We start from the raw sequence: 54,691 nt of genomic DNA, 5'->3' as shown, positions 1-54,691 counted from the left end.
CATGGGTTTCTCCTTGGCTCGGATCAGGAGCCGGTCAGTTTCTCAATAAATGCGGTATTCAGTGTTTCAACTGGTCAACGAAGGTCTTGAATTCCGAACAGACGGATGAGACCCATCCGCCGCCCTCTCCTTGATAGAGCCCCGTCCAGCCGACGCCGGCGGGAAAAACATGCTGCCGGACGCTGACGCCTGAGGCGATGAGGCGGTCTGCATAATTGACCGTTTCGTCGCGCAGAGGGTCGTCCTCGGCCGTAAAGATCAGCGCCGGCGCCACCCGGTTCAGCCGCGTGCACTGGCAGGGCGCGGCATAGGGGTGGAAGAACCCGCACGCCTTGGCAAGGTAATGGCTCCAGCCATCGGCCCAACGCTGGCGCATGCCGATCCTGTCCGCATCACGGAAGGATTCCGTCGTCATCATCGGGTCGATCATGGGCGACAGAAGAATCTGGCCTGCGAGCTTGCCCGGCATGCGGTCACGGGCCTTCAAGGCAAGCCCCGCCGCCACATTGCCGCCTGCTTCTTCGCCGGCCACAAACAGCAGCGATTTCGCGCCGCCATAGTGCTTGCGATCCCGGCTCAGATGATCGAGCGCCTCATAGGCGCAGTCAATCACCATCGGAAACTCGTTGCCGGACGGCTTGCTGTAATCGGCTTCCACGACCACTGCACCGCTTTCCGCAAGCGCGCGGGCCACCGGAAGCTCGGGGCAATTGCCGCCCGGCTCGAGACCGGGTTCCAGAAAGGATCCGCCGCGCAGATAAAGCACGACAGGCGGATGGCTGCAGAGGCAGGAACCTTCATAACGGCGCACGGAGAGCTTCGGCGCGGACGCCTCGCTGCTGCCGATGTTTTCCCAATGCGCGTTCATGACTCCAGATCCTTTGCGCCGCCACCAATAGGCGGATCGTATTGCAAAATCTGAAATCTATATTATTGTTCGGATCGAAACGATCAAGCATGCAAATTTGAAAACACTATTCCGAAATCACGGATAATCACATCTCCGAGGCAGTGAATGGATCAGCTCTCCGCCATGCGGGTTTTTACGCGGGTTGTGGAAACCGGCAATTTCAGCCGCGCTGCCACCGCGCTGAACATGCCGAAAACCACGGTCACCAACATGGTGCAGGCGCTTGAGGCGCATTTGCACACCACACTTCTCAACCGCACCACGCGCCGGGTGATGCTGACAACGGACGGCGCTCTCTATTATGAGCGGGCCTCACAGATTTTATCGGAAATCGAAGAACTTGACGGCAGCATGTCCAGCGCACAGGTGCAGCCATCCGGCCGGTTGCGGGTGGAAATGGCCGGTGTCTTCGCGGACCTGGTGGTTATCCCACATCTTTGCGAATTTTACCAGCGTTATCCGCATATCCGTCTCGATCTCGGTGTCGGCGACCGTCTGGTCGATTACATCGCGGAGAATGTCGACTGCGCACTCCGGGTCGGCGTGCTGCGCGATCAGTCGCTGATTGCCCGAAAAGTGGGCGAACTCCGGTTCGAAACATTCGCCTCGCCATCCTACATCGAAAACTTCGGCATGCCGCGAGAACCGGAGGATCTGGAGAAGGATCATTATTCGGTGGGCTACCTCAATGCCACCACCGGCCAGATCATGCCGGCATCCTTCGACAATGGTGTGCGCAGCGTTGAACTGACCCCGAACTATGTCGTCTCGGTCAATGACAGCCGTACCTATCTCAACGCGGCACTGGCCGGCATGGGCATCGTGCAGCTTCCCGTCTTCATGGTGAGGGATGCGCTTTCGCGGGGTGAACTGGTACCGGTGCTTTCCGAATGGCGGCGCGAGGCCATGCCGATCTATGTGGTCTATCCACAAACCCGGCATGTGACCAACAAGGTCCGCGTTTTCGTCGACTGGCTGGCAAAGCTCGTTCACGGCCTGGTGTGAGACGGCCAATCACCTTCCGGCCCAATCAGCGCCCGACCCTTGTGGCGAGGAAATCGATGAAGGCGCGCACGCGGGCGGCGAGATGCTCGTGGCCGGCATAAACCGCGTGGATCACCTCCATGTCCTCGGCATTATAGTCCTCAAGGACAGGGACGAGCAGACCGGCCTTGATATCGGGTTCGATATGAAATTCCCCGACCCTTCCTAGTCCGAGACCCGTGAGGCAGAGCCTGCGCATCGCCATGCCGCTATTGACCGATGCATTGCCGGTGATGGGGAAGCGATACACCTCCGTCGATCCGGGATCGCGGAAGGGCCATTCGTTGAGGCTGCGGCTGAAATTGAAGCTCAGGCAATTGTGTTGCGCCAGATCCTGCGGTTTTTCCGGCATGCCGTGTTTTTCGATATAGGCAGGGGAGGCGACGATGACGCGGCGGACTTCTTTCAGCTTTCTTGCCTTCAGGGATGAATCGCCCATGGCGCCGGAGCGGATCGCAATATCGGTGCGCTCCTCGATCAGGCTGATGACGCCATCGGTCAGCGAGATATCCAGTTCGATCTCCGGATAAAGCGACAGAAATTCCGGCGCAAGCGGCAGGAGATAACGTTCCCCGAAGCCCAGCGTCGCGTTGACGCGCAGCAGGCCGCGCGGCACCACCTTGCCGCCGCTCGCCACGATCTGCTCCGTTTCAGTGATCTCGGCGAGAATGCGCCTTGCCCTAGCTAGATAGACTTCGCCCTCCGGTGTGAGCGTGACAAGCCGGGTGGAGCGGGCCAGCAGTCGCGTGCCGAGGCGGTCTTCGATGCGTGTGACAAGCTTGCTCACCGCCGAGGGGGAAAGCTTCAGCCTGCGCCCGGCCGCGGAAAAGCTGCCGAGTTCCGCCGCTGCCACGAAGACTTCCATTTCTCCGGCCCTGTTGTCCATCGCCTCACCATCTGTGAAATCAATTCAAAGGCGTTTATCCAATCTTGTCGATTATCATGCAAGTCCCCTTCGCCCATATTGCCTCCATAGATTTGATCCAACCGGACAGCACCGCTGTCCAAATGATCCAAACCGACAGCCCTGCTGTCCAGAACGCCCGCGATACCGCTCCGGGCGGAGAGGTAGTCATCATGCCATTGGCCATATTTGCCCTGACGATCGCGGCCTATGCGATCGGAACAACGGAATTTGTCATCGTCGGCCTGCTGCCGACGGTCGCCAACGATCTTCACATCACCCTGCCGCTGGCCGGTCTCATCGTCAGCGTCTACGCGCTTGGCGTCACCTTCGGCGCGCCGATCCTGACAGCGCTGACCGGCCGGATCGAAAGAAAGCCGCTGCTGCTCGGCCTCATGGCCCTGTTCATCGTCGGCAACAGCGCTGCGGCCCTGTCGCCGAGCTATGAGATGCTGCTCGTCGCCCGGGTCATTGCCGCCTTCGCCCATGGCGTCTTCTTCTCGGTCGGCTCCACCATCGCCGCCGATCTCGTGCCGGAAAACCGCCGCGCCTCGGCCATCGCCATGATGTTCATGGGGCTGACGGTCGCCATCGTCACCGGGGTTCCGCTCGGCACCTATATCGGGCAGGTCTTCGGCTGGCGCGCAACCTTCTGGGCTGTTGCCGCCCTTGGCGTGATTGCCTTCCTGGGCATCGCCACGCTTCTGCCGAACACGCTCAAGAAAGCGCCGCCGGCAAGCCTCTTCGATCAGGTCCGCGTTCTCGGTTCCGGCCGCCTGCTCATCGTTTTCGCCATGACCGCGCTCGGTTACGGCGGCACCTTCGTCGCCTTCACCTTCCTTGCGCCGATCCTGCAGGATGTGACCGGCTTTTCGGAAAAGAGCGTCAGCCTGATCCTCGTGCTCTATGGCATCGCCATTGCGGCCGGCAATATTGGCGGCGGCAGGATCGCCAACCATAACCCGGCCAAGGCGCTGATCGGTCTCTTCCTCGCGCAAGCCATCGTGCTGCTCGTCTTCTCCTTTACGGCCGTTTCGCCGGTGTTGACGCTTATCACGCTTGCCGCGCTCGGTTTCCTGTCCTTCGCCAATGTTCCCGGCCTGCAGCTTTATGTCGTGCAGCTTGCCAAGGAACACCGTCCCGGCGCGGTCGATGTCGCCTCGGCGCTCAATATCGCCGCCTTCAATCTCGGCATCGCGATTGGCGCATGGCTCGGCGGTCTGGTGGTGGAATCGCCGATGGGCCTTGCTGCAACGCCCTGGGTCGGCGCCATCCTCGTCGCCATCGCCCTGCTTTTGACCCTCTGGAGCAGCGCGCTCGACCGCCGTGCCGCGCTGACGCTGAAAACCGCCTGAGCTTTTCGCAAAATTCCCGGCCATGTCCCAGGCTGGCCGGGCAACCTCAAAGGAGAAAATATATGTTTGATGTCACCGCAAATGGCGCTTCGATCCCGGCGCTCGGCTTCGGCACCTTCCGCATTCCCGGCCCCGATGTCCTGCGCATCGTTCCGCATGCGCTGAAGGCCGGTTTCCGTCATATCGATACCGCCCAGATCTATGGCAACGAAGCCGAGGTCGGCGAAGCCATTGCTGCTTCGGGCATTGCACGCGGCGAGGTGTTTCTCACCACCAAGGTCTGGGTCGGGAACTACAGGCACGAGGCCTTCCTCGCCTCCGTCGATGAAAGCCTGAAAAAGCTGAAGACCGATTATGTCGACCTGTTGCTGCTGCATTGGCCGAACGACGTGGTCTCGCTCGCCGAACAGATCGGAGCGCTGAACGAGGTGAGGCAAGCCGGCAAGGTGCGCCATATCGGCGTCTCCAACTTCAATACGGCGCTGATGGCCGAGGCGGTGAAGCTTTCCAAGGCTCCGATCGTGACCAACCAGATCGAATACCACCCCTATATGGATCAGGATGTGGTTATCGCTGCCGCCAAGGCTGCCGGCATGTCGGTGACGGGCTATTACGGCATGGCCGATGGCAAGGTCTTTGCCGACCCGGTGCTGAAGGAGATCGCCGCAAGCCGGGGCAAGTCTGTGGCGCAGGTGGTGCTGCGCTGGATCGTGCAGCAGCAGGGTGTCGTCGCCCTGTCGAAAACGGTCAGCGAAGCCCGTGTCGATGAAAATCTCGCCATCTTCGATTTCGAGCTTTCGGCCGATGAAATGGCGGCGATCCATGCGCTCGCCAAGCAGGATGGCCGCATTGTCTCGCCGGATGGGCTCGCGCCTGAGTGGGACGAGGCTGCCTGATTATCAGGGCCGGCATGGGAACTCCTAGTGCCGTCACCCCGGACTTGATCCGGGGTCCAGTGCGATCAAGTCATTAATCGTGGAAGATTCCTTTCATGGCACCGACGCGCCATGGCTGGATGCCGGGTCAAGCCCGGCATGACGGAGGAGGTTTTCAACCTTTGTCACCAACTTCACGACACCCGGATAGTGATCCGGGTGTCTTTTGAGCGGGTGGGATCAGAATTCCGCCCAGCTCTGCTCTTTTGACGCGGTGGATACGCCGAGTGCCGCGGCCACCTGGCCCATCATGCGCCGTGCCGGCGATGGTCTCGGCTGGGCATTGTCCGCAACGCGCAGCTGCGTCGATGGCTGATGGGCGTTTCGGGTTTTGCGGGCGGTTGCGGCGGTGCCGTCGAGCCTGAACTGGCCGATGATTTCGCGGAGCGTCTCGGCATCGCCGGCAAGCGATGTGCTGGAGGCCTTGGCCCTTTCGACCATCGCGGCATTCTGCTGTGTCACCTGATCCATCTGGTTGACCGCGCTGTTGACCTCGGCCAGGCCGATCGACTGCTCCCTTGCGGAGGTTGCGATGGCGTCGAGCTGCGTATTGATGGCGATGACGTGGCCTTCAATGACCTTCAGGGCATCGCCCGTGGCGGTCACGAGTTTGACGCCGTTTTGAACCTCGTCGGCGGAGTTGCGGATAAGCTCCTTGATTTCCTTGGCCGCCTGCGCCGAACGCTGTGCCAGCTCACGCACTTCCTGCGCGACAACCGCAAAACCTTTGCCCGCCTCACCCGCGCGGGCTGCCTCGACTCCTGCATTGAGCGCCAGAAGGTTGGTCTGGAACGCAATCTCGTCGATGACGCCGATGATGTTGGAAATCTGGCTTGAGGAGCTCTCGATGCGCTTCATGGCGTCAACCGCATTTGCGACGACCTGACCGGAGGTTTGCGCCGATCGGTTCGCCTCCACCGCCACGCTTCGCGCCTCTTCCGTGCGCTTCGTCGAATTGCTGACGTTGCTGGTTATCTGGTCGAGCGCGGCGGCTGTTTCCTCCAGCGAAGCGGCCTGTGTTTCGGTGCGGTGCGACAGGTCTCCCGCACTCGAATTCAGTTCCTGCGAGCCGCCATCGATCGTCGCCGTGCCCTCGGCAACCGAGAGCAATGTCTTGTTCAACTGACCGACGGCCATATTGAAGTCCGCCCGCAGGCTTTCGAAATCCGCCGCGAAAGGCGTCGTCAGCTGATAGGAGAGGTCGCCGTCGGCCATATGCTTCAGGCCGCCTGCCAGACCGCTTGTCGCCTCCGCCATTTCCGCCGCGCGCCTGCGGTCTATATCGGCGGCCCTTTGACGGTCCGCTTCGGACTGGTCGCGCACCTGGGCCGCATCCGCTTCCAGCCGGCGGGCCTTTAGCTCGTTGTCCTTGAAGATCTGCACGGCCTTGGCCATGGTGCCGACCTCATCGCGCCGGTCCGTTCCGTCGATGTTGGCGGAAAGGTCGCCATTGGCAAGCCTCTGCATGGTGCCGGCAAGCCCCTGCATCGGCGTGACAAGCCAGGTGCGGATCGCGAAATATCCGGCGACGACCACCGTAAGGAAACCGAGGATGACCGCTACGACGGTAATCAGCGCGGTCTGGTCGCTCGTCTCCGTCAGAGCGCCGCTCTCCGTGTCGTTGCGGGTTGTGATTTCCGTGGTGATCTGCGTCAGTTTCGCGCCGATCCTGGCGAAGACCGGCTGGCATTCCATGCCGAATGCCTTTTGCGATGCCAGTGCCTCCTCCACGTTCGATGCGGTGCGGCCCAGATTCCAGGCATTCTTGCACGTAACATTGTAGAGTCTCAGCGCTTCGTCCTTGAGTGCGGGCAGACGGCTGTCACCGGGGACCGAGGCGATGGCCTTATCCATCAACTGGGCAAATTCCCCACGCGTGGCCTTTGCCTCGACTTCGGCGGCGGCATTGCCCTCTTCCGTAAAGGCAATCATCATATCGGCCAAAGCGGCGCGTCCGTTCAACAAGGCATGGTTTGCCAGTGCCAGGTTGAGGGCTGCCGCGCTGTCATGCTCGATAAGGTCGCTATAGCTCTTGTCGATTGTCTTGATCTGCACTGCGGAATAAGCCGCGATCAAGATTGCGCAAATGCCGAACAGCGCAAATACCGTCAGGAATTTTCCAACGACAGGAATATTTCTCATGGCAACAACTCCGATAGGAAATTGATCCCTTCATGGGTTCTGTGTCGGCATCATGCACTTTGATGGGGAATTATATACTTGGCAAATTAAGAAATAATTATGTATTATTAGCGGATATGCATTTAATATTCATTTTTACTTTGAATAAATTATGTAAAAGTAATGAATAATACTTTGATGCGTGAGGTGATCGGTGGCATCTTCCGGCCTCTGTTCAACGCGCAATGCGGCTGAGCGCCATGCCTGTGGCACAGCCAATCATGGTGCAGAGCTGAAATTCTTTTTTGATAGTTCTGTATCTGCTGGGAAAACTGGAGCGGGCGAAGGGATTTGAACCCTCGACCCCAACCTTGGCAAGGTTGTGCTCTACCCCTGAGCTACACCCGCTCAAATCCACCGGTCCGGGGTAGTTCGCTGAACCGTGGGCCACCGAAGCGGCGACGGGTGCTATATCGCTCAATCGTTTTTGGAATGCAACAGTTTCTTTTGCGGTTTCGGTGGAAATCCACGCGGCTGCACGTTTTTCCGCAGTGCAAGGGCGGCCGGGAACCGAAACAAGAGCGCGCCAGGGAGAAGATGTTGTTTCGATTGGGTTTTATCTCCTTCCCGCAGAATATGGCGGTGGAGGAGGCCAGAAAATAACCTATTTACATTTGGTTAAAATCTGATTCGACAAGTGATTCGTTCGGGTGTACAAATTTGATGTCCACGAAAAAAAAGAAACGATACTTGGCATATCATCAGGAGGATGAGCCTTGTCGTACGCAGCTTTTGAACGGGTTGGCGCACAATTGTCGCCGGAGCAGATTACCGATCTGCAGAATATTTTCGATGGCGTATGTTTCGAGTGTTTTCAAGATCGCAGTAGCCACGTTGCCAATGAGTGCGCAGCGGTTCTTATCCGCAGCGCCCAGCGGGGCATTCTCGATCACGAGATGCTGCGGGACATCGGGCTTGCCGTTCTGCGGCGCCACTGACGCTTGAATACGAGAAAAAAGCGCCCGGATCATCCGGGCGCTTTGTTGTTGGGGTGGCCGATTTTTCCGCTCAGCTCTTTTCCTGCACATGCGCTTCCAGGAACCAAAGCGACTTGTCGAGATCGCGCGAGGCGGCGGTGAAGATGTCGGCCGTCGTCGGATCACCGGCCTCGTCTGAATCGTCGATGGCCTTGCGGATCATGTTCGCCACGTCGCCATAACGCTCGATCAGCGCATCCAGATGGTCGTGGATCTTGTAGATATCGGTCGGATAGGCCTTGAGCTTGGTCGTCGAGGAGACGGATTGCAGGCTGCCAAGCGCCGTGCCGCCAAGCTGGACGACGCGCTCGGCAATCGTGTCGCCGTGATTGTCGAGTTGTGTGCGGAACGTATCGAGAAGTTCATGGACGGCGATGAATTGCGGGCCCTTGAGGTTCCAGTGCGCCTGCTTGGTGATGAGCGCAAGGTCGATGACGGAAGCGAGCGATTCATTCAGAATGCCGATTACGGTCGACTTGGCGTTGGAAGGCAGGTCGTTCTTCGTCTTGTGCGTCTTCATCGATGTCTCCTGAAGTTGCGGACGGAATGCCGCTTTGGAAAAGTCCGACGTTTAACGTCCGGGCCTGTGGCCCTGTTCCATGCTAAGCACTGGGACAGTAAAAATCCTGCACAATCATCATGTCATTCGTAAAACAGGCAGATGCGCCGGCCCTCTATCTCATTGACGCGGATCGGCATGTCGTAGATTTCCTGGAGAATCTCGGGGCGGATGATCTCTTCTGCAGGTCCGTGATGGCAGATGCGGCCCTCGCGCATGGCGATGATGGTGTCGGAATACCAGGAGGCGAAGTTGATGTCGTGCAGCACCAGAACCACGGTCTTTTTCAGCTCGTCGGCGGCCTTGCGCATGATCTTCATCATGCTGGAGGCGTGTTTCATGTCGAGATTGTTGAGCGGTTCGTCGAGCAGCACATAATCCGTATCCTGACACAGCACCATGGCCACGAAGGCGCGCTGGCGCTGGCCGCCGGAAAGCTCATCCAGAAACCGGCCGGCAAGGGGTTCGAGATGCAGATATTCCAACGCCCGGTCGATATGGACCTTGTCCTCGATGGTGGGGCGGCCCTTTGAATAGGGGTAGCGGCCGAAACCGACGAGGTCGCGCACCGTCAGGCGCGAGGAGATGTGGTTGTCCTGCCGCAGGATAGAAAGCCGCTTCGCCAGCGTGTCGGAAGCGGTTTTCGTAACATCGAGCCCGTCGACCGTGACGGTCCCGGCATCCATCGACATCAGCCGCGCCACGATGGAAAGCAGCGTCGATTTTCCCGCCCCGTTCGGCCCGATGATGGAGGTGACGCCGCCTGCCGGAATGGAGACGGAGACGCCGTCTATCACAACCGTGTCGCCATAGGATTTGCTGATCTGATTGGCGATGATCATCGCGCACCTCGTTTCAGAATAAGACCGATAAAGACGATGCCGCCCAGAAATTCGATGATGATCGAGAGCGCCGTATCGAAGGCGAATATCCGCTCCAGCACCACCTGACCGCCCACGAGGCAGATCACGGCGATGAGGATCGCGGCCGGCAGCACATATGCGTGCTTGCCATTGCCGGTGAGATAATGGGCAAGGGCCGCAACCAGCAGCCCGAAGAACATGACCGGGCCGACAAGCGCGGTGGAGACGGCAACGAGCACGGAGACCAGAACGAGGATGATGGTGACCGTGCGCTTGTATTCGACGCCGAGGCTGATGGCCGTCGCACGGCCGAGCGAGAGGACATCGAGCGTGTGCATGAGCCTCAGCCCGATGATGGTCACCACGCCGATGATGACGGCGGAGACCATGAGAAGCGTCGGATCGATGGAATTGAAGCTGGCGAACAGCACATCCTGCAACACCGTATATTCATTGGGGTCGAGCACGCGCTGCATGAAGCCCGAGAGGCTGCGGAAAAACACGCCGAAGACGATGCCGACCAGTACGAGAAGATGCAGGCTGCGTTCCGCGCCGACGAACAGCCAGCGATAGAGCAGGGCGGAAAAGGCGACGAGCAGCCCGGTTTCGACGAGAAACTTCAGTTGCGGATCGATCATCACGACGGTTGCCGAGCCGAAGACGAAAATCAGCCCTGTCTGCATCAGCACGTAAAGCGAATCGAAGCCCATGACCGAAGGGGTGAGGATGCGATTATTGGTGACCGTCTGGAACAGTACGGTGGAGACCGCGATGGCATAGGCCACCAGCAACAGCGACAGAAGCTTGATGCCGCGAAACGGCAGCACGAAGCTCCAGCTTCCCTTTGCGCCGAGCGTCATGAAGGCGGCCATGGAGATGAGCGCGAATGCCGCAAGCACGAGCAGAACGGTTTTTGCGCGCCTTTCGGGGTTTCTCTCACGCATGGTGGCGTTTCCGCAGCAGGAGATAAAGGAACAGCACGCTGCCGATGACGCCGACCACGGTTCCGATCGGTATTTCATAAGGCGCGCGCACGGTTCGGCCGATGATGTCGCAGGAGAGAACGAAGACTGCGCCAAGCGTCGCTACCCATGGAACCGAGCGGCGCATATTGTCGCCGATCATCAGGCTGACGACGTTCGGCACGATCAGCCCGAGAAAGGGGATCATGCCGACGGTGACGACGACAACGGCGCTGACCAGCGAGACGATGGTGAGGCCGAGCGCCATCACCCGGCGATAGTTGAGGCCGAGATTGGTGGTGAAGTCGCGCCCCATGCCAGCCACCGTAAACCGGTCCGCGGCGAGATAGGCGGCAATGGCGAAGAGGAAACCGACCCAGAGCAATTCATAGCGGCCGCGCAGCACGCCGGAAAAATCCCCCGTCATCCATGCGCCGAGCGATTGCAAGAGATCGAAACGATAAGCGAAGAAGGTGGTGACGGCGGAGATGACGCCGCCCAGCATGATGCCGATCAGCGGCACCAGCAGCACGTCCCGCAATGGCACTTGTCTCAGGATACGCAGGAACAGCGCGGTGCCGGCGAGCGCGAAAACGGCGGCCACCAGCATCTTGCCGAAGATCGGCGTGTCGGGTGCAATCAGGGTGACGGTGAGCAGGCCGAGACCGGCGGATTCGGTGGTGCCCGCCGTCGAAGGCTCCACGAAACGGTTGCGCACCAGCATCTGCATGATGAGACCGGCAATCGCCATCGAGCTTCCGGCCAGTATCAGCGCCAGCGTGCGCGGAATGCGGCTGACGAGCAGCACGCGCAGTGCATCCGTGCTTGTGTCAGGTGCAAAAAGCGTGGCCAGAGAAACGTTGCTCACACCGACGAACAGGCTGACGATTGCGAGTGTCAGCGCCAGAAGAAGGGCAAGGATGAGAGACAGGGATTTCACGTTGGTGGTATTTCGAAAATAGCGAAAGCTCCCGGTGGCTTGGCAGGCTGACGAAACAGGCGTCCTACCTCTCCTTGGTCATACTCGGGTCAAGCCCGAGGATGACGTGGAGTGTGGAGCAGCCTTCAGGAGCGGATGCCCAGCAATTTTTACGACTTCTTCTCGGAAACGGCCTTGTAGACCTGATCGAGCAGGGTGGTGAGCGCCGTATAACCGCTGCTGACGATATAGGCCGCCTGCGGGTCGAGATAGACAATCTGCTTTTTCTTCCAGGCATTGGTCTGGTGCACCAGCTCGTTATCCAGCACCTGCGCGGCTGCCTTGCCCGGATCGGTGGCGCGGCCGATGCCGGCATCGCGGTCGATCACGAACAGCCATTCGGGGTTGACCTCGGCCAGATATTCGAAGGACACGACGTCGCCGCGGTCGAAGCGGTCGTCAATATCGGCGGCGACCGGCTTGAAGCCGATTTCGGTGTGCAGCCAGCCGGTGCGCGAGGTTGGACCGTAAACGCCGACCTTGCCGGCATTGGTGACGAGGATCATCGCCGTGCCGGAGTTGGGAGCGATCTCCTTCAGCTTCGCGACCTTCTCATTGATGACGGCATCCAGCTTCTTTGCTTCTTCCTGCTTGCCGAAGATATCGCCGAGCTTGGTGATGTTGCCTTTGACGCTGTTGATGAATTCCTTGGAATCGATCGACATGTCGATGGCGGGCGTGATCTTCGCAACGTCAGGATATTTCGCCCGCGAACGGCCGCCGACGATGACGAGATCGGCCTCCGCCGCATTGATAGCCTCGTAGTCGGGTTCGAACAGCGTGCCGACCTTCAGATATTTGCCGTCGGCATATTTCTGCAGGTAGGTCGGCAGGTTGGAGCCGACGACGCCTGTTGGCTCGACGCCGAGCGCATCGAGATTGTCGAGCGAGGGAATATCGAGAACCAGAACCTTCTTCGGTGCCGCCTTCAGCACGGTCTCGCCCTGCGCGTGCTTGATCGTCATTTCCTCAGCGCCCGCAGTCATCGCGCCAAGGCTGAAGGCCGCTGCCGCCAGCAGCCGAACGGGGAAGGTGAAGTTGATGGCCACTTATATGTCCCTTGCAATATGGTTCTGAACCGGCGGAAGTGCTCCCGCAGGGTTAACTTGATGTTCGCTATCAGCTTTATTGGCAAGGTATGCGGAAATCAAAAATATGTTTTAGAACGGTTCTGAATTGCGGTGAGCGGGAAATGTGGGGACAGTGAAACATTTGCTCAAACCTCTTCCCGGTCATCCTCGGGCTTGACCCGAGGATCCACTGTGCTGGGGTGATGGATCCTCGGGTCAAGCCCGAGGATGACGTTGAGGGTGAGGAGAGGCCGGGGCCAATGTCGTGGGTGCCCTTTTATCCGTCTGTTTTACCCGTCACGACAGCCGCGCTCACTCCGGCGGCCAGTCACCAACGATTTCGCGTCTCTCCAGCTTCAGGGAGCGGTCTGGCTGTATTCGGTAGGTCTCAATCGCCAGCCGTCCGTCGCCCATGACGAATTCATTACTGAGCGTGCTGCCGATGGGAGATTTGGTCAATTTGGTGCGGGGCTGTCCGCCATAGGTGATGCTGCCGGGAATGGGCTCCACGTCGGGTGCGGCGGTGGCGCAGCCGACGAGGGCCAGAACCATCAAGATCGCGATCTTGCGCATGTTTTTCTCCTGCGTTTGGAGCGGAATCATATCATGGCCGCGTCTGCGCCACACATCCCGTTGGCGTGAATAAAAAAGCCCCGCATCCGAAGATACGGGGCCAGTTGCCCTGGGAGGTTCCCGGTTTATCAGTCCTCGTTGGCGGCAAGCTGCGTCAGCACCTCGCCGCGGCCGCGGATACGCATGATCAGCGGAATGATGAAGGCGGCTGCCGCGACAAGGAACAGGCCAACGGCAATCGGTGAGGTGAACAGCACCGTCGGGTCGCCCTGGCCGATGGCGAGCGCGCGGCGGAGCTGCTGTTCCGCAAGCGGGCCGAGGATGAGACCGACCACCGCAGGCGCAATCGGATAACCGAAGATGCGCATGATGTAACCGAGGATACCGAAGGCGAGCAGCATGCCGAGTTCGAACACGGACGGGTTGGCGCCGATGGTGCCGAGCGTCGCGAACAACAGAATACCCGCATAGAGCCATGGCTTCGGAATGGTCAGCAGCTTCACCCACAGGCCGACGAGCGGCAGGTTGAGCACCAGCAGCATCAGATTGGCGATGAAGAGGCTGGCAATCAGGCCCCAGACCAGCTGCGGATTGGTGGCAAACAGCAGCGGGCCGGGCTGAAGGCCATATTGCTGGAAGCCGGCGAGCATGATGGCGGCCGTCGCCGTCGTCGGCAGGCCGAGCGTCAGCAGCGGCACCAGCGTACCGGCGGCGGACGCATTGTTGGCGGCTTCCGGACCGGCCACGCCTTCAATGGCGCCATGGCCGAATTCTTCCGGATATTTGGTCAGCTTCTTTTCGGTGGCATAGGACAGGAAGGTGCCGATTTCAGCACCGCCCGCCGGCATGGCGCCGATAGGAAAGCCGATCAGCGTGCCGCGCAGCCAGGCTTTCCAGGAACGCGCCCAGTCCTGCGCGCTCATCCAGACCGAACCCTTGACGGCCTCGACCTTGTCCGGGCCGGTGCTGCCCTGCGCGACGATGAACAGTGTTTCGCCGATGGCGAACATGGCAACCGCAAGCGTCGTCACTTCCACGCCGTCAAGCAGATCGGGAATGCCGAAGCTCATGCGGGTCTGGCCGGTCAGCTGGTCGATGCCGACGATGGCAAGGGCAAAGCCGATGAACAGCGAGGTGAGGCCGCGCAACGCCGAATCTCCGAAAGCGGAGGAAACGGTCACGAAGGCCAGCACCATCAGCGCGAAATATTCACGCGGGCCGAAGACCAACGCCAGCTTGACGATGTATGGCGCGATAAACGCGAGCGCGATGGTGGCGATGAGGCCGGCGACGAAGGAGCCGATGGCGGCGGTGGCCAAGGCCGGGCCGCCTCTGCCCTTGCGGGCCATCTTGTTGCCTTCGAGCGCGGTCACGATCGAGGCGCTTTCGCCCGGCGTGTTGAGCAGGATCGAGGTGGTCGATCCGCCATACATGCCGCCGTAATAGATGCCGGCGAACATGATGAGCGAGCCAGCGGGATCGAGCCTGTAGGTGACGGGCAGAAGCAGCGCCACGGTCAGCGCCGGCCCGATGCCGGGCAGAACGCCGACGGCGGTGCCGAGTGTGACGCCGATCAGCGCATAGAGCAGGTTCATGGGTTGGGCGGCAACCTCAAGACCGTGCAGCAGGAATTCAAAGGTACTCATGGACAGATGTCCCCCAAGTGGACCCGATGGGCGGGCGGAACGGCTGGCGTATGCGTCATCGCGCGCCTGCGGTTTCCTGTGATCTCGAATTTTGGTCGGAATGGCTGTTAGAAGAGCAGCCGTTCCAGAGGCCCGGCGGGCAGCGAAAGCTGCAGCAGCCGCGCGAAAATGAACCAGATGACGAAGCTCAGGGCGATGCCGATGGGGATCGAATACCAGAGCTTGCGTTTGCCGAAGGCGCGCGCCGTGAAGGCAAAAAGCAGGCCGGTGGCAATGGAGAAACCCGCCACCTTCAGCAGCAGCATCTGCGCGGCAAGACCGGCGACAACCCAGATAACAGGGGCGATTTCCTGCCTGTCGCGTTCGGGGAAATCGCCGCGCCATGCTTCGATGGCCGTCCAGAGCGCCAGGCCGATGAGACAGAAGCCGATGGCGTAAGGCACGGTTGCCGGGCCGACCGGCGAATAACCGGTGACGCTGGCGAGGCGGGCGCTGTCCCAGAAGATCACGCTTGCGATGAGGACGAGGAAGATGGCGATCGCCAGCGCCGCCCAGTCAGGGCGGCGCTTTTGATGCTCAGAAGGGTTGGAACCCTGGCTCATTTTACCAGTCCGATGTCTTTGAGGATGGCGGCGGTGGCGTCGGTATCCTTGGCGAGCTGTGCCTTGAATTCGTCACCGGCAAGATAGGTGTCCATCCAGCTCTTGGTCTTCAGGGTTTCCTGCCACTTGGCGGATTTCACCAGCTTCTCGATATCGGCATTGACGGCCTTTTCCTGTTCCGGCGTCAGGCCGGGAGGAGCGGCGACCATGCGCCAGTTCTGGACGACGACATCAAGGCCGCTTTCCTTCAGTGTCGGTGCGTCGACACCTTCCAGCTTCTCTTCGCTGGAAACCGCGAGCAGGCGCAGCGTGCCGGCCTTCACCTGGCTTTCGAATTCGCCGTAGCTCGAAATGCCGGCCGTTACCTGCGAACCGAGGATCGAGGCAAGCGCTTCGCCGCCGCCGGAGTAAGCGATGTAGTTGATCTTGGTCGGATCGACGCCGGCCGCCTTGGCGATCAGGCCAACGGCGATATGGTCGGTGCCGCCGGCGGAACCGCCGCCCCAGGAAACGCTGCCCGGGTCCTTCTTGAGCTGGTCGACGAGGTCGCCGATGGTCTTCAGCGGCGAGGATGCCGGAACGACGATGGCTTCATATTCACCGGTCAGGCGGGCGATCGGCGTCACTTCCTTGAGGGTGACGGGCGCATTGTTGGTGAGGATGGCGCCGACCATCACGTAACCGCCGACGATGAGGGCGTTCGGGTTGCCCTTCTGCTGGCTGGCGAACTGCGCAAGACCGATGGTGCCGCCGGCGCCCGGTACGTTCTGTACCTGAACGCTCTTGGAAATACCTTCTTCCTGCAGCACGCTCTGCAGGGAACGCGCGGTCTGGTCCCAGCCGCCGCCGGGATTGGCCGGGGCAATGATGGTGTAATCCGCTGCAGCGGCCGGAAGAGCGATCATGCCCGCCAGAAATGTGCCGATAAGAAAATGTTTCACGTAGAAAACCCTCCTCAGGATGCCCTTTTTGGGCGTCGTTTTTCGTTTATGCGGGGGGCTTTCAGGACGCGTCTGTGCCGGCGCTGAATAGTCAGCGTGGTGCTTGGCAATCGTCCTGGATTTCCTCCCGCATCTTCTTCCGCCTCCACGGAATGAAGAAGGATTGCAGAGCATCACAAAAAGCTGTCATCTAACTGACGCTACGCAAGTCCTTGCTCATTTACTCTCTATTAATTTCCGTCGGGCGTCTACTGTGGCGTGTGTGGGCGACTTTGTTTTGCGCTTTTGAAGCTTGCTCCACCCTCATTCCCGTGCCTGTCACGGGAATCCAGCCGATGCGCGTCGGCGCGGCGGAAGGACTCCAGTCAGCCCAAGGACTTGGGCTGACTGGATCCCTGTGACAAGCACAGGGATGAGGGAGAGTTACGGCACCCGGATTGGTTTGCGGGCGCAACCCTATTGCGACCTCAACGCCTCGTTCCAGCGCTCGATCAGGCGGCTGCGTTTCACCTGATCCAGATAGACCATCAGGCCGGGGCTGACGGGTACGGGGCGCAATTGTGCGCCGTGGATGGCCTGCATGGTGTTGGCGGTGTTTTCGCCCGCCACCTCAGGGCTGACGGCGGGAATCTGCAATTGCCGGGCCATGATCGTCTGGCCCTCCTTGGACATGAAGAACTCGAGATAACGACGCCCGAGCGCCGGGTTGGCGGCGGCTTCCGGCACCAGCCCGATACGCGACATGACCACGGTATAGTCTTTCGGCAGCACGATGCCGACATCGGGGTGGCGCGAGGCCCAGTCGGCCGCATAAGAGCCAAGAATGTTGTATCCCAGCACGAAGCGGCCGTCGGAGACCCGCTCCAGAATGGCGGAGGAGGTGGAGTAAACCTTCACGCCCGCCGCGCCCATGGCCTTGATGACGTTCCATATATCGCCGAACTGCTCCTGATCGCGTGACATAAACAGGAAGCCGACGCCGGAGCGTTCGATGTCGTAAGTTGCGATGCGGCCATGCACTTGCCTGGCGTGGCGTTCGAGATAATCGACAAATTCGGCGCGGGTGGCGGGCGGCTTTTCCGTGGTGAAGCTCGGCTTGTGATAGACGAAAACAGCCGGCTCGAAGGTCAGCGCATAGGCGGTGTTGCGCCAGTTCGCCCAGGCGGGCCAGCGGGCGCTCATGGCAAGATCGGAGCGCTGCGCATAACCGTCATTGCTCAGCTTCACCTGCAGATCCATGGCGGAGGAAAAGGCGAAATCGGCGGTCTTCTTGCCCGCATCGGTTTCTTTTACGATGCGGTCGTAGATTTCGCCGGTTAGCATATCCTCGTAGTGGACGGCGATATCGGGATTGGCCTTCTGGAAACCCTCGATCATCGGCGTCGCCAGCGGCTCATCCAGCGAGGAATAGACCACCAGCGTTTCCGCATCCGCCTTGCCTGATGGGGCGGGAAAAATGGCGACCTGCGCAAGCGCGGGCGAGGCCATGCAAAGACAGAGGCAGAGAAAAAGGCAGATACGCATGGAAAAGATCATGCCGCACGCGCTTGCCATTCACAAGCGGCAAGGGCTTGGTTAAATTCGGCGGATTGCGGGAGGGAAGATTTGCGTATTTTGCTGGTCGAGGACAATCAGGTGCTGTCGGAAGGGCTTTCCGCACTTCTGCGCGGCAGCGGTTATGCGGTGGACGTGGTTTCAGACGGCGCTTCCGCCGATGCGGCGATTGCAGCGGAAAGTTTCGACCTCGTCATTCTCGATCTCAACCTGCCGGAAATGGATGGCATCGAGGTGCTGCGCTCCATGCGCTCGCGTCAGGACAAGGCGGCGGTGCTGATACTGACGGCGCGCGGCACGCCGGAAGAAAAGGTCAAGGGGCTCGATCTCGGCGCCGACGACTACATGATCAAGCCGTTCGACATCACGGAATTCGAGGCCCGTGTGCGGGTGCTGCTGCGCCGCAATGCCGGCTTGCGTTCCTCCGCCCTCAGTTTCGGCAAGGTGCTTTTCGATCTCAATTCCCGCACCTTTTCCGCAGATGGGCGTCCGCTCGATATTCCGGCGCGCGAGGTGGCGCTGCTTGAGGTGCTGTTCATGCGGGCGGGCAAGGTTGTCGCCAAGGAGGCGATCGTGCAGTCGCTGACCGGCTTCGACGACGATATTTCCGCCAATGCCATCGAGCAATATGTCAGCCGCCTGCGCAAGCGGCTCGCGCCCCACGGGCTGACGGTCAAGACGGCGCGCGGCATCGGTTATTATCTCGAAAAGCTGCCGGAGATGGCTGAATGATACAGGCCGCCTATTCGCTCAGGCGGCGTCTTCTAGGCTGGCTTCTCATCTCCACCGCCATTATCGGCTGCGTTGCGCTTACCGATACATGGCGGGAGGCGGTCAATACCGCCAATGTCGTCTCCGACCGGGTGCTCTCAGGTTCGGCGCTGGCCATTGCCGAACGCGTGGTGGTGGCAGAAGACGGCTCGCTGGAAGTCGACATTCCCTATGTCGCGCTGGAAATGCTGACATCGGCGGCGCAGGACCGGGTGTTCTACCGAGTCGACGGGCCGAACGGGCAATTCCTCACCGGTTACCAGAACCTGCCGACCGTTGCGAACCCGGCGGGTGATACGCCCGCCTATCGCGATGCCGTGTTCCGCGATGAACCGATCCGCATCGCTGCTATCAGGCGTTTCGCCTCCACCGGCATCAATTCCGTGCCTTTTTCCGTCACCGTTGCCGAAACCACGATTGCCCGCAGCCAGCTGGCGCAGGCGATCATCCTGCGGTCTGCGCTCCGCCTGCTCCTCATGATCGTGGGGGCGGCCATCATCGTCTGGATCGCGGTGACGATTTCGCTCCGGCCGCTTTACCGGCTCAGCGAAGCCATTGCCGAGCGCAGCCCGAACGACCTGCACCCTATCCGCCAATCCGTGCCGGTGGAGGTGGAAAATCTGGTTGAGACGGTCAATTCCTTCATGGTGCGGCTGCAATCGGCGCTCGATGCGCTCCGGCATTTCACCGGCAATGCCAGCCATCAGCTGCGCACGCCGCTCGCCATCATCAGCACCCAGCTGGCCCTTTCCGCCCGCGCCGCAAGCCTTGAAGAGGCGCAGGCGGCGGCGCTGAAGGGCGGCGCTCCGGTGGCGCATGCCGAACATATCCTTGCCCAGCTGCTGCGCATGGCCAATATCGATGCCGCCGGTTCGAGCGAAAAACATGATTTTTCCGCGATAGACCTTGTGGCCGTCGCGCAGAACGTAACCGCCGATTTCGTGCCGCGCGCGGCCGACGCCGGCATCGATCTCGGTTTCGAAGGCGAGGGCGAAGCGACAATTCTCGCCGAGCCGCTCCTAATCGGCGAACTGATCGGCAATCTCGTTTCCAATGCCATCAATTATGCCGGGCGCGGGGCGGAAGTCACCGTGCGCGTTGGCAAGGAGACGGGCGCTGTCTGGCTGGAAGTGGAAGATAACGGCCCCGGCATACCCCCGGAAAAACGCGCCATAGTGCGCCAGCGCTTCGCCCGCGGCGAAGCCAACGCCGCCCCCGGCGCCGGCCTCGGCCTTGCGATCATCGAGGAGATCGCCGGGCTGTTCGGCGGGCGACTGACGCTGGAGGACGGTGCGGGCGGGCGCGGGTTGAGGGCGCGGGTGGTGTTTGGTGGCGTGGAAAAGGCGCCGTAGCCCGCCGGGTTTATCAGGCGGCCGTGTCTGCAGGCGGTTTCGCCACCAGCGAGAGCCTGTAGCCCAGCGCGTCGGCGACCTTGGCAATCGTCGCCAGTTCCGGATTTCCCTCGCCGCTCAGCGCCTTGTACAAGGTCTGGCGGGGAAGGCCGGTTTGTCTCGAAAGGTCAGTCATACCCTTGGCCCGCGCCACGACGCCCAGCGCATGGGCGAGCTCCTGTGCATCGCCGCTCTCTGTGGCGTCGGCGATGTAAGCGGCAAGCGCTTCGTCACTATCAAGGTAGCGGGCAGCATCGTAATCGCGTGTCACAAGTGGCATGGTCTCACTCCTTGAGCGCTCTGGCCAGTTTCTTGGCTCTGGCGATGTCGCGGGGTTGCGATGCCTTGTCGCCGCCACACAGCAATATGATGACGACATCGCCGTGCCGGACAAAATAGACCCGATATCCGGGTCCAAGGTCGATCCTGAGTTCGCTGACGCCTTCGCCAACCGGTTTCACGTCTCCGGGATTGCCGTCCGCCAGCCGGTAAATGCGGCGTGCGATGCGGGCGCGCGCCTGCACATCGCGCAGACCCGCCAGCCAGTCGGCAAACTCGCTTGTTTCCCGGATCGTGAGCATGGTGCAATGTAAACTGTGGTTGTCATTTCGTCAATGACGAAGGTTTCACCCCATCCGCTCCGAAGCATAGCTGCCGGGGCTCGGCGGGAAGACGACCGTGCGGTTGCCGTTGATGAAGGTGCGGTGATGGATATGGGCGTGGATGGCGCGGGCCAGCACCTGGCTTTCCACGTCGCGGCCAAGCGAGACGTAGTCGTCGGCCGATTGCGCGTGGGTGACGCGCACCGTGTCCTGCTCGATGATCGGGCCTTCGTCGAGATCGGCGGTGACGTAATGCGCCGTTGCGCCGATAAGCTTCACGCCGCGCTCATAGGCCTGCTTGTAGGGGTTTGCGCCCTTGAAGCTCGGCAGGAAGGAGTGGTGGATGTTGATGATCTTGCCCGACATCTTGCGGCAGAGGTCATCGGACAGAACCTGCATGTAACGGGCCAGCACCACGAGTTCCGTGCCGCTCGTTTCGACCAGGTCCATCAGCTGCGCTTCGGCCTTCGGCTTGTTCTCCTTCGTCACCTTGATGTGGTGGAAGGGAATGTCGTGGTTGACCACCACTTTCTGGTAATCGAAATGGTTGGAGACGACGCCGACGATATCGATCGGCAGCGCGCCGATCTTCCAGCGATAGAGGAGGTCATTGAGGCAATGGCCGAAACGCGACACCATCAGCATTGCCTTCATGCGCTGGCCGTCCGGATAGATATCCGCTTCCATGCCGAATTTTTTCGCCACCGGCTGAAAGCCTTCGGTGATGGCTTCAAGGGAAGCGCCTTCTTCCGAAATGAAGGAGACGCGCATGAAGAACTTGCCGGTCTCGAGGTCGTCGAACTGCGAACTGTCGACGATGTTGCAGCCCTTTTCCGCCAGATAACCGGAAATCGCGGCGACGATGCCACGGGTCGATTTGCAGGCTACGGTCAGAACATAGGATGTCATTCGTTTTCCCTCAAAGACTTCACGCCGGCATCGGCCGGCACAGTTCGGCGCGTTCCATAGCGCAGCTTGGCGGCGGAGCAAAGCGCCAAGGCGACGTAGCCAAAGTCATAGGGCGGGAAACGGGCGCGCGCCGTGCCGGAAGCGACATGGAATGTTCCATGGCCAGCACGGCGGCGTCGGCTGTTTCAGTGCTGCCGTTGCTGGCCTCAGGCGCGGCGCAGGCGCATGGCCGGGCGGCCGCGGCCGTCGATCAGTTCCAGCGTGCCGCGGCGCGGTTCCAGCCGGAAGGAGCGCGCGCCTTCCAGCGCTTCGATGAACTGCCGCTCCTGGCGCATGATGTCAGGCGCGCAGGCCATCTGGGTGGAGATCATCCGGCCGAAATCGACGCGGTTGCGGCTGATCTTCACCTCGCCGCCGATGCCGTTGCAGCCGGCATTGCCGGAAACGCGGCCCTCGCGGGTAATTTCCAGCGTCGCCTGGCGGCGGCCGCGAATCCGTTCGCCGCGGATCTCCTGCACCAACCAGCGTCCATCGATGCCGGCTTCCGGCTCCGGTCTGCCCGGACCCGCCCCCACGCGCTCCAACACGAGATCGGTATCGTCACGGCCGCCGGCGAGCACGGAGTAACGGCGGGTGGTGGTGAAGAGCAGCCGGTCGCGGTCGCGGATTTCGGCGCTCAGCGCATAGGAGCGGCGGCCACGGATGTCGCGGTCGTCATAACGCAGCACGAAGGGCACCGGCACCTGGCCACGCGGGCGGATGGTGGTTTCGGCAATCGTATGCGACGGGGCATCCGCCAGCGAAACATCGATCAGGCGCACGGTGACGGTCGCGCCCGGCGGCAGGGCGATGCGCTCGCGATAGGAGACGCTGCCACGCAGACTTGCCGGCGCGGCAGCCGCACCACTTGCCGCAAACAGCGGCGCAAGCGCGACAAGCCCGGCGAAACTGCGGCGCGAAAGAAGAGGTCGGTGGTCGGTCATGGTGCTTGCTCCGTGCTGGTTCCGTTCGAATTTCAACGGATGATAGAAAACGGCACTGAACGGGCGATGAACCGACGGGACTGCCCGTCGCTTTCAGGTTTCGCCCGTCACCTCCTCGGTGACGACAGAGGGGCCGTGCCTGTATTCGAGAAGGTCTCCGGGCTGGCAGTCCAGCGCCTCGCAGATCTTTTCGAGGGTTTCGAAGCGCACGCCTTTCGCCCTGCCGGATTTCAGGATTGAAAGATTCTGTTCGGTAATGCCGATACGGGCCGCGAGCTCCTTTGATCGCATCTTCCGTTTTGCAAGCATGACATCCAGATTGACGATGATCGGCACGGTCGTTTCCTAGATGAATTCGCGGTTTTCGTCGGCGATGCGCGTCGCTTCCCCCAGCACCCAGCCAACGACAATCATCAACCCGCCGGCAAAGCCCACAAGCATCTGCGTGCTCTCAAAAGAAAAGGAGATGCTCGGAACGGGATTGCCCACCGTCAGCAGAAAGGAAGCAGAGCCGGTCATGACGATCTGCGCCGGCAGCAATGCGGCAAGCGCGACACCGACCTGGATCAGCCTTTTGCCTGACGTCTGCGTAAAGACCTCGCCCCTTTCGAAAAGCCGGAAAAGAAGGACGGCAAACCAGAGCCCGCTAAGCACGGCCAGAAGCGGCAGAAGCCCGACGACAAAACCGGTGACACGCACGGTGTCGGTGAGCAGGTAAGGTGTGGCAGGCGGCAGGATCTGCCCTTCAATCACCGTCCGCAGGGTTTCCGTATCGGCCCATATGGCGACATAAGCGGCGATGAGGGTGCCTGCAAAAACGAAGGAAAGCCATATCAGGATACGGCTGACACGGGCGATGCGGCGGCTGATGGATGGGTCTGTCATCAGGTGATCCGGTGGTTTTTTGTCCTTTAATTCCTGTAAGACGATAAATTTATAACGTCAATCGAGACCGCAGGCCATCTTGCTGGGCTGATGATGCCGCTCATGCCTGCCGGCGGGCGCGCTTTGCATCCCACCGGCACACGAAAAAGGGGTCAGGGGGCTTCCATGTCGATATTGGCGATCTGGCCGCGCGTGTTGAGAATGAGCGACCAGCGCATCTGGCCCTTTTCGAAGGTGACCTTGAATCTGTGAAGATCACCCGCCTCGGTCGCCTGTCTTCCGAGATATTGCATGGCCGTCACCTTGCCACGGCGTCTGATTTCATCCGAAACCGCGCCCGCATTGGCCCGGACATCGGCGACGATGTCATCTTCGAAGCGCGAGAGGTTGAGGTTGCCGCTGCGTGCTTCCTCGAGAACGGTTCTGAGTGTGCGTTCCGCGGAGGCCGGGTCCTGACCGCCCGCTGCCTGCGCGGGGAGTGAGACAAGGCAGGCCTGCAGCACCACGCTCACCACGGCGGCGGTGAATAATTTCTTCATCATCGAGATTCCTTTTTCAAATGACGGCTGGATCGGCCGACGGCGGCCAATCTCAATCAGGAACATCGATTTTTCAACATTTTTTATTGTAAAACGATAATTATTTATTTTGAGGCAGTGTCCTTCCGTCGGTGGATAATCGATCTCGGAAGAGGCTGCCACTTTGCCGTGGCAGCCCTGCGCCTGCTCAGCCGCGGAAACCGTTCCGCAGCGCTTCGAACTTCGCGAGTTGCCCGGCCAGCAGTTCCTTGTTCTCGTCGCGGCGGACGAAAATCTTGAACATGGCGCCGCCGGCGGCGTTCATGAACCAGACGGAACAGGAGCGACGACCGTGGAAGCCGCGATCGACGAAGGTGATGCCGGCGCAATTGTCCTTCTTGATGTGACCACCGATGGGGCTGTCGCCGTGGATGTTGAACCAGCCATGGCTTTCGCTGCCTTCCGGCAGGTGGCCGGGCACTTCCAGCACGATGTCGCCGGTCTGCACGATCATCAGGACTTCGCCCCAGCCGCGCATCTCGTTCCAGATGGCGTCGAACTGGTCGGCGGCGGCGGAAACAGCCGCACCTTCGGGCAGGATCGCCAGGATTTCGGCAGGCGTCACCTCGGCCTTGGCGGCAATGGCCTCCACGATGCCATCGGGCTTTTCGGCAAGGGCGGCTGCGGCGCGGACCTGCCTGTCATCGTCGGTCTTCTGGGCTGCAATGCTCATCGGACGACCTCAGGCGGCAATCGAACGGCGGTCGCCATTCTTGTCTTCATGGATGATGACGTCGAAGCCTTCGAAATGCGGGCCGGAGAGATATTCCACCTTGCCGCGGTTTTCGCCGGCCTTGGCGTGGGCGGCGCGGAACTGTTCGGATTTCGTCCAGGCAAGGAAGTCATCCTTGGTGGCCCAGACGGTGTGCGAGGCGTAAAGCGTATGGTCGTCCGCCTTCGGGCCTTTCAGCATGTGAAATTCGATATAGCCCGGCAGTTCGCTCAGGTGCGATTTGCGCTCGCGCCAGATGGATTCGAAGGTGTCTTCATAACCCGGCACGACGCGAAAGCGGTTCATTGCGATAAACATGAAAGTCTCCCTTTAAGTTTCCTGTTTCAGTCAGGATATCCGGCCCGGATGGGGTTGGGAAGGGGTTCACGACAAAGCGAACAAATTTACTCCACTTATCGATTGCGCGGTGTATAAACATGTGTAAAGAACTCAAGATTAGTGGCGCGGGCAAACCGGCGCCGGGTCGTGTTTCAGGATAACGCCATGTTGAATTCCCGCCTTCGTTCCTTCGTTCTCGCCGCCCTCGTGCCCGCCGCAATCACCTTTGCCGCGCCGGCTGCCATGGCTTCGGACAAGGGTAATCCGGAGGCGAAACGCATCGTCGCAGTGGGCGGCACGGTGACGGAAATACTTTATGCGTTGGGCGCAGGAGACCGTATCGTGGCCCGCGACAGCACCAGCAGCTATCCGGCCGATGCGCTCGCCAAGCCTGACATCGGTTACATGCGGGCGCTGTCGTCGGAAGGCATCCTGTCGCAGAAGCCGGATCTCATTCTTTCGGAAGACGGTTCCGGCCCGGCCGATGTCATCGCCATCCTGAAGGCAAGCGCGGTGCCTTTCGTCACCGTCGACACGCCGCCGAGCGGCGACGCCATCCCCAAAAAGATCGAGGATGTCGGCGCGGCTGTGGGCCTCTCCGACAAGGCGAAGGCGCTGGCGGCAGAAACCAGAGCCGGGCTCGATGCACTCGCCAAGGATGTTTCCGCCATCCCGGAAAAGGGCAGAAGGCGCGTTCTCTTCGTGCTTTCCACCGCCGGCGGCCGCATCATGGCGGCGGGCAAGGATACCGAAGCGGCGGCGATCATCGAAATGGCGGGCGGCATCAATGCGGCGCAGGAGATCACGGGTTATAAGCCGCTGACGGACGAGGCGGTCATTGCTGCGGCACCCGACGTGGTGCTGACCATGGCGCGCGGCGACCACGCCGCCAAGGCGGATGAGACTTTCGCGCTTCCCGCTTTCCAGTCCACGCCTGCCGCCGCAAGCAAGGCTCTCATCAGCATGGATGGGCTTTATCTCATCGGTTTCGGCCCGCGCACGCCTGCAGCAGGTCGCGAGTTGGCAAACAAGCTCTACCCTGACGTGGTGAAGCCGTGAGCCTTGCGATCTTGAGTTCCACCGAGGGCGGCGTTGCCGGCGACAGATCCCGCCAGGGGGTTGTCGCCCTTGCCGTGCTCGTCGGCATCCTGCTGTTTGCCTGTGGCGTGTCGCTTGTCAGCGGACCCACGGGCGTCGGCATTTCAGAGCTCATTGCCTATCTTACCGGCGGTGCGGATCAGCTCGATGCGCGCGACAGGATCATTCTCGAGGCCGTGCGCCTGCCGCGCACCGCGCTCGGCATGTTGATCGGCGCCGGGCTTGCCGTTTCAGGGGCGATGATGCAGGGCCTGTTCCGCAATCCATTGGCCGATCCCGGCATTGTCGGCGTCACCTCGGGTGCGGCGCTGTTTGCGGTCGCGGCGATTTCCCTTGGGGAAGGCGCGCTTGCCACGGTGGCGGTGTTTTTCGGCCCGCATTTCCTGCCCATCATGGCATTCTTCGGCGGGCTGCTGAACACCTGGGTGCTTTACCTGATCGCCACCAAGGACGGCGCGACCTCCACCACCACGCTCATTCTGGCCGGCATTGCGGTGGCGGCGATCAGCGGCGCGCTGACCGGGCTGATGATTTTCGTGGCCGATGACCGGGCGCTGCGCGACATCACCTTCTGGTCGCTCGGTTCGCTCGGCGGTGCAACGCCCGCCAAGGTGCTCGCGACCCTGCCTTTCATCATCGTCGTTCTCGCCATCATTCCCTTCGTTGCCCGCGGGCTCGATGCGCTGATCCTCGGGGATGCGGCCGCCTTTCACATGGGCATTCCGGTACAGCGGCTAAAACGGATCGTCATTCTGGCCGTTGCCGCCGCCTGCGGGGCGAGTGTGGCGGCGGCCGGTTCCATCGGCTTCGTCGGCATCGTCGTGCCGCATCTGCTTCGCCTTGCCATTGGCCCGTCGCATCGTTTCCTGCTGCCGGCATCCGCACTTGGCGGGGCCGCGCTTTTGCTGCTGGCCGACAGTTTCGCCCGCACGGTGGCCGCACCTGCGGAACTGCCGATCGGCGTCGTCACGGCGCTCATCGGCGCGCCGGTTTTCCTGTTCCTGCTCTTGGGACGCGGCGGCTTTTCCATGCGGAACATGTCATGATCCGGGCCGAAAACCTCACCCTCATCCGCTCCGGCCGCCGGCTGCTCGACACGGTCAGCGTCGATCTGAAGCCCGGCAAGGTCAATGTCATCATCGGCCCCAACGGCGCCGGCAAATCCACGCTGATGAAGGTTCTCTCGGGCGAGATGCGCGCCGAGAGCGGTTCGGTGACCTATAATGACGTCGACCTGCCGGCCTTCACGCCGGTCCAGCTTGCGCGTCTCAGGGCCGTGCTGCCGCAGAGCACCCAGCTTGCGTTTCCTTTCACGGCGCTCGAAATCGTGCGCATGGGAGCGGTTGCACAGGGGTCTCGTATGCCGGAAGAACAGGCCCGCCGGGCGCTTGCCAAGGCCGGGCTGCGCGGTTTCGAGCAGCGGTCCTACAACATGCTCTCAGGCGGCGAGCAGCAGCGGGTGCAGTTTGCCCGGGCGCTGGCGCAGGTGCCTTTTCCGGTGGAAAATGGTGAGGCGCGGGCGCTTTTCCTCGACGAGCCGACAGCCAGCCTCGATATCGGCCACCAGATCGCAGTGCTGGAAACGGCGCGCGACTTTGCAAGCGGCGGTGGGTTGGTGCTCGCCATCCTCCACGATCTCAATCTTGCGGCGGAATTTGCCGATCAACTTATCGTCATGCATGGCGGCCGGGTGACGGCGAGCGGTCCTTCGCTGGAAACGATCAGCGACGAGACCATCGCCAGGGTCTACGGCATTGGCGGCGTCGTCGGCCGGTTGCCCGCGCGGCATATTCCCTACGTGCTGCCGCAGTCGCGGCATCGTTAGGAGCGCTCTTAGCTTTCCGGGCGCGTGGCGATGAAGAGCGCAGAGCCGAGCATGACGGCGGCGACGATGGCTGCCCGTAGCGGCGGCGGCTCGCTCAGGAACCAGAAAGCGGCGGAGCTGACGGACATGGCCGAAAGCGCCGCGATCTTGGCGTTGCGGGCGATTGCGCCGCGTTCGCGCCATCGCTGCAGGGAAGGGCCGAATCTAGGGTGGGCCAGCAGCCACGCCTCGAGTTTTGGTGAAGAGCGCGAAAAACACCAGAGCGCCAGAAGCAGGAACGGCGTGGTGGGCAAAACGGGAAGAAACGCGCCGACAATGCCGGTCGCGACCATTAGCCAGCCAAGACAGAGGTATAAAAGGCGCATGCCTAGCCGGTATCATGAGTTCAGCACTCAGGATAGAGCGGCGGGCCCAAAACCATGCGGTCCCGTTGCCGCAGGTTCCGGCCGCACCTGAAAAACCAAGGGGTTTTTGCCATCACATTTGCCGTGATCGGGCCGCTACGTCCTGTCGCAGAGTGCCTTTAGGGTTGAAAGCGCGACGCTCAGTCTTTATCCCTTTGGGCCGCGATGCCCGGAGCATAACCGGGCCGTCAACAGGAAGAAGAAGGAAAACACCATGGCCAAGCTGATCCACTCGATGGTCCGGGTGCTGGACGAAAAGCGTTCGGTGGAATTTTACAAACAGGCTTTCGGCCTTGAAATTGCGGAACGCGCCGAGTTCGAGAATTTCACGCTGATCTATCTCAGCAATGCCGAGGGCGATTTCGAGCTGGAACTGACCGTCAACCGTGGCCGCGAAGTGCCCTATGCGCTGGGCGACGGCTACGGCCACCTTGCCGTCAGCGTTGCCGATGTGGACGCCGAACACCAGCGCTTCATCGAGGTCGGCCTTTCTCCCGGCAAGATCATCGAGGCCGATTATAAGGGCCAGCCTTTCGCAAAATACTTTTTCATCTGCGATCCCGATGGTTACAAGATCGAAGTGCTGCAGCGCGGCAACCGGTTCAAATAAGCTCTGATGGAGGCAGGCATGGCAGAGGCAGGCGTCAAACTCGAAGACAGCTGGAAGCGCGTTCTCTCCGGCGAATTCGCAAGCCCCTACATGCTCAAGCTGAAAGAGTTCCTGCTTGCCGAAAAAACCGCCGGCAAGCGCATCTTCCCGAAGGGCGCGGAATATTTCCGCGCTCTCGATCTCACGCCTCTCGATGAGGTCAAGGTCGTCATTTTAGGCCAGGATCCCTATCACGGGCTTGGCCAGGCGCATGGGCTGTGCTTTTCCGTCCAGCCAGGCGTGCGCATTCCGCCTTCGCTCGTCAATATCTACAAGGAATTGCAGGCCGATCTCGGCATTCGCCCGGTGGGTCACGGCTTTCTGGAAAGCTGGGCGAAACAGGGCGTGCTTCTGCTCAACAGCGTGCTGACGGTGGAAGAGTCCCGCGCCGCCTCGCATCAGGGGCAGGGCTGGGAAAAATTCACCGACGCCGTCATCCGCGCTGTCAACGACGAATGCGACCATGTCGTCTTCCTGCTCTGGGGCTCCTATGCCCAGAAGAAGGCGGCCTTCGTGGACCAGCGCAAGCACCTCGTGCTGCGCTCGCCGCATCCGTCCCCGCTTTCGGCCCATAACGGCTTTTTCGGCAATGGCCATTTTTCCAAGGCAAACGCCTTTCTCGTCTCCCATGGCCGCCAGCCGATCGACTGGCAATTGCCTGAAACGGCGGGCAGTGACAAAAACCTTCTCTAGATACTCATAAAATGTCTTTACGCTTTGCGGTTGTCGGGATTAAAGATAACCGGACTACAAAGTGAAGGATTATGCCCGTGTCTCTCCTGTCTGCCGAAACCTCCGTCTCGCTGTCCGATCCGCTGTCGATCGTCGATGCTTTTGAGGATCATTTTTCCGAGCATATGGAGATGGAACGCGACGGTGCGACAGTGCGGTTCAAGACCGAATATGGCCATGGCAGCTTCAGCGCCGAAGGCGGCCATTTCGCTGCAAGGGTCAGCTGCATTTCCGAACATATATTGATGTCGGTAAAGGCCATGGTGGCCGAGCATATCGTCGAATTCTCCGGCGAGACGGGGCTGGATTTCCGCTGGAGCGGCCATGGCGCGCAGCAGCGTGAACTGCCCAATCTTTTCGTCGGCAAGGTCGCCCGCGCCTATAATCTGACACCGCATATGCGCCGGCTGGTGGTATCGGTCGAAAGCGGCATCGAAAGGCTGCTGACCGGCGGCATGCATGTGCGCCTGCTTCTGGTGCCGGATCAGGCCCGCGCACCGGTCTGGCCTTATCTTGCGCCCACCGGGGCGATCGTCTGGCCGGCGGGCGATGATCTTCTCACACGGCGCGTCTACACCATCCGTTCTGGCGATATCGCGCGTGGTGAAGTCGATATCGACTTCGTCATGCATGAGGGCGACCACATGCCGGGCGCGACCTTCGGTGCGACGGCGAAGCCCGGCGATGTTCTCGGCATCATCGGCCCGAGCGGTGTTTGCCCGGAAGCCGAGCGTTATGTCTTCGCCGGTGACGAGACGGCGCTGCCGGTGATGCTGCGCATGGCAGCCGAAATGCCGGCTGGGAAAAAGCTCAACGTCTATGCTGAAGTCGATGACGAAGCCGAGCGGCAGGAGATCGTCTGCGCGGCGAATGTCGAGTGGACATGGCTTTATCGCCGCGGCAAGCCCGCCGGCACCGCCGGCCTCATTGAAAAGGCGTTGCGCGACCATGCCTGGAGCGCGGATCATGAAGGCCTGCACGTCTTTGTCGCCTGCGAAAAATCCGAGGCGAGGGCGGCAAAATCCTTCCTCACCGACGAGATTTCTTTCCCGAAAGCGTCGCTGCGCGCCGTCGGCTACTGGACCCTGGGCGTTGCCGACGATCATTGAACTGCCCCATCGGGCTCGTTGAACAGCCGGTTTTATCGTTCACCATTCGGGAACAATCCGTTCCCGTTGTCCACTCTATGCCTGAGAGCGCTGTTACCCCATCTTTACGCCATGAACAGGGCAGGCCCAACCATGAGGCTCGCCAGGCAAAAAGGGGTTTATCATGCTCAACCAGATCAAGGGCCTGCACCACGTCACGTCGATGGCGGCGAGCGCGCGTCAGAACAACAGTTTTTTCACCGATACGCTCGGCCTGCGCCGGGTGAAGAAGACGGTCAATTTCGACGCGCCTGACGTCTATCACCTGTATTATGGTGATGAAGTCGGCACGCCCGGCTCCGTCATGACCTATTTCCCGTTCCCGCATATCGCTCGTGGCCGTCCCGGCACCGGTGAAGTGGGCACGACGCTGTTTTCCGTTCCCGAGGGATCGCTCGGCTACTGGCAGGACCGTCTTTCCAAGGCCTGCGTGGATGGCCTGAAGGCCGATGAAGCCTTCGGCAACAAGCGCCTGCATTTTGCAGGGCCCGACGGAGACGGTTTTGCGCTGGTCGAAGTCAGGGACGACAATCGTGCGCAGTGGATCGGCAACGGCGTCGGCGCGGATCAGGCGATCCATGGTTTTCAGGGTGCCTCGTTGCGACTTCGCGATGAAGGTGCGACGGCCGAGCTCTTGAAATTCATGGGCTATCAGGAAGTGGATCGCCAGGACGGCGTTCTGCGCCTCGGTATGCCCGGCGGTAACGGTGCTGACTTTATCGACATCGAAACCATGCCGAATATCTCTGGCGCGCGGTTGGGTGCAGGGTCCGTGCACCACATCGCCTTTGCGGTCGAAAACCGCGAAAAGCAGCTGGAGGTGCGCAAGGCGCTGATGGATACCGGCTATCAGGTGACGCCTGTCATCGACCGCGATTATTTCTGGGCGATCTATTTCCGCACCCCGGGCGGCGTGCTGTTCGAGGTGGCCACCAACGAGCCCGGTTTCGACCGCGACGAGGACACCGCCCATCTCGGCGAGGCGCTGAAGCTGCCGACCCAGCATGCGCATCTGCGCTCCGTGCTGGAAGAGCATCTGGAGCCGCTGGGCGACGAGAAGGCGGTTTAACCGCTCGATAGCGTTTGGCAGGACATTGCCACGTATTTCTTCTCCCCGTTTGGGGAGAAGGTGGCCCGAAGGGTCGGATGAGGGGGCAACGTCAGCTATAGATCGCACCCTTGCCCCCTTCATCCCGCTGCCGCGACCTTCTCCCCGGCGGGGAGAAGAAACAAGCCGCATCCGTTTGCTCCATCTGATCGCTCCGCCTGGCCGAAGAGGCCGCGCGGAAGCCGTTGAATCTCCTCCTTTCAGAAAGGATTCTCCCATGACCAAGGACAGCTATTTCCACAAATCCCGCGCCGGCGTTGCGGGTGCTCCGCTTTTCGTCTTGCTGCACGGCACCGGCGGTGATGAAAACCAGTTCTTTGATTTCGGCTCGCGTCTGTTGCCTGAGGCCACCATTCTCTCACCGGTCGGCGATGTTTCCGAACACGGCGCGGCGCGGTTTTTCCGGCGTACGGGCGAGGGCGTCTACGACATGGCCGACCTTCAGCGCGCAACCGAAAAGCTCGCCGATTTCGTCAAGGCGAACCGGGAGCATTATCAGGCCGGTCCGGTCATCGGCCTCGGTTTTTCCAATGGCGCGAATATTCTTGCTAATGTGCTGATCGAACAGCCCGAGCTTTTCGACGCTGCGGTGCTGATGCATCCGCTCATCCCGTTCGAGCCGAAGATCTCCCCCGCCAAAGCCACGCGCCGGGTGTTGATCACGGCCGGTGAACGCGATCCGATTTGCCCGGTGCCGCTGACCAAGGCGCTGGAACAGAGCCTCAAGGCGCAGGGCGGCACGGTGGAAACCGTGTGGCACCCGGGCGGGCATGAAATCCGCTCCGTCGAGATCGATGCGGTCAGGGGTTTTCTGGCGGCTTATGGGGCGTAAAGTGCGCCGCTACTATCGGCTTTCTCCCTCAGGTGGGGAACTCAGGCGCATGTCAGTTCCTGAAAAAGCGTCGCACAAACTCGACGTCATCCTCGGGCTTGATCCGAGGATGACGGAGGAGAGGTTTGGGCACTAGCAACCGCAGGCTGGGCTATTCCCGCCCCAGCCTCAGCGATATCCACATTGCTGCAGCTGCGCCTCGTAACGCATCGCCATGTTGGCGGAGCGGCGGGCGGCCTTCTGGACCGCGGAATTGTTGCGCCAGCTGCCCTTCGCATAACCGCCATGGCCGGAATAATAAGCGAGGTAGAGATTGTAGGGGTCGTTCAGCGAAATGCCGTTTTCGCGACGGCTCTTGGCGTGATACCAGCCGACGAAGTGGATGGCGTCGGTGAAATCGGTGCGGCTTGCCGACCAGCGGCCTGTTTCACGCTGGTAAACACTCCATGTGCCATCAAGCGCCTGCGCATAACCATAGGCCGTCGACTGGCGTTTCCACGGAATGAAGCCGAGAAGCTTGGTGCGGGGCGGCCGTGCATAGGGGCGGAAGGCGGATTCGGTGTAGATCGTCGCCATCATGACAGGCACCGGCACGCCGAACTCCCGCTCGGCCGCCTTTGCGTCGCGCCGCCAATTGTTGAAGATGCCGTTCCGCTGCTCGAAAATCGCACAGGCATTGGTCACCTGCGACGGTGCGGTGGCGCAGCCGGCGAGAACGAGCATCAGGAAAACAACGGCAGATACGCCACGCATAACGGAACCCTTTCGTTCCGCTATTCTTAAATTGCTAACCATTAACGTCGGGTTTTAAGACAAGGTTAATTCAAATGCCGCCGATCAAGGGCCTGTTAACCCGCTGAAAATTCCTGTGTCCGGGATGGGGCGAAACCGCCCCCCGAGCGCCTTTTTCAAGATGCGTTTATCCCCGCGCATCCCCGGTCCCGCCGGCCCGGCTATACTCGGCCCATCCCGGTTATCAGGCGTGCGCGCGGCGCAGGATGGGCGGGGCAGGCGGCCGAAACCGGGGAGTTTCCCGATGTCACGGTTGAGGCGGCCGGCATATGCCCATCCTCCAAACAGGAACCGGTTTGGCGGGCGGGTCATATGTTTGAAGCCGGGGCCGCATCGTCTGCAAAACCCTGCACTACCCTTTGATACCCCCGCAGCGATGCGGCCCCTTTATCGCTTCCCGACGTTGCCCCGGAATTCGCGGCGACGATACCGGCGCATATTCGAAAAAAAGCGTTCTCTGTACAAAAATGAAAACCGATAAAATTGTAGCAATCGGCTTAAAGCGGCTGAAAACAGTGCTGTGCCATTGTGGGATCACAGACGGGGAGCGGCCTTTGAAAGAGACGCTTCCACGAAACAGAAATCGAGACCGGCACAAGCCGGCGGATCGCAAAACGGGGTATGAAATGCTGAAGAAGATTATTGCTGCCGCCATCTGCGGAATTGCCGTTGCTTCCATGTCCACCCATGCCGATGCGGCCGGTGCTGCCGGTTTTGCCCGTGGTTTTGCCGCCGTCGAGAAAAGCGCTGTCACCCAGATCGGCATTTCCGCGCCGGGTGGTTTTGATGGCTGCGTTCTTTCCGCCGGCCAATGCGTTTCCACCATCGCCGCGCCGCTGACCGGCGAGCGCCGCGAGGAACTGCTGCGCGTCAACCGCGATGTGAACGCCACAATGGGCGCGCTCGATGATTATTTTTCCGGTTTTGCAGCCGATGTTCCGGCAACGCCGTCGTTAAGCCTTGGCGATTGCGGTGATTGCGCCGCGATCAAGCGTGCTGCGCTCGCCGGCGCCGGCTGGTCTTCGAGCGCCCTGCGCCTTGCCTTTTCGCTGAACAATGACGGATCGCTCGAAAAAGTGCTGATCGTTACCACCGACAAGGGCGATATCGTCCTCGGCAACGCCGTCCTTTCTCCGGCTGAGCGCGAAACCGCGCTCTGACCTCTCGTTTGAGCATCGGAAACAGTTTTCGATCCGATGCTCCATTCTTTCATGCCTGCCAGACTACGCCGGTTTTCCTGACCCGTATGGGTTCAGGAAACCGGCGATTTTTTTCGTTCCGCCACGGCAATGCCGGCCAGCGCCATGATGAGCGCCATGATCTGATAGGTGTGCAGGGTTTCGCTGAGCACGAAGACGGACAGCAACGTGCCGAAGACGGGCACGAGGTTGATGAAGAGGCCGGCGCGGTTGGCGCCGATCTGTTCCACACCCTTGATGTAGAGGATCTGCGCGATGAGGGACGCAAAAATGGCGGCATAGACCACCAGCACCCATCCCTTTTGATCCGGCCAGATGACGCTGTCGCGCGACATTTCCCAGAAAACCAGCGGGACGGAGGTGAGAAGGGCAAAAAAGGCGGGGATGGCCATCAGCGTGCGCCAGTCAACCGTGGGTTTCCAGCGCAGAATGACGGTGTAGATGGCATAGACCAGAACCGCGAGCAGCATGACGGCGTCGCCGACATTCATTTCCAGCTGCAGCAGCGAGACCGGATCGCCATGCGACGCGAGCAGCGCCACGCCTGAAATGGTGAGGCAGAAACCGGCGATCTGGCCGAACAGCACGCGGGTGCGGAACAGGATGAAGTTCAGCACGAAGATAACCATGGGAATGCCGGCCTGGATGACGGCGGCGTTGATGGCCGAGGTGTGCTGCAGGGCCGTGTAGAGAAACACGTTGAAGGCTGTGTAACCGACGCTGCCGAGCACGAGGAAATAGGGCAGGCGCTTTTTCACCACCGGCCAGTCCTTGATGAGCTGCGGCACGGAAATGGCGAAGATGATGGCGACGGCAAAGACCCAGCGCAGGAAGGTGAAGGCCATGGGGCTGATGTGGCCGACGGCGAGCTTGCCGGCAACGGTGTTGCCGCCCCAGCAGAGCGTGGCGATGATGAGGGCGATATAGGCTTTGGAGGGCACGCTGATGTTTCGCTTCTTCACGGGGCGGGAAAACGGCTAAGGGGTGAATGGCGGTCTTGCGCCCGCGCTTGGCCCCCACGGGGCGAGATAATGCGGGAAATCCGCGCCTTGTCACGGAAAAAGCAAAATTCTCCATAAGAAACAGGGTCGCTTTCCGTAAAACAACACAGTATACATTCGCGGGTTTGGGTTTCCCATCGGGTTATCGGGCGCGCAAGCGCCATGAGCAGGAAAGCAAGAAATGACGAATGTTGTGGTGGTTGGCTCGCAATGGGGCGACGAAGGCAAAGGCAAGATTGTCGACTGGCTGTCCGAGCGGGCAGATGTCGTCGTGCGGTATCAGGGCGGTCATAATGCCGGCCATACACTTGTCATCGACGGTGTCAGCTACAAGCTTTCGCTTCTGCCGTCCGGCGTCGTGCGTCCCGGCAAGCTTGCCGTCATCGGCAATGGCGTCGTGGTCGATCCGCATGCGCTGATCGCCGAAATCGGCCGTCTGGAAGCGCAGGGCGTGAAGGTCACGCCGGAAAACCTGCGCATCGCCGACAACGCCACGCTCATTCTTTCGCTGCACCGCGAACTGGACGGCATGCGCGAAGACGCCGCCTCCAACAGCGGCACCAAAATCGGCACCACCCGCCGCGGCATCGGCCCGGCTTACGAAGACAAGGTCGGCCGCCGCGCCATCCGCGTCATGGATCTGGCCGACATGGAAGCGCTCTCCGCCAAGGTTGACCGTATCCTGACGCATCACAATGCGCTTCGTCGTGGCTTCGGTGCCGCTGAAGTGTCGCATGAAACCATCATGGAAGAGCTGAGCTCGATTGCGGATCGCATCCTGCCGTTCAGCGAAACCGTATGGCTGCTGCTCGACAAGAAGCGCCGCGCCGGCGCACGCATCCTGTTTGAAGGCGCTCAAGGTTCGCTGCTCGATATCGACCACGGCACCTATCCTTACGTGACCTCGTCCAACACCGTTGCCGGTCAGGCCGCTGCCGGTTCGGGCATGGGTCCGGGTTCCCTGGGTTATATTCTCGGCATCACCAAGGCCTACACGACCCGTGTTGGCGAAGGCCCGTTCCCGACCGAACTGAATGACGAGATCGGCCAGTTCCTGGGCGAGAAGGGTCATGAATTCGGCACCGTCACCGGCCGCAAGCGCCGCTGCGGCTGGTTTGATGCCGCGCTGGTGCGCCAGTCGGTCGCCACCAATGGTATTACAGGCATCGCGCTTACCAAGCTTGACGTTCTCGACGGTCTCGACGAGCTGAAAATCTGCGTCGGCTACAAGCTCGACGGCCAGGAAATCGATCATCTTCCGGCAAGCCAGGGCGCGCAGGCGCGCGTCGAGCCGATTTACGTCACGCTGGAAGGCTGGAAAGAATCTACCGTCGGTGCCCGAAAATGGGCGGATTTGCCTGCTCAGGCAATCAAATATGTCCGTCAGGTCGAGGAATTGATCGGGGCGCCTGTCGCGCTTCTGTCGACAAGTCCGGAGCGTGACGACACCATACTTGTGACTGATCCGTTTGAGGATTAATGTCCTCGGCGATCTAGATTCATAAACCATATCGGGCCGGTACGTCGCCGGTCACGACGAGAAAGTGCTTATGGCGGATTTTGTAGCAGTCATTCGCAAGGCCGTGGATGGCTTGGCGAACAATACTCCCGAAAACCGGGCGAAGGTTTACGACAAGGCGCGCAGTGCGGTTGTGCGCCAACTCGAGAATATGAAGCCACGTCCGCCGGAAGAATTGTTGCGCCGGCAGATCGCCAAGCTGGACGCCGCCATTGCCGAGGTCGACAGCGAATATGCCGAGGCGCTTCCCGCGCTTGAGGATGATGACGCTATCTCCCCGGCAGCCGAAGAGACGGCGGCATCCTACTACCAGCAGGATGCTGCCGACGCAGACGAGGCCCGCGCCGCCGAACCTGTGGAACAGGCTGAGCAGGAAGAGGAACGGCACGAGCCGGTCTATGAAGAGCCCGCGCCCGCCGCGCCTGCACAGCCGGAGCCGGTTTACGAAGAACCGGCTGAAGAGGAAGAGCCCCGGCACACTGACACCGTTGTCGCTGAGGAGCAGCGTCACGACGAACACGAGCCGGAAGAGCTTTATGATGCGCCGGAAACGGTTCATGCCGCTCCGGCCCCGGCACACGTTTCCGACGAGGCCGTTGGCACCTATTTCACGCGGGCGGATGAAGAGCCGGCTCAACAGCCGGAGCCTGAAACGGCGCCCGGCCCCGCCGATGATTCCGTTCCTTCCCATTGGGCACAGCCGGTGGATGAGGATGACTGGCGCAAGCTCGATGAAGCGCGGGATGACGATCTGCGTCCGGCCGCCGAGGAATATGAAGAGGTTCGCAACGAGACCGACGAACGTCCGCTCGTTGCCGGTTACGCTGCGCAGCATTATCAGGAACCGGAAGTAAGCTTCGAGCCGGCCCCTTACGAAGAGGATGGGCGTCGCGAGGCGGACGACCATTTGGGCCCTGCCGCCGTGGAGCACGCGCCCGCCTTTGGTGGCCGGCACGATTTTGACGAACATCGCCAGACGGAAGAGCAGGCTCCGAAAAAGGCAGCCGTGGTCGGGGATTTCTCGTCCTATTTCCAGGATGCGGATATTGCCATTCCCGCCAAGGACGCGCCGGCGCTGCCGCGCGCGGATAACGATCCCTTCGGTGATCAGGCCGCGGCAAAGGACAATAAGGAACGCACACCCTGGGACGATCTGGACGAGCTGATCGGTTATGACGGCGCGTCGCCGTCCACCCGTCAGGCTTCGGACGAAACGAATGGCGTGGGCGCTGCCGCCGCGCCGCCCGCCTATATGGTCAAGAAGAAGCCGCGCCGCAACTATGCGTCGCTGGTGCTTGCCCTTGTCGGCGTGGCGCTGCTTGCCGGTGGCGGTTATGCCGGGTGGATGAACCGCGATGCGCTGAACGATATGGTCGGCGGGCTGGTCAGTTCCGCACAGAACGGCGGCAACACCCAGACCTCTTCGAACGGCACGGGTGAGGCGCAGACGCCGACACCGCCGGCGACCCAGCAGCCGCCCGCCACCGGGCAGCAGCCGACTACCCCGACCAACCATCAGACCCCGACCCATGGCGATGACGGCTCCGTCACCGGCACCAAGTTTACCCAGCGGCTTCTGGCCGATGGCACCGAGCGTGACGAGGGACCTGCCGCCGGTGCGAACGGCCAGCCGGTGACGGCCGAAGGCCAGTCGGTCTGTGAGCAGAATGTCGCGCCGCCGCCCGCGGGCGAGGCTCCGGCCAATAATGCCGGCGTACCCGCCGGAACCCCGGCTGGTACGCCGCCGGCACAGCAGCCTGCCGCTGCCGCCACCGGTGACCGCATGTTCCTTTATGAGGAAGTGCTGGGCCAGACGGTGCCGACCGCCATTCAGGGCAGCGTTTCCTGGTCGCTGCAGCAGGAAAGTGACGGCGAAGGCAAACCTTCGCCCACCGTGCAGGGCCAGATCACGGTTCCTGGCCGTGGCCTCAGCGCGCTCATCACCTTCAAGCGCAATACCGATCCGTCGCTGCCGGCGAGCCATCTGATCGAGATCGTCTTCTCGGTTTCGCCCGGCTTCGAAGGTGGCGCCATCGACAGTGTCCAGCGCATCGCGATGAAGAGCACCGAGCAGGATCGCGGCAACGCGCTGATCGCGGTTCCGGCCAAGATCACCGACGATTTCCACATGATCGCGCTCAACGACTTCCCGGATGCGATGAAGACCAATCTGGAGCTGCTGAAGAGCCGCAACTGGATCGACATTCCGGTGTCGTATCGTAATGGCCGGCGTGCGCTGCTGACCCTGCAAAAGGGCAATGACGGCATCGCCGCCTTCGACAAGGCGCTCAGCGAATGGGCGGCGGCAGCGCCGGCGACCGGACAGTGATGATTTAGGGGCGGCTCAGGCCGCCCTTAACATTTCAACATATCCAAGCACTGGCTTATTGCCCGGCGAGATTCCCTCTTCCGTCATACCGGCCTTGAGCCGGTATCCAGCCAGCCCTAGCCCTTGGGCTGAAAGGACTCTTCTCGCCGCGCAGACGCGCGTCGGCTGGATTCCGGCTCAAGGCCGGTATGGCGGTCGATGGGTTGTCATGGTGAGGACTCGACGGTTGGCGAGGGGCGTTGCCGGAGATTTATCCCCATTTGGCTTTCACACATAAAAAATCCTCGGCCGAGGGCCGAGGATGATGTCGTTCGTGGATGGCGTGCTCTCCTTAAGAGAGTGTCGCCTTAAGCATCCACCACGCGCAAAGCACGCGCGGCTTCCAGCGCTTCCTTCTGCACCGCTTCCTGCACCTTCTCGAAGGCGCGAACCTCGATCTGGCGCACGCGTTCGCGGCTGATGTCGAACTCGGAGGAAAGTTCTTCCAGCGTCACCGGGTCTTCGGCAAGCCGGCGGGCCTCGAAGATGCGGCGTTCGCGGTCGTTCAGCACGCCCATGGCCTTGGCCAGCATGCGGCGGCGGGTTTCCAGTTCGTCCTGCTCGATCAGCACGGCTTCCTGGCTTTCATGGTCATCCACCAGCCAATCCTGCCATTGGCCGGATTCGCCCTCGGACGCCTTGATCGGCGCATTCAGCGACGCGTCGCCATGCAGGCGGCGGTTCATCGAGATGACTTCTTCCTCGGAAACCTGCAGCTTGGTGGCGATTTCCTTGACGTGTTCCGGCTTCAGATCGCCGTCGTCGATCGCCTGGATGCGGCCTTTCAGCCGGCGCAGGTTAAAGAACAGGCGTTTCTGGTTGGCCGTCGTGCCCATCTTCACCAGCGACCACGAGCGCAGGATATATTCCTGGATCGAAGCCTTGATCCACCACATGGCATAGGTGGCAAGACGGAAACCACGTTCCGGATCGAACTTCTTGACCGCCTGCATCAGACCGACATTGCCTTCGGACACGACTTCGCCGATCGGCAGGCCGTAACCGCGGTAACCCATGGCGATCTTGGCGACGAGACGCAGATGGCTGGTGACAAGCTTGTGGGCGGCATCGCGGTCACCATGCTCGGCGTAACGCTTGCCAAGCATGTATTCTTCCTGCGGCTCCAGCATCGGAAATTTGCGGATTTCGTCGAGATATCTATTCAGACCGGCTTCGCCGGCTGTAATCGTAGGCAAACTATTGCGGGCCATAAAGCACCCCCTTATCTATGGTCTGGAACGGCACCCTCTTTGGTCGGCGATTAACCCACCGGAGGCGCACCGTAAGCTGCGGGTCGTTACCGACCCCGCACGAACCCATGTGACAGATATGTACGCGCCCGCCGCGTTTCAAGCGAACGCTGCGTTCACACATGCGTTATGTTGAGGCGACACCCTCTTTGACCTGTTTAACTTTCGAACGGTAGATTCGTTCCGAAAAACCGCCAAGGCCGGAGCGCACCATCAGCTCATACATGACCCGCCGGCGCATGGGATTGTGCAGGCGAATCACCTTCGAGCCGAGGAACTGCGTCTCGACATGGCCCAACCCCTGCAGATCGGGATCGGCGGCAATCGCGCCGGCATAGGTCGCGTGAAATTCCCGCCGGCAGACATAGGTCTTGTATTTGGTCATGCCGAAGCAGACGAGGTTATGGCCATGGGTGCGAAGGAAATCGGCGACGCCCACCGTCACCTCCGGCCAGGCGGGGTTGAAGGTGTCGTCGAAGACGATGACGCCGTGCGGCGCGATCACCTCCATCGCCAGTTTTGCATCGGCCAGCACATGGTGCAGGTGGTGGCCGCCATCGATGCTGAAGAAACGGGCCGGGCCGATCTTCGAGGTGATGTCGGCGGGTGCCAGCCGCGTGCTGTCGCCCCTGATGATCAGTTCCTCATCCATCGCAAAACCCAGCCGGCGGCCGTTTTCCATCAGGCGCTCATATTGGTCGAGGCTACCATCTTCGGGCGGGTCGAGATCGAACAGGTCGACGCCCAGCACCTTTTCCTGTGCCTGGGCGAATTTGCGCAGCAGGAAATAGGAGCGGCCGTAATAAACGCCGATTTCCGCCATGCCGCCATCGAGTCCCCGGCTCGTCTGCGCCTGCAGCAGCGCCTTGAAGACAAGCGCATCGGGCGGATCGATATAGCCTTCGACGCTGCGCAACTCCTGAAATATAAACTGGCGGTCTTCGATATTCATTCGCGAGAGATCCCGTCATCATGCCGGTTCCGTTCGAGGGAGGCGAATTGAACGTTCGGCGTTTCCTGCGGCGTCAGTGGTCGCCAAGCTCTTGTGCGGCCACGGTTTTCACGGCGGCGGTTTCAAGCTTTGCGGGGGCCGAGGAGGTGCGACGATTGAAGCGAAATTGGGGCGGTCTATAAAAAGGACCGACTGCGGAATATCGCTATCCGCTAATCTTTTTTTATTATCCGGGGCTTCCGGCGAAATACATGGCGCAGTTTTTTTGACCGCGCCATGCGGGTTTTTCAGCCGCGCAATGCGGTGAGCAGCGCTTCCATGTCATCCGGCAGGTCGGTTTCGAACTCCATCACCTCGCCTGTACGGGGATGTTCGAAGGCGAGCAGATAGGCATGCAGCGCCTGGCGCGGAAAGCGGCCAACAGTGCTTTTTGCCGGTTCTTCGAGCAGGTTCGCCTTGGTGCGGAAGGCCGCACCATATTCGGGATCACCGATCAGCGGATTGCCGATATGGGCCATGTGCACGCGGATCTGGTGGGTGCGGCCGGTTTCCAGGCGGCATTCCACCATCGAGGCGAGGCAGGTGGCGTCCGGTCGTTCATGGTAACGCTCCATCACCTCATAATGGGTGATCGCCTCGCGGGCGTCATCCGAATCCTCGTGTTTGACGGCGCGTTTGGTGCGGTCGGCACTGCGGCCGAGTGCTGCGTCGATGGTGCCGCGCAGGGTGCGCGGGCGGCCCCAGACGATGGCCTTGTAGGCCCGCTCCAAAGGTCCGGTGCGGCCGTGATCGGCAAATTGCGCGGCGAGATGCCGGTGGGCATTGTCGTTCTTCGCCACGACCATGACGCCTGACGTTTCCTTGTCCAGCCGGTGCACGATGCCCGGCCGCTTGACGCCGCCAATGCCGGAGAGGCTGTCGCCGCAATGGTGGATGAGGGCGTTGACCAGCGTTCCCGTCCAGTTGCCGGCGCCCGGATGCACGACGAGCCCGGCGGGCTTGATGAGCACGATCAGGTCTTCATCCTCATATTCCACGTCGAGCGGAATGTCCTCGCCCTTGGGTTCCGGGTCTTCCGGTTCCGGCATCACGATCTCGATGCGATCGCCGGGATGCACCTTCTTTTTCGGCTCCGTCACCGGCTGGCCGTTGAGAGAAACCGCGCCCTGCTCGATCAGGGCCTTCAGGCGGCTGCGGGAGAAGTCGCCGCTCACCTCGCCCGCCAGCCAGGAATCGAGGCGGCCTTCGGCGTCTTCCCCGGCAATCAGGACTTTCCTTGCGTCTCCGCCTTGTTTAAAGGGGTCGTTCATTCTTATTTTTCCGATCCATCAGCATTTCAGGGAACCCGATGACGCAGATCGAGCAAGACGAACAGGAAGACAAGCCGCTTGATCCGGCCATGGAAAAAGTTCGCCGCAAGATGATCCGTTTGCAGATCGTGTCGGGCTCCGTGATGTTTATCAGCCTTATGGCCGTCTTCGGTGCGGTTGTCTACAAGGCGATGGGGCCGTCGAAAGCGGTTCAGACCCAGGCGGAAGCGCCAAACCTCGCCGTCCCGACCGGTAATGGCCCGCTTGCCGTCACCGCCAGCCTGCCGCAGGGCTTCACGATCGACAATGTCAGCTATTCCGGCGGCGACATGCTGTTTTACGGCCGGCTCGCCAACGGCACGCGCAAGGCGCTGGTCTTCAACGTCGCAGCCGGCCGGTTCCTTGCCGATGTGACTGTTGATGGCCAGTGAGGGCAGTGACCTGCTGGACGGGCGGGCGCTGATCCCGGTCGAGGACTCCGCCGATCCGCGCATCGCCGCCTTTCGCGATATTCGCGAGCGGGACCTCACCGGCCGGCAGGGGCGTTTCATTGCCGAAGGCACGGTGGTGCTGCGCATGCTGGCAGCCTCCCACAAGGCGGGTGGTGATTTTGCGGCGGAAAGCATCCTGATCCTGCGCAACCGGCTTTCCGGCGTTGCGGATATTCTTGCCGATTTTCCTGATGATGTGCCGGTTTACGTGGCCGAAGCGCCGGTGCTTGACGGCATTGTCGGTTTTCACCTGCATCGCGGCATTCTGGCGCTCGGCCGCCGGGTTCAGGATCGCGGGCTCACCGAAATGACGGCGGCGCTTCCTCCGTCTTCACTGGTGCTCGTGGGCTGCGGCATTTCCAATCACGATAATCTTGGGGCGATGTTCCGCAATGCGGCCGCCTTTTATGCCGATGCGGTGTTTCTCGACGAGACCTGCTGCGATCCGCTCTATCGCAAGGCGCTGCGTGTTTCCGTCGGATCAGTTCTTTCGGTTCCCTATCATCGCGGCGGCGGTGCGGTGGAGATGCTGGAGCGGCTTTCTGAGGCCGGGTTTGCGATCTGGAGCCTTTCGCCTGGTGGCGAGACCGAGATCCGCAATATTCCCCGCTCCGAGCGCATGGCGCTTGTCATCGGCACGGAAGGCGAGGGGTTGCCGCAATCGGTGCTCTCGCGGTTTCATACGGCGCGGATTGCGCAATCGCCGCAGCTGGATAGCTTGAATGCGGGGACGGCTTCGGGGCTGGCGCTTTATCAGATGGCGGGAGTGATCGGGCGGGTTTAGGTCAGTGCCACTTTATCGCTTCGGCGTACGTGGCTTACCCCCCTCTGTCCTGCCGGACATCTCCCCCTCAAGGGGGGAGATCGACAAGCGGCCAGGTTTCGGCCATCTCGACGTTTGAGAATGAAGTGATGTTAGTGCTTCTTGCCGATCTCCCCCCTGAGGGGGAGATGCCCGGCAGGGCAGAGGGGGGTAAGCCGCACACTCAACGCGGGGTAAACCACACCCACCGAAGGCCTAATGTTTCCGCTTCTCCATCACCACCTTCGCCCGCTTCGCAAGGCTGTCCCGCCCCGATGAGCCGGAGGCCTTGGCAAGCAGCCCTGGAATGGGCGATGTCTCGCCCTCCTGCGCCGCCGTGAGCGCGATCATCTCAGCGGCGATGCGGGCGATTTCGCGGCGGATCGGTTCGTCATTGCCGGTGCCGCGCACATTCAGCAGGCGCTCCGTGAGCGCGGTGCCCTGATTGCGGATATCCTCGATTTCCTGTTCCAGACCTTCTGATGCCGGCGCCGCTGGCTCCTCAACCGGCGAGATCGCTGCCTCCTCGGCGGCCACCGCCGATGTCGCCTCTTCTTCGGTGACGGGTACGACTTCAAGCGCGGCGGCTGGGGCCGGCTGTGGCGGCGGGTTTACCGCCGTTTCCACCGGCACGGCCGGGTTCGGCAGGCGGATGATCATATCGTTGGCGCGGCCGCCGGTTGCGGCAAGCTGTTCCTTGAGACGGGCGGCTTCCTGGTTGCGCAGCGTCAGCATCGTGTCGAGATCGGCGTTTTTCGCCATCAGCGTAGCGACCTGTTCTTCCAGCCGGGTGACCTTGCGGCTTTCGCGCGCAACCGCCGTCATGGCTTCCTTGTTACGGGCCGCCACGTCCTGCAATTCACGGGTCGCCGTTTCGCCTTCCTTGCGGAAGCGCGTGGCGCTCTGCTTGGCCTGTTCTGCCTCCAGATCGCGGGTGGCGGCGAGGATTTTCGAATCATCCAGCTCGCGCGTCAGATTGGTCAGGCGGGCGGTGAGATCGGACATCTGGCTGGCGCGCTCGTTGGCGGCCTGCTCCTGTTGTGCGAGGTTCGCCTGTATGATGCCGGCGCGTTCTTCGCTGGCATCAAGCGCTGCGCGCAATTCGCCGATTTCCAGCGTCAGCTCCTCGATTTTCAGGGAGAAGCTGCGGTTCTGCTCGCCGAGGCGATAGGCATCGCTGGAAGCGGCTTCGTTGGCGAGGCGCAGCGAGGTGTTCTTTTCCCGTTCCGTATCCAGTTCCTGGCGGACCTTGGCGTTTTCGGCGGCGTAGAGCGCGCGCGCCATGTCCTTCTGGGCGCGGACTTCCTGCGGGCTGATGGGCATTGTCGCGCGTATGCGGTTTTCCGTATAGGCGACGATGCGGCGATGGATCGCGGGTGCGATCAGCAGGGCCAGCAGGGTTGCGGTGAGAAAACCCAATCCGAAGAGAATGGCATATTCGATCACGCGGGACAGTCTCCGAAACTCAGATACGCGCGCATTCGGAAAGAGGGGCGCGAAAGCACGTTACGCTATTATTGCAACCGTGGGGAGGGGTGTCGCACCGTCAAAACCGGCCCGTTATTTCCTCCCGCTCCGGCTTTAGCGAATCAGAAGGGGTTCCAGGTCGGCTGCTGGGTGAGCTTCAGGTAGCCGACATTGATGCCGAGGCGCGCGCCGATGCCGGTGCGGATGGGCGCGAGGGTCACGTCGCTGCTCTTCAGATAGGTCAGGCCGCCGCCGGCGACGATGAAGGGGGGGCCGCCCACCCCGCCGTAACGGCGGTAAAGCGCATCGCCGGAGGGCGGGTTATAGCCCAGCACCATGGCGCGGGTGCCCTGGCCGCCGTAATCGAGGCCGAGCGACGGGCCCTGCCAGAAGACCGGGTGCTGGCCGGCATTCTTGGTGTAAAGCGTGCCTTCGCCATAGGTGAGGCCCGCGACGAAAGCGCCGGAGCCTTCCTGCCCGAGAATGTAACCGTTCGGAAGACCGTATTGCTGGAAGGCGCGCTCCACCACCTTGGCAAGGCCGCCGGTGGTTTCACCGAAGAATCCGTGGCCTGCATCCACGACTTCCTGGAACGAATATTGATCGCTGTTCTGGGCCGAGGCCGGTGCGACCCACATCAAGAGGCTCGCAAGGAGCGCGACAATCTTTCCCCGTCCGAGGCGTGCAATGGTGCGGGTTTTCGTAAGGCGCATCGTCATGTCCGTCCGTCTGTTTCGTTAGCGCATAAGCCCGAAAATCCGAATCGGTTTTCGAAAGGGCCGGTCGCGCAGAGTCAAAGTTCTACAGCATGTTTCGCGCATCCTTGCGGATACACGGGGCTCCAGTGTGGCCTGTTAAGGCATTTGGCATTTTGAAACCATCCTATTAACAATCGGTTTACCAAATATGGTGTCATTATGGCTTAACAATTTCCACACCGTCCGCGCCTCCCTTGCGCAGGAGAGAATTTTATGACCAGCAAACTCAATATCACGCTGTCCGGTCCCGATCTGGCGGCTCTTCTGTGCAGCCGTGTGTGCCATGACGTTATTTCTCCTGTCGGCGCCATCAATAACGGCCTCGAACTTCTGGACGAGGGCGGCACGGATGACGATGCGCTCGATCTCATCCGCACGTCAGCCCTTAACGCATCCGTGCGGTTGAAGTTCGCCCGCCTTGCTTTCGGTGCTTCCGGCTCCGCCGGCGCGTCCATCGACACCGGTGAGGCCGAAAAGGCTGCCCAGGATTTCGCTGCCGCCGAAAAGAAGGCGGAAGTGAGCTGGAACGGCCCGCGCGCCATCGTTGCGAAGAATCGTGTCAAACTTCTGCTCAACCTTTTCCTCGTGGCTTACGGCGCCATTCCGCGTGGCGGCAATGTGGATGTGCTGCTGGAAAGCCCCGACGGCGACGCCAGGTTCGAAATCACCGTCAAGGGCCGGATGATGCGCGTGCCGGCCAAGTTCGCGGAAATTTATGAAGGCAGGCTGGAAGAGGCGGTCGACGCCCATTCCGTCCAGCCCTATTACACGCTGCTTCTGGCCGAAGAGGCCAATATGGCGGTGGAATACAAGGTGCATGACGATCGCATCGTGTTTACGGCGAAGACGATTACGGAGTGATCGTTTCGATGCGACAGTGACGCCATCAGGGGTCGGGCCGGCTTTTGCCAGTGCCCGGCCTTTTTCTTTTCAGAGGAGGAGGTCTCATGATCCGTGTCGAAACCGCGCGTCTCCTGCTGCGGCCGCATGCCATCGAGGACGAAGCACGTTATTGCTCCTTCTGGAGCGCGGATGTTCATCCGATCCCGGGCGTGAGCTCGATCGCGCCGCTCGATCCCGAACTCGCGTTCGCGCGGCTTCTGCGTTTCATCGGCCACTGGTCCGTCTTCGGTTTCGGCCCCTTCGTGGTGGAGGAAACCGGCACGGGACGAATCGTCGGCGAGGTGGGGCTGGCCCATATGCGCCGTGGACATGGCGCGGATTTCGACACCGCGCCGGAGGCCATGTGGAAGATCGACAGGAATCTGACCGGCAAGGGTGTGGCCAGCGAAGCGGTGCAGGCCGCCCTTGGCTGGTTTGATGCCAAGGGCATATCGAACCGGATCGTCTGCATGATCGATCCGCTGAATGCGCCGTCGCTCGCGATCGCCGCCCGTTTCGGCTTCTGTCCTTTCCGGGAAACGACCTTCCGCGACAGTCCCGTGCGGCTTTTCGAGCGGATCGCGGATATCTAGCGCTCGGTATAACAGGAAGCGTTTGCGAGCGAGTCGCTGTCTCGATTGCGTTTCAGGACGACCTGAAACCTGTTTGAGGTCTCGGCAGGCGGCGGTTTGAACCAAGGGTTGGTCCATATCAACTCTTGGAGCATCCCATGCGCTATTTCATTCTGGCGATACTCGTCATCTTTTCCACTGCTCAGGCCGCAAGGGCGGAAAGCGGTATAGGCTTTAAACAGATCGAATTGCCGGATGAGGGGGGCGCGAGAACGCTTGCCGTTTCATTAGGGTACCCCGCCGCGCCCTCGGGCAAAAGCGAGATCGTCGGCGAAAATGCCGCCTTTTACGGTCTTGAGGTTCAACCGGATGCCTCATTTCTTAAGGATTCTCGTCCGCTCGTGCTGCTGTCGCACGGTTTTGGCGGCAGCTGGCGCAATCTGAACTGGATTGCCGGCGAGCTTGTTCGGGAAGGTTACGTCGTAGCCGCTCCGGATCACGGCGGCGAATCATTTACCGAAGAAAATGCGACCGAGATCGTTCCATTGTGGGAACGGCCGCGCGACATCAGCAGAACGCTGACGGCCTTGCTTGGCGATGATCGATTCGCCGGCAGGATCGACGCGACGCGCATCGCGGTTATCGGCCATTCCCTCGGCGGCTGGACCGCGATGGAACTGGTTGGCGCGCGATACAGCGCCGATCTTGCCCTGAGGGATTGCGGCGCAGAGAAGCGCCCGCCGCAATGCAAGGCTCCCCGGCTGCTAGCCAAAGTCGGGGTTGTCGGTGACGGCAAGGCCGATCCGCGGCTTTCGATGGATTTGAAGGATGCCCGCATCCGCGCTGCCATCGCGCTGGATCTCGGGCCGGCCGCGGGTTTCCTGCCGGAAACGCTGCAGGCCGTCAGCGTACCGGTTCTGGTTCTGGCGGCAGGTGTGGAGACACCAGAGATCGCCGCTATCAAGGCCGATTCCGAATATATCGCCCGGCATCTGCCAAAGGCGACGACGGTTTATCGGGACATACCGGATGCCAGCCATTTCAGCTTCATGCAGATTTGCAAGCCGAACGGCGAAAAGATCGTGGAGGAACTTTCACCGGGTGAGGGTTTCGTCTGCCGGGATGGCGGCGGCAGGGACCGCGTGGCCATCCATGCGCAGATCGCGGAGGCAATCCTCGGCTTTCTGAAAGTGGAAATGCGCTAAGTTGGATTTTCGGGACGCCTCGCGACCGTAATGGCCGCAAGGCGTCCCTCTTTCAAACAGCGTTTACCTGATAGTGCCGATAAACGAGGTCTTCGGGATCGGAACGAGGTGCTGCCGGATCGAGCCTTCCGCCGATTCGTTCGGCGACGGCCGCTGATTTGCGGTTTTGCGGCGAGACGTAGCTGACAAGCGTGGGCAAGTTCAGGGTCCTGAAGGCCCAGTCGCGCAGCGCCGAGGCGGCTTCAGCGGCATAACCGCGCCCCTCATGGCCTTCGTAAAGCAGCCAGCCAAGTTCCTTTTCCGGAAACAGCGGACCGTGATTGATGCCGACCTGGCCGATACATTCCCCCGTTTCGCCAAGCTCGATCATTAGCGCGCCATGGCCGAAAAAGTACCAGTTGGCCAGATCGTGGCAGAACACGCCCCATGTTGAGGGCAGGTCGTATGGTCCGCCGACACCGATGGAGCGCGGCGACGTCATGAAGTTCCGATAGGCGGGGAAATGCGCCATGGTCAGCGGGCGCAGCGTCAGGCGATCCGTCTTGAGGGTTGGGATGGCGTGGTTCATATGCCGGCGTCCTTTGGCGATGCGTGGCCATGTCTTTCTCTCCTCATTGCTGTGCCTGTCACAGGAATTCGGTCGACGCGCGTCTGCGCGGCGGAGAGTCCTTTCAACCCAAGGACTTGGGATGGCTGGATTCCTGTGACAGGCACAGCAATGAGGAGAGAAAATCGCAACAAAAAACCCGCCGTTTCCAGCGGGTCTTTTAAAAACTGTCCTGTTCCGGATTGGATCAGGCGGTTTCGAGGAATTCCGTGGCGCCGTCAGGCTCGCGCAGAACATAGCCACGGCCCCAGACGGTTTCAATGTAGTTTGCGCCGCCTGCAGCATTTGCGAGCTTCTTGCGCAGCTTGCAGATGAAGACGTCGATGATCTTCAGTTCCGGTTCGTCCATGCCGCCGTAGAGGTGGTTCAGGAACATTTCCTTGGTCAGCGTCGTGCCCTTGCGCAGCGAAAGCAGCTCGAGCATCTGATATTCCTTTCCGGTCAGGTGAACGCGCTGGCCGCCCACTTCAACCGTCTTGGCATCGAGATTGACGATCAGCTCGCCGGTGGCGATGACCGACTGCGCATGGCCCTTGGAACGGCGGACGATGGCATGAATGCGGGCAACAAGTTCGTCCTTGTGGAACGGCTTCGTCATGTAATCGTCTGCGCCGAAGCCGAGGCCGCGAACCTTATCCTCGATGCCGGCCATGCCGGACAGGATGAGGATCGGCGTCTTGACCTTGGAGAGGCGAAGCGTTCTCAGAACCTCGTAACCCGACATGTCAGGCAGGTTGAGGTCGAGAAGAATAATGTCGTAATCGTAGAGCTTGCCGAGGTCCACGCCTTCCTCGCCGAGGTCGGTCGTGTAGACGTTAAAGCTTTCCGACTTGAGCATCAGTTCAATGCTCTGCGCTGTCGCGCTGTCGTCTTCAATAAGTAGAACCCGCATAATTATCCCCTTTGCCGCCCGCGAACCGGTAAATCATTGCCTCGCGCGATGCGGATCCAGACGTTGCCTGATTTGCAGGCTGCCACCAAATGGTTAACAAATTCTAATTGCCTTTGGCAAGGTGTATCGAATTTATTAAGCAAAGAAGGCATTTCGCTGTTTTTGCACGTGAATCCACCATCGCCAAAATTGAAGCTCAACGTGAGGATTTCCCGCTAAGTGATTCAATCGACTCTTACATCGTCTGGCCCGTTTTTTTGGACCTGGCATTTACCGACCCTTAAATGATCGTGTTTATCATTAACGATGCCCGTAAACGAAAGGTTAACGACGGCGGTTTTTTATTAACGTCGGGGAACTTTTGGGAATCATTCCGGGACAGGGGTCAACCCTTACGGGAAAACGGGCGGGGTAAACGGGCCGGCCAGGGGGGCATAGTGCCTTTTTGATCCGGGTCTCGCTATCCATGGAGTATTGCGTATGAAGTCGCGTGACAGCCTGGTTCGCCTGAAGGAATTTCAGGTCAATGAAAAACGCCGGCAGCTTAACCAGCTGCAGCAGATGATGTCCGAGTTTGAGCGGATGGCAAAGGAACTGGTGCATCAGATCTCTCTGGAAGAGAGCAAGTCGGGCATTACCGATCCGACACATTTCGCCTATCCGACCTTCGCCAAGGCCGCGCGCCAGCGGGCGGATAATCTTCAGGTCTCGATCCGGGAGCTGAAGGCCCAGCAGGAGGCCGCCGAGGCTTCGCTGGAAGAGGTGCAGGCCGAATATGAAAAGGCCGCCGCACTGGAAAACCGCGACGGAGCCATCCGCGCCCGCGCCTGACCACAGGCGCAAAAGCTGACGAATGATCGTCCTCATTGACGGCTGCCGGTGGATCAGGAGGCGGCTTTCAATGACGGGACGCCGTGCATTTTTTTAAAAGGCCGCTCCTTAAGGGCGGCCTTTTGTTTTGCGGCGTCGCCGGTGTTTCCGGGACGGTCATGCCCGATTTCGATTGTCCGGAAGTTGGGAAAGGCGTATTTTACGGGGGTTCCGACCGTGAGCCGGAGGCTTTTACGCGCACGCGCCCCGTGCAGGCGCGGGCGGCTATTGCAGGGAGGAAAAAATGGCCCGCCAATATATCGATTGCCGTGAATTCCCCAGTGACAGCAGATGCACCGTTGCCATTTCCGCCGATTCTCAAGAAGAGCTTATGGAAGCGGCCGTGCAACATGCCGTGGCGGTGCATGGCGCAGAGGATACGCTGGAATTCCGTGAAGAAGTCCGCCGGAGCATGCATGCCGGGACGCCGCCGTTGAAGGTGGCGTGATTGCTGGCACACCTGAAAATCTCTCCGCCGTCATGCCGGACTTGATCCGGCATCCAGCCGACGCGCGCCTGCGCAACGAGAAGAGTCTTTTCAGCTCAATGACTGAGCTTGCTGGACCCCGGCTCAAGGCCGGGGTGACGGAGTGTGGATGCTCCGTTTTGGCCAAAACACCGTAGATAGCTGCCATAACGCTCTTTATGTCTACCCTTTTACCCCTGGATCACATCCGCCCATTCGGCATGGCGCAATGTCTGGGCCTTGAAGAAGGGGCAGAGCGGAATGATCTTCCAGCCGCCCTTGCGGGCTTCATCAATCGCATGGGCGGCGAGCGCCTGGCCGACACCCTTGCCGCGCAGCGCATCGGGCACACCGGTATGGTCGATGATGATGAGGGAAGGGGAGGTGCGCGAATAGGTCATCTCCGCCTTGTGGCCGTCGATGGTCGCCGAATATTCGCCGCGCGATCCGGTTTCGGTGGTCTTGATGTCCATGGTCTCTGCCTCCGCATTGCTGTTCGTTTTCGCCACTCTAACGGCTTGCGCCTGAATTGAAACAGCGCGATAGCGAACGCAGCGGACACAAACCGGCGACAATCACCGGCTCTGGCGGGCAGTTTTCAGGAGAAATCCGAAATCAAACCGAAAGCCCCGTCGATGATCCGGCGGGGCGTTCTGGAATTCGGTTTGGGGCGCGTTACCGCGCCGGCGCACTGTTTAGTGGCGATATTGCTGAATGCGCGTGGTGCGCAGACCGGCGAGGCCATGATCGGAGATCGAGGACTGCCAGGACAGGAATTCTTCAACGGTGAGCGTATAACGCTCGCATGCTTCCTCGAGGCTCAGCAGTCCTCCGCGTACCGCGGCAACCACCTCCGCCTTTCTGCGAATGACCCAGCGACGGGTATTGGCAGGCGGAAGATCCGCAATCGTCAGAGGGCTGCCATCGGGGCCGATGACATATTTAACTCGTGGGCGTATCATTTCGGTCATTGGACACTCTATACAAACTCAAGACCATATGACGGGAACTCTATCCCGGTACCTTTAAAAATTGCCTAAGCAGCTCGTGACAATTTATTAAGAATTTGAACGGTTTCGCCTGATTTGTTCGAGTCGCCTTATTTTGCCGGGAAAAAATTTTTCCAAAAATCGCAATTTTTCTCTCTCATCGGTTGTTTCCGTCAGAGTGCCGCAAGCGAAAGGCACGTTTTCCCGCTGCCCTGGGTAAATTCCGCCATTCCCTCATGCTGCAGCCGCAGGCGATCGCCGGCGTCGAGCGGAAGGATCGATGTTGCCGACTGCTGTGTGCCTGAGGTCGATGCATTTCCTGTCATGCCGAAACTGGCCGCCGCACCGTTGATGAAAAGCGTCACCCGGTGGCCGGAGGAGGAGACCACGGCGAGCGACAATGCTGCCAGATAAAGGCCCTTTGCCGGAACGACGAGTTCACGCCCGCCGGTTCCCAGGGTTTCCCCGAGCGCAAATCCACCCTCGGCGATGAAGAGCACGGAAAAACCCGCCGCCGAGCCATTGGCGGGTTTCGTCGTGCCCGAGGGCAGGCCGGCGACGGCGAGTGGGCGGTTGGGCATCGAGACCCGGCCATCGCCGCTGCACAGAAGCGCCGTGTGCCAGGAGGTGCCATCCACACTGGTCTTGATCGAAAACCCGTCATGGCCGGCAAGGCCCATTTCCGCCCGGCCGCTCCAGCCGGACTGGAACAGCAGCGTGGCGGTATCGGCCTTTGCCGCCTTGTTGATCGTCATGCGGTGGCTGCCGTCTTCCTCGGCATGGGTAAAGAGGCTGGCGGGGGAGGCAAGCGCCAGCCGGTTGGTGTCATCGGCCTCCGCGCCGATCCCCAGCCGCTCCTGCCGGCCGGTGGCCGGCAGCGGCAGGTCGCGCCAGCTCCCGTCCTGCAGCAGGCGATATTTGCTCTCGGTCGCAAACCATGCCGTCCAGCCCGGCTGCGGTACTATAAAGAGCCACGCGCCATCCTGCCGGAACGCGAGCCTGCCGCCCTTGCCGACCCAATCGCCGGTGGCGCCCGGCGTCAGCAGGAAACAATCGCCCTCGGCCGCATTCTCGGGCGGGGCGGCAACGGCAGCCTTGATGGTGAGCTGCACGATTGCATCCAGCCTTTGCAGGGCTTCGTTGTGGGTGACGTGTTTTTGGGCCTGTGAGGGCAGGATGTAAGGAAGCCGAAGTCTCGCCGTCTGTTCCGTCATGATGTGCCTTCCGCGTTGTTGTGTTTCCTTGCGGGGCATTGTGACGGGGGACGTGGGGTGGGGA

General features: G+C 60.8%; 60 protein-coding genes and 1 tRNA gene (1 of these 61 cut by a window edge). 23 read left to right on the top strand and 38 right to left on the bottom strand.

From position 1 onward, the window contains the following. Together ASB65_RS08685 and ASB65_RS08680 are read right to left on the bottom strand one after the other, a co-directional pair. On the bottom strand, positions 1-3 hold the start of the coding sequence (locus tag ASB65_RS08685; RefSeq protein WP_060723685.1) for an efflux RND transporter periplasmic adaptor subunit. It extends 1,188 nt beyond the left edge of the window; the window shows 3 of its 1,191 coding nt (coding positions 1-3); its start codon is at positions 1-3; its stop codon lies off the left edge, out of view. Positions 4-58: 55 nt separating this feature from the next. Further along, on the bottom strand, positions 59-868 hold the full coding sequence (locus ASB65_RS08680; RefSeq protein WP_020011674.1) for an alpha/beta hydrolase fold domain-containing protein: 810 nt from the start codon (positions 866-868) through the stop codon (positions 59-61). 147 nt (positions 869-1,015) lie between these two features. On the opposite strand from ASB65_RS08680, the gene ASB65_RS08675 reads away from it, so the two are divergent. Next, positions 1,016-1,915, top strand: a complete 900-nt coding sequence (locus ASB65_RS08675; RefSeq protein ID WP_003504061.1) for a LysR family transcriptional regulator — start codon at positions 1,016-1,018, stop codon at positions 1,913-1,915. 25 nt (positions 1,916-1,940) lie between these two features. On the opposite strand, the gene ASB65_RS08670 is transcribed toward ASB65_RS08675, so the two are convergent. Then, on the bottom strand, positions 1,941-2,840 hold the full coding sequence (locus tag ASB65_RS08670; protein ID WP_060723684.1) for a LysR family transcriptional regulator: 900 nt from the start codon (positions 2,838-2,840) through the stop codon (positions 1,941-1,943). Positions 2,841-3,031: 191 nt separating this feature from the next. On the opposite strand from ASB65_RS08670, the gene ASB65_RS08665 reads away from it, so the two are divergent. Both ASB65_RS08665 and ASB65_RS08660 read left to right on the top strand, forming a co-directional pair. Then, positions 3,032-4,213 carry an MFS transporter gene (locus tag ASB65_RS08665; protein ID WP_004429884.1) on the top strand — a complete coding sequence of 394 codons (1,182 nt, stop codon included), beginning with the start codon at positions 3,032-3,034 and terminating at the stop codon, positions 4,211-4,213. Positions 4,214-4,275: 62 nt separating this feature from the next. Then, complete coding sequence (locus ASB65_RS08660) at positions 4,276-5,109, top strand: aldo/keto reductase (RefSeq protein WP_060723683.1); 834 nt, start codon at positions 4,276-4,278, stop codon at positions 5,107-5,109. A gap of 219 nt (positions 5,110-5,328) precedes the next feature. On the opposite strand, the gene ASB65_RS08655 is transcribed toward ASB65_RS08660, so the two are convergent. The 13 genes from ASB65_RS08655 to ASB65_RS08595 all read right to left on the bottom strand — a co-directional run bounded on the left by ASB65_RS08655 (position 5,329) and on the right by ASB65_RS08595 (position 18,055). Further along, positions 5,329-7,290: a methyl-accepting chemotaxis protein gene (locus ASB65_RS08655; protein WP_060723682.1), complete on the bottom strand. Its 1,962-nt coding sequence runs from the start codon at positions 7,288-7,290 to the stop codon at positions 5,329-5,331. A 312-nt stretch (positions 7,291-7,602) separates the two neighbouring features. Continuing rightward, positions 7,603-7,677: transfer RNA gene (locus ASB65_RS08650), tRNA-Gly, on the bottom strand. Positions 7,678-8,030: 353 nt separating this feature from the next. Beyond that, positions 8,031-8,300: a hypothetical protein gene (locus tag ASB65_RS28680; RefSeq protein ID WP_174014737.1), complete on the bottom strand. Its 270-nt coding sequence runs from the start codon at positions 8,298-8,300 to the stop codon at positions 8,031-8,033. 37 nt (positions 8,301-8,337) lie between these two features. Continuing rightward, positions 8,338-8,826: a DNA starvation/stationary phase protection protein Dps gene (gene dps, locus ASB65_RS08640; protein WP_004429894.1), complete on the bottom strand. Its 489-nt coding sequence runs from the start codon at positions 8,824-8,826 to the stop codon at positions 8,338-8,340. Between the two features lie 122 nt (positions 8,827-8,948). Further along, complete coding sequence (locus ASB65_RS08635; protein WP_060723681.1) at positions 8,949-9,707, bottom strand: ABC transporter ATP-binding protein; 759 nt, start codon at positions 9,705-9,707, stop codon at positions 8,949-8,951. Further along, on the bottom strand, positions 9,704-10,672 hold the full coding sequence (locus ASB65_RS08630) for an iron chelate uptake ABC transporter family permease subunit (protein ID WP_004429898.1): 969 nt from the start codon (positions 10,670-10,672) through the stop codon (positions 9,704-9,706). Before ASB65_RS08630 ends, ASB65_RS08635 begins: the two co-directional genes overlap by 4 nt. Continuing rightward, a complete protein-coding gene (locus ASB65_RS08625) occupies positions 10,665-11,630 on the bottom strand; it encodes an ABC transporter permease (protein ID WP_004429900.1) in 966 nt (321 codons plus the stop codon). Before ASB65_RS08625 ends, ASB65_RS08630 begins: the two co-directional genes overlap by 8 nt. 149 nt (positions 11,631-11,779) lie before the next feature. Beyond that, positions 11,780-12,718, bottom strand: coding sequence for a siderophore ABC transporter substrate-binding protein (locus ASB65_RS08620; RefSeq protein WP_060723680.1), 939 nt, complete (start codon positions 12,716-12,718; stop codon positions 11,780-11,782). Positions 12,719-13,051: 333 nt separating this feature from the next. Further along, positions 13,052-13,312, bottom strand: coding sequence for a hypothetical protein (locus ASB65_RS08615; RefSeq protein WP_060723731.1), 261 nt, complete (start codon positions 13,310-13,312; stop codon positions 13,052-13,054). A 128-nt stretch (positions 13,313-13,440) separates the two neighbouring features. Beyond that, positions 13,441-14,958, bottom strand: a complete 1,518-nt coding sequence (locus ASB65_RS08610) for a tripartite tricarboxylate transporter permease (RefSeq protein ID WP_004429907.1) — start codon at positions 14,956-14,958, stop codon at positions 13,441-13,443. A 107-nt stretch (positions 14,959-15,065) separates the two neighbouring features. Next, the gene (locus tag ASB65_RS08605) at positions 15,066-15,560 is read right to left on the bottom strand and encodes a tripartite tricarboxylate transporter TctB family protein (protein WP_060723679.1); all 495 of its coding nucleotides are present in this window, start codon (positions 15,558-15,560) and stop codon (positions 15,066-15,068) included. Then, complete coding sequence (locus ASB65_RS08600; RefSeq protein ID WP_153463847.1) at positions 15,557-16,465, bottom strand: Bug family tripartite tricarboxylate transporter substrate binding protein; 909 nt, start codon at positions 16,463-16,465, stop codon at positions 15,557-15,559. The genes ASB65_RS08605 and ASB65_RS08600 overlap by 4 nt, the downstream gene beginning before the upstream one ends. Before the next feature lie 492 nt (positions 16,466-16,957). Beyond that, on the bottom strand, positions 16,958-18,055 hold the full coding sequence (locus tag ASB65_RS08595) for an ABC transporter substrate-binding protein (RefSeq protein WP_376903886.1): 1,098 nt from the start codon (positions 18,053-18,055) through the stop codon (positions 16,958-16,960). A gap of 51 nt (positions 18,056-18,106) precedes the next feature. Here ASB65_RS08595 and ASB65_RS08590 point away from each other — a divergent pair, with 51 nt between their 5' ends. Beyond that, positions 18,107-18,787, top strand: a complete 681-nt coding sequence (locus tag ASB65_RS08590; RefSeq protein WP_003491888.1) for a response regulator transcription factor — start codon at positions 18,107-18,109, stop codon at positions 18,785-18,787. After that, positions 18,784-20,178 carry a sensor histidine kinase gene (locus ASB65_RS08585; protein ID WP_060723678.1) on the top strand — a complete coding sequence of 465 codons (1,395 nt, stop codon included), beginning with the start codon at positions 18,784-18,786 and terminating at the stop codon, positions 20,176-20,178. The genes ASB65_RS08590 and ASB65_RS08585 overlap by 4 nt, the downstream gene beginning before the upstream one ends. Before the next feature lie 13 nt (positions 20,179-20,191). Here ASB65_RS08585 and ASB65_RS08580 read toward each other — a convergent pair whose 3' ends face one another. From ASB65_RS08580 to ASB65_RS08540, 9 genes are all read right to left on the bottom strand, one after another. Further along, the gene (locus ASB65_RS08580) at positions 20,192-20,497 is read right to left on the bottom strand and encodes an addiction module antidote protein (protein ID WP_060723677.1); all 306 of its coding nucleotides are present in this window, start codon (positions 20,495-20,497) and stop codon (positions 20,192-20,194) included. A gap of 4 nt (positions 20,498-20,501) precedes the next feature. After that, a complete protein-coding gene (locus ASB65_RS08575) occupies positions 20,502-20,798 on the bottom strand; it encodes a type II toxin-antitoxin system RelE/ParE family toxin (RefSeq protein WP_020011654.1) in 297 nt (98 codons plus the stop codon). Positions 20,799-20,843: 45 nt separating this feature from the next. After that, complete coding sequence (purU, locus tag ASB65_RS08570; protein WP_060723676.1) at positions 20,844-21,728, bottom strand: formyltetrahydrofolate deformylase; 885 nt, start codon at positions 21,726-21,728, stop codon at positions 20,844-20,846. Positions 21,729-21,934: 206 nt separating this feature from the next. After that, positions 21,935-22,711, bottom strand: coding sequence for a YbaY family lipoprotein (locus ASB65_RS08565; RefSeq protein WP_060723675.1), 777 nt, complete (start codon positions 22,709-22,711; stop codon positions 21,935-21,937). Positions 22,712-22,804: 93 nt separating this feature from the next. Next, positions 22,805-23,047 (bottom strand): helix-turn-helix domain-containing protein, encoded by a 243-nt coding sequence (locus ASB65_RS08560; RefSeq protein ID WP_060723674.1) that lies wholly within the window; start codon positions 23,045-23,047, stop codon positions 22,805-22,807. Between the two features lie 9 nt (positions 23,048-23,056). Further along, the gene (locus tag ASB65_RS08555; protein WP_060723673.1) at positions 23,057-23,596 is read right to left on the bottom strand and encodes a DUF2975 domain-containing protein; all 540 of its coding nucleotides are present in this window, start codon (positions 23,594-23,596) and stop codon (positions 23,057-23,059) included. A gap of 152 nt (positions 23,597-23,748) precedes the next feature. Then, positions 23,749-24,138 (bottom strand): hypothetical protein, encoded by a 390-nt coding sequence (locus tag ASB65_RS08550; protein WP_233282764.1) that lies wholly within the window; start codon positions 24,136-24,138, stop codon positions 23,749-23,751. A 184-nt stretch (positions 24,139-24,322) separates the two neighbouring features. Beyond that, positions 24,323-24,847, bottom strand: a complete 525-nt coding sequence (hutX, locus tag ASB65_RS08545; protein WP_060723671.1) for a heme utilization cystosolic carrier protein HutX — start codon at positions 24,845-24,847, stop codon at positions 24,323-24,325. 9 nt (positions 24,848-24,856) lie between these two features. Further along, entirely contained in the window at positions 24,857-25,204 is a 348-nt protein-coding gene (locus ASB65_RS08540; protein WP_020809369.1) for an antibiotic biosynthesis monooxygenase family protein, read from the bottom strand. Positions 25,205-25,390: 186 nt separating this feature from the next. Here ASB65_RS08540 and ASB65_RS08535 point away from each other — a divergent pair, with 186 nt between their 5' ends. From ASB65_RS08535 to ASB65_RS08525, 3 genes are read left to right on the top strand one after another with little or no spacing between them, the layout of a single operon-like run. After that, entirely contained in the window at positions 25,391-26,284 is an 894-nt protein-coding gene (locus ASB65_RS08535) for a heme/hemin ABC transporter substrate-binding protein (protein WP_060723670.1), read from the top strand. Continuing rightward, a complete protein-coding gene (locus tag ASB65_RS08530; protein ID WP_060723669.1) occupies positions 26,281-27,369 on the top strand; it encodes a FecCD family ABC transporter permease in 1,089 nt (362 codons plus the stop codon). Before ASB65_RS08535 ends, ASB65_RS08530 begins: the two co-directional genes overlap by 4 nt. Continuing rightward, entirely contained in the window at positions 27,366-28,148 is a 783-nt protein-coding gene (locus tag ASB65_RS08525; RefSeq protein WP_060723668.1) for a heme ABC transporter ATP-binding protein, read from the top strand. Before ASB65_RS08530 ends, ASB65_RS08525 begins: the two co-directional genes overlap by 4 nt. Positions 28,149-28,156: 8 nt before the next feature. On the opposite strand, the gene ASB65_RS08520 is transcribed toward ASB65_RS08525, so the two are convergent. Further along, positions 28,157-28,513, bottom strand: a complete 357-nt coding sequence (locus ASB65_RS08520) for a YbaN family protein (protein ID WP_060723667.1) — start codon at positions 28,511-28,513, stop codon at positions 28,157-28,159. A gap of 253 nt (positions 28,514-28,766) precedes the next feature. On the opposite strand from ASB65_RS08520, the gene ASB65_RS08515 reads away from it, so the two are divergent. The 5 genes from ASB65_RS08515 to ASB65_RS08495 all read left to right on the top strand — a co-directional run bounded on the left by ASB65_RS08515 (position 28,767) and on the right by ASB65_RS08495 (position 33,021). Next, on the top strand, positions 28,767-29,162 hold the full coding sequence (locus ASB65_RS08515; protein WP_004429967.1) for a VOC family protein: 396 nt from the start codon (positions 28,767-28,769) through the stop codon (positions 29,160-29,162). 18 nt (positions 29,163-29,180) lie between these two features. Beyond that, entirely contained in the window at positions 29,181-29,894 is a 714-nt protein-coding gene (ung, locus tag ASB65_RS08510; protein ID WP_031233587.1) for a uracil-DNA glycosylase, read from the top strand. Positions 29,895-29,965: 71 nt separating this feature from the next. Further along, entirely contained in the window at positions 29,966-31,042 is a 1,077-nt protein-coding gene (locus ASB65_RS08505) for a siderophore-interacting protein (RefSeq protein ID WP_020809363.1), read from the top strand. 163 nt (positions 31,043-31,205) lie between these two features. Next, positions 31,206-32,150: a VOC family protein gene (locus ASB65_RS08500; RefSeq protein WP_060723666.1), complete on the top strand. Its 945-nt coding sequence runs from the start codon at positions 31,206-31,208 to the stop codon at positions 32,148-32,150. 256 nt (positions 32,151-32,406) lie between these two features. Next, positions 32,407-33,021: an alpha/beta hydrolase gene (locus ASB65_RS08495; protein ID WP_060723665.1), complete on the top strand. Its 615-nt coding sequence runs from the start codon at positions 32,407-32,409 to the stop codon at positions 33,019-33,021. Between the two features lie 168 nt (positions 33,022-33,189). Here ASB65_RS08495 and ASB65_RS08490 read toward each other — a convergent pair whose 3' ends face one another. Then, positions 33,190-33,774: a transglycosylase SLT domain-containing protein gene (locus ASB65_RS08490; protein ID WP_004429977.1), complete on the bottom strand. Its 585-nt coding sequence runs from the start codon at positions 33,772-33,774 to the stop codon at positions 33,190-33,192. A gap of 665 nt (positions 33,775-34,439) precedes the next feature. On the opposite strand from ASB65_RS08490, the gene ASB65_RS08485 reads away from it, so the two are divergent. Then, positions 34,440-34,973: a transglutaminase-like cysteine peptidase gene (locus ASB65_RS08485; protein ID WP_060723664.1), complete on the top strand. Its 534-nt coding sequence runs from the start codon at positions 34,440-34,442 to the stop codon at positions 34,971-34,973. A 92-nt stretch (positions 34,974-35,065) separates the two neighbouring features. Here ASB65_RS08485 and ASB65_RS08480 read toward each other — a convergent pair whose 3' ends face one another. Next, positions 35,066-35,953, bottom strand: coding sequence for a DMT family transporter (locus ASB65_RS08480; RefSeq protein WP_060723729.1), 888 nt, complete (start codon positions 35,951-35,953; stop codon positions 35,066-35,068). 241 nt (positions 35,954-36,194) lie between these two features. Here ASB65_RS08480 and ASB65_RS08475 point away from each other — a divergent pair, with 241 nt between their 5' ends. Both ASB65_RS08475 and ASB65_RS08470 read left to right on the top strand, forming a co-directional pair. Continuing rightward, positions 36,195-37,493 carry an adenylosuccinate synthase gene (locus tag ASB65_RS08475; RefSeq protein ID WP_060723663.1) on the top strand — a complete coding sequence of 433 codons (1,299 nt, stop codon included), beginning with the start codon at positions 36,195-36,197 and terminating at the stop codon, positions 37,491-37,493. 70 nt (positions 37,494-37,563) lie between these two features. Next, positions 37,564-39,861, top strand: coding sequence for a hypothetical protein (locus tag ASB65_RS08470; RefSeq protein WP_060723662.1), 2,298 nt, complete (start codon positions 37,564-37,566; stop codon positions 39,859-39,861). A 347-nt stretch (positions 39,862-40,208) separates the two neighbouring features. Here the strand turns inward: ASB65_RS08470 and rpoH are convergent, their stop codons facing one another. The 3 genes from rpoH to ASB65_RS08455 form a co-directional block, all read right to left on the bottom strand. Then, complete coding sequence (rpoH, locus tag ASB65_RS08465; protein WP_003491840.1) at positions 40,209-41,111, bottom strand: RNA polymerase sigma factor RpoH; 903 nt, start codon at positions 41,109-41,111, stop codon at positions 40,209-40,211. Between the two features lie 166 nt (positions 41,112-41,277). Continuing rightward, complete coding sequence (locus ASB65_RS08460) at positions 41,278-42,102, bottom strand: class I SAM-dependent methyltransferase (RefSeq protein WP_020811946.1); 825 nt, start codon at positions 42,100-42,102, stop codon at positions 41,278-41,280. A 287-nt stretch (positions 42,103-42,389) separates the two neighbouring features. Then, positions 42,390-43,412, bottom strand: a complete 1,023-nt coding sequence (locus ASB65_RS08455) for an RluA family pseudouridine synthase (protein ID WP_060723661.1) — start codon at positions 43,410-43,412, stop codon at positions 42,390-42,392. A gap of 38 nt (positions 43,413-43,450) precedes the next feature. On the opposite strand from ASB65_RS08455, the gene ASB65_RS08450 reads away from it, so the two are divergent. Both ASB65_RS08450 and ASB65_RS08445 read left to right on the top strand, forming a co-directional pair. Further along, on the top strand, positions 43,451-43,843 hold the full coding sequence (locus ASB65_RS08450) for a hypothetical protein (protein ID WP_004429994.1): 393 nt from the start codon (positions 43,451-43,453) through the stop codon (positions 43,841-43,843). Further along, a complete protein-coding gene (locus ASB65_RS08445; protein WP_060723660.1) occupies positions 43,833-44,687 on the top strand; it encodes a TrmH family RNA methyltransferase in 855 nt (284 codons plus the stop codon). The genes ASB65_RS08450 and ASB65_RS08445 overlap by 11 nt, the downstream gene beginning before the upstream one ends. 234 nt (positions 44,688-44,921) lie before the next feature. Here ASB65_RS08445 and ASB65_RS08440 read toward each other — a convergent pair whose 3' ends face one another. Continuing rightward, positions 44,922-46,151 (bottom strand): hypothetical protein, encoded by a 1,230-nt coding sequence (locus ASB65_RS08440; protein ID WP_060723659.1) that lies wholly within the window; start codon positions 46,149-46,151, stop codon positions 44,922-44,924. Positions 46,152-46,294: 143 nt separating this feature from the next. After that, complete coding sequence (locus ASB65_RS08435; RefSeq protein WP_060723658.1) at positions 46,295-46,891, bottom strand: DUF1134 domain-containing protein; 597 nt, start codon at positions 46,889-46,891, stop codon at positions 46,295-46,297. A gap of 252 nt (positions 46,892-47,143) precedes the next feature. Here ASB65_RS08435 and chpT point away from each other — a divergent pair, with 252 nt between their 5' ends. The 3 genes from chpT (at position 47,144) to ASB65_RS08420 (ending at position 49,589) form a co-directional block, all read left to right on the top strand. Then, positions 47,144-47,791, top strand: a complete 648-nt coding sequence (gene chpT, locus ASB65_RS08430) for a histidine phosphotransferase ChpT (protein WP_060723657.1) — start codon at positions 47,144-47,146, stop codon at positions 47,789-47,791. An 86-nt stretch (positions 47,792-47,877) separates the two neighbouring features. Beyond that, positions 47,878-48,405, top strand: coding sequence for a GNAT family N-acetyltransferase (locus ASB65_RS08425; protein WP_060723656.1), 528 nt, complete (start codon positions 47,878-47,880; stop codon positions 48,403-48,405). Positions 48,406-48,542: 137 nt separating this feature from the next. Then, positions 48,543-49,589: an alpha/beta hydrolase family protein gene (locus ASB65_RS08420; protein WP_060723655.1), complete on the top strand. Its 1,047-nt coding sequence runs from the start codon at positions 48,543-48,545 to the stop codon at positions 49,587-49,589. Between the two features lie 52 nt (positions 49,590-49,641). Here ASB65_RS08420 and ASB65_RS08415 read toward each other — a convergent pair whose 3' ends face one another. Together ASB65_RS08415 and ctrA are read right to left on the bottom strand one after the other, a co-directional pair. Next, positions 49,642-50,157, bottom strand: coding sequence for a GNAT family N-acetyltransferase (locus ASB65_RS08415; protein WP_020812024.1), 516 nt, complete (start codon positions 50,155-50,157; stop codon positions 49,642-49,644). Between the two features lie 226 nt (positions 50,158-50,383). Further along, positions 50,384-51,088 (bottom strand): response regulator transcription factor CtrA, encoded by a 705-nt coding sequence (gene ctrA, locus ASB65_RS08410; protein ID WP_003522926.1) that lies wholly within the window; start codon positions 51,086-51,088, stop codon positions 50,384-50,386. Positions 51,089-51,568: 480 nt separating this feature from the next. On the opposite strand from ctrA, the gene ASB65_RS08405 reads away from it, so the two are divergent. Then, positions 51,569-51,919 (top strand): flagellar export protein FliJ, encoded by a 351-nt coding sequence (locus ASB65_RS08405; RefSeq protein WP_003491821.1) that lies wholly within the window; start codon positions 51,569-51,571, stop codon positions 51,917-51,919. A 283-nt stretch (positions 51,920-52,202) separates the two neighbouring features. Continuing rightward, a complete protein-coding gene (locus tag ASB65_RS08400; protein ID WP_004430026.1) occupies positions 52,203-52,406 on the top strand; it encodes a DUF1059 domain-containing protein in 204 nt (67 codons plus the stop codon). Between the two features lie 209 nt (positions 52,407-52,615). Here the strand turns inward: ASB65_RS08400 and ASB65_RS08395 are convergent, their stop codons facing one another. From ASB65_RS08395 to ASB65_RS08385, 3 genes are all read right to left on the bottom strand, one after another. Beyond that, positions 52,616-52,897, bottom strand: coding sequence for a GNAT family N-acetyltransferase (locus ASB65_RS08395; RefSeq protein ID WP_020812199.1), 282 nt, complete (start codon positions 52,895-52,897; stop codon positions 52,616-52,618). Between the two features lie 222 nt (positions 52,898-53,119). Then, on the bottom strand, positions 53,120-53,395 hold the full coding sequence (locus ASB65_RS08390) for a DUF1153 domain-containing protein (protein ID WP_004430042.1): 276 nt from the start codon (positions 53,393-53,395) through the stop codon (positions 53,120-53,122). A 191-nt stretch (positions 53,396-53,586) separates the two neighbouring features. Further along, positions 53,587-54,627 (bottom strand): DUF2793 domain-containing protein, encoded by a 1,041-nt coding sequence (locus ASB65_RS08385; RefSeq protein WP_060723654.1) that lies wholly within the window; start codon positions 54,625-54,627, stop codon positions 53,587-53,589. Positions 54,628-54,691: the final 64 nt, after the last annotated feature.

The organism is Agrobacterium tumefaciens str. B6 (assembly GCF_001541315.1).
In the GTDB taxonomy this organism is placed as follows: domain Bacteria; phylum Pseudomonadota; class Alphaproteobacteria; order Rhizobiales; family Rhizobiaceae; genus Agrobacterium; species Agrobacterium radiobacter.
This window is presented reverse-complemented; position numbering and strand designations above follow the sequence as displayed.

Excerpts from the sequence above, each read along its gene's own strand:
- ASB65_RS08540 (WP_020809369.1), bottom strand. The coding sequence starts at position 25,204 with ATGTTTATCGCAATGAACCGCTTTCGCGTCGTGCCGGGTTATGAAGAC.
- ASB65_RS08475 (WP_060723663.1), top strand. The coding sequence starts at position 36,195 with ATGACGAATGTTGTGGTGGTTGGCTCGCAATGGGGCGACGAAGGCAAA.
- ASB65_RS08555 (WP_060723673.1), bottom strand. The coding sequence starts at position 23,596 with ATGACAGACCCATCCATCAGCCGCCGCATCGCCCGTGTCAGCCGTATC.
- ASB65_RS08665 (WP_004429884.1), top strand. The coding sequence starts at position 3,032 with ATGCCATTGGCCATATTTGCCCTGACGATCGCGGCCTATGCGATCGGA.
- ASB65_RS08460 (WP_020811946.1), bottom strand. The coding sequence starts at position 42,102 with ATGAATATCGAAGACCGCCAGTTTATATTTCAGGAGTTGCGCAGCGTC.
- ASB65_RS08415 (WP_020812024.1), bottom strand. The coding sequence starts at position 50,157 with ATGAACCACGCCATCCCAACCCTCAAGACGGATCGCCTGACGCTGCGC.
- ASB65_RS08400 (WP_004430026.1), top strand. The coding sequence starts at position 52,203 with ATGGCCCGCCAATATATCGATTGCCGTGAATTCCCCAGTGACAGCAGA.
- chpT (WP_060723657.1), top strand. The coding sequence starts at position 47,144 with ATGACCAGCAAACTCAATATCACGCTGTCCGGTCCCGATCTGGCGGCT.
- ASB65_RS08435 (WP_060723658.1), bottom strand. The coding sequence starts at position 46,891 with ATGACGATGCGCCTTACGAAAACCCGCACCATTGCACGCCTCGGACGG.
- purU (WP_060723676.1), bottom strand. The coding sequence starts at position 21,728 with ATGACATCCTATGTTCTGACCGTAGCCTGCAAATCGACCCGTGGCATC.
- ASB65_RS08630 (WP_004429898.1), bottom strand. The coding sequence starts at position 10,672 with ATGCGTGAGAGAAACCCCGAAAGGCGCGCAAAAACCGTTCTGCTCGTG.
- ASB65_RS08405 (WP_003491821.1), top strand. The coding sequence starts at position 51,569 with ATGAAGTCGCGTGACAGCCTGGTTCGCCTGAAGGAATTTCAGGTCAAT.
- ASB65_RS08580 (WP_060723677.1), bottom strand. The coding sequence starts at position 20,497 with ATGCCACTTGTGACACGCGATTACGATGCTGCCCGCTACCTTGATAGT.
- ASB65_RS08390 (WP_004430042.1), bottom strand. The coding sequence starts at position 53,395 with ATGACCGAAATGATACGCCCACGAGTTAAATATGTCATCGGCCCCGAT.
- ASB65_RS08550 (WP_233282764.1), bottom strand. The coding sequence starts at position 24,138 with ATGATGAAGAAATTATTCACCGCCGCCGTGGTGAGCGTGGTGCTGCAG.
- ASB65_RS08450 (WP_004429994.1), top strand. The coding sequence starts at position 43,451 with ATGACGCAGATCGAGCAAGACGAACAGGAAGACAAGCCGCTTGATCCG.
- ASB65_RS08535 (WP_060723670.1), top strand. The coding sequence starts at position 25,391 with ATGTTGAATTCCCGCCTTCGTTCCTTCGTTCTCGCCGCCCTCGTGCCC.
- ASB65_RS08425 (WP_060723656.1), top strand. The coding sequence starts at position 47,878 with ATGATCCGTGTCGAAACCGCGCGTCTCCTGCTGCGGCCGCATGCCATC.
- ASB65_RS08605 (WP_060723679.1), bottom strand. The coding sequence starts at position 15,560 with ATGAGCCAGGGTTCCAACCCTTCTGAGCATCAAAAGCGCCGCCCTGAC.
- ASB65_RS08655 (WP_060723682.1), bottom strand. The coding sequence starts at position 7,290 with ATGAGAAATATTCCTGTCGTTGGAAAATTCCTGACGGTATTTGCGCTG.
- ASB65_RS08595 (WP_376903886.1), bottom strand. The coding sequence starts at position 18,055 with ATGGCAAGCGCGTGCGGCATGATCTTTTCCATGCGTATCTGCCTTTTT.
- ASB65_RS08575 (WP_020011654.1), bottom strand. The coding sequence starts at position 20,798 with ATGCTCACGATCCGGGAAACAAGCGAGTTTGCCGACTGGCTGGCGGGT.
- ASB65_RS08600 (WP_153463847.1), bottom strand. The coding sequence starts at position 16,465 with ATGATCGCTCTTCCGGCCGCTGCAGCGGATTACACCATCATTGCCCCG.
- rpoH (WP_003491840.1), bottom strand. The coding sequence starts at position 41,111 with ATGGCCCGCAATAGTTTGCCTACGATTACAGCCGGCGAAGCCGGTCTG.
- ASB65_RS08385 (WP_060723654.1), bottom strand. The coding sequence starts at position 54,627 with ATGACGGAACAGACGGCGAGACTTCGGCTTCCTTACATCCTGCCCTCA.
- ASB65_RS08670 (WP_060723684.1), bottom strand. The coding sequence starts at position 2,840 with ATGGACAACAGGGCCGGAGAAATGGAAGTCTTCGTGGCAGCGGCGGAA.
- ASB65_RS08675 (WP_003504061.1), top strand. The coding sequence starts at position 1,016 with ATGGATCAGCTCTCCGCCATGCGGGTTTTTACGCGGGTTGTGGAAACC.
- dps (WP_004429894.1), bottom strand. The coding sequence starts at position 8,826 with ATGAAGACGCACAAGACGAAGAACGACCTGCCTTCCAACGCCAAGTCG.
- ASB65_RS08615 (WP_060723731.1), bottom strand. The coding sequence starts at position 13,312 with ATGCGCAAGATCGCGATCTTGATGGTTCTGGCCCTCGTCGGCTGCGCC.
- ASB65_RS08680 (WP_020011674.1), bottom strand. The coding sequence starts at position 868 with ATGAACGCGCATTGGGAAAACATCGGCAGCAGCGAGGCGTCCGCGCCG.
- ASB65_RS08525 (WP_060723668.1), top strand. The coding sequence starts at position 27,366 with ATGATCCGGGCCGAAAACCTCACCCTCATCCGCTCCGGCCGCCGGCTG.
- ASB65_RS08470 (WP_060723662.1), top strand. The coding sequence starts at position 37,564 with ATGGCGGATTTTGTAGCAGTCATTCGCAAGGCCGTGGATGGCTTGGCG.
- ASB65_RS08585 (WP_060723678.1), top strand. The coding sequence starts at position 18,784 with ATGATACAGGCCGCCTATTCGCTCAGGCGGCGTCTTCTAGGCTGGCTT.
- ctrA (WP_003522926.1), bottom strand. The coding sequence starts at position 51,088 with ATGCGGGTTCTACTTATTGAAGACGACAGCGCGACAGCGCAGAGCATT.
- ASB65_RS08395 (WP_020812199.1), bottom strand. The coding sequence starts at position 52,897 with ATGGACATCAAGACCACCGAAACCGGATCGCGCGGCGAATATTCGGCG.
- ASB65_RS08490 (WP_004429977.1), bottom strand. The coding sequence starts at position 33,774 with ATGCGTGGCGTATCTGCCGTTGTTTTCCTGATGCTCGTTCTCGCCGGC.
- ASB65_RS08565 (WP_060723675.1), bottom strand. The coding sequence starts at position 22,711 with ATGACCGACCACCGACCTCTTCTTTCGCGCCGCAGTTTCGCCGGGCTT.
- ASB65_RS08500 (WP_060723666.1), top strand. The coding sequence starts at position 31,206 with ATGCTCAACCAGATCAAGGGCCTGCACCACGTCACGTCGATGGCGGCG.
- ASB65_RS28680 (WP_174014737.1), bottom strand. The coding sequence starts at position 8,300 with ATGATCCGGGCGCTTTTTTCTCGTATTCAAGCGTCAGTGGCGCCGCAG.
- ASB65_RS08520 (WP_060723667.1), bottom strand. The coding sequence starts at position 28,513 with ATGCGCCTTTTATACCTCTGTCTTGGCTGGCTAATGGTCGCGACCGGC.
- ASB65_RS08455 (WP_060723661.1), bottom strand. The coding sequence starts at position 43,412 with ATGAACGACCCCTTTAAACAAGGCGGAGACGCAAGGAAAGTCCTGATT.
- ung (WP_031233587.1), top strand. The coding sequence starts at position 29,181 with ATGGCAGAGGCAGGCGTCAAACTCGAAGACAGCTGGAAGCGCGTTCTC.
- ASB65_RS08495 (WP_060723665.1), top strand. The coding sequence starts at position 32,407 with ATGACCAAGGACAGCTATTTCCACAAATCCCGCGCCGGCGTTGCGGGT.
- ASB65_RS08610 (WP_004429907.1), bottom strand. The coding sequence starts at position 14,958 with ATGAGTACCTTTGAATTCCTGCTGCACGGTCTTGAGGTTGCCGCCCAA.
- ASB65_RS08660 (WP_060723683.1), top strand. The coding sequence starts at position 4,276 with ATGTTTGATGTCACCGCAAATGGCGCTTCGATCCCGGCGCTCGGCTTC.
- ASB65_RS08515 (WP_004429967.1), top strand. The coding sequence starts at position 28,767 with ATGGCCAAGCTGATCCACTCGATGGTCCGGGTGCTGGACGAAAAGCGT.
- hutX (WP_060723671.1), bottom strand. The coding sequence starts at position 24,847 with ATGAGCATTGCAGCCCAGAAGACCGACGATGACAGGCAGGTCCGCGCC.
- ASB65_RS08420 (WP_060723655.1), top strand. The coding sequence starts at position 48,543 with ATGCGCTATTTCATTCTGGCGATACTCGTCATCTTTTCCACTGCTCAG.
- ASB65_RS08485 (WP_060723664.1), top strand. The coding sequence starts at position 34,440 with ATGCTGAAGAAGATTATTGCTGCCGCCATCTGCGGAATTGCCGTTGCT.
- ASB65_RS08635 (WP_060723681.1), bottom strand. The coding sequence starts at position 9,707 with ATGATCATCGCCAATCAGATCAGCAAATCCTATGGCGACACGGTTGTG.
- ASB65_RS08505 (WP_020809363.1), top strand. The coding sequence starts at position 29,966 with ATGCCCGTGTCTCTCCTGTCTGCCGAAACCTCCGTCTCGCTGTCCGAT.
- ASB65_RS08445 (WP_060723660.1), top strand. The coding sequence starts at position 43,833 with ATGGCCAGTGAGGGCAGTGACCTGCTGGACGGGCGGGCGCTGATCCCG.